50 protein-coding genes (1 of these 50 cut by a window edge) are annotated in these 57,671 nt (G+C 73.6%); 29 read left to right on the forward strand and 21 right to left on the reverse strand.

The features are described 5' to 3' along the window. Window positions 1-333 precede the first annotated feature (333 nt). From AC069T_RS27930 to AC069T_RS27945, 4 genes are all read right to left on the reverse strand, one after another. Window positions 334-1,056, reverse strand: coding sequence for an exonuclease domain-containing protein (locus tag AC069T_RS27930; protein WP_478785369.1), 723 nt, complete (start codon window positions 1,054-1,056; stop codon window positions 334-336). Window positions 1,057-1,230: 174 nt separating this feature from the next. Then, a complete protein-coding gene (locus AC069T_RS27935; RefSeq protein WP_478785370.1) occupies window positions 1,231-2,469 on the reverse strand; it encodes an SAV2148 family HEPN domain-containing protein in 1,239 nt (412 codons plus the stop codon). 102 nt (window positions 2,470-2,571) lie between these two features. Continuing rightward, a complete protein-coding gene (locus AC069T_RS27940; protein WP_478785371.1) occupies window positions 2,572-3,888 on the reverse strand; it encodes a copper amine oxidase in 1,317 nt (438 codons plus the stop codon). A 137-nt stretch (window positions 3,889-4,025) separates the two neighbouring features. Beyond that, entirely contained in the window at window positions 4,026-4,847 is an 822-nt protein-coding gene (locus AC069T_RS27945) for a Tat pathway signal sequence domain protein (protein ID WP_478785372.1), read from the reverse strand. 180 nt (window positions 4,848-5,027) lie between these two features. Here AC069T_RS27945 and glgX point away from each other — a divergent pair, with 180 nt between their 5' ends. The 3 genes from glgX (at window position 5,028) to AC069T_RS27960 (ending at window position 11,249) form a co-directional block, all read left to right on the forward strand. Then, window positions 5,028-7,136 carry a glycogen debranching protein GlgX gene (gene glgX, locus AC069T_RS27950; protein WP_478785373.1) on the forward strand — a complete coding sequence of 703 codons (2,109 nt, stop codon included), beginning with the start codon at window positions 5,028-5,030 and terminating at the stop codon, window positions 7,134-7,136. A 267-nt stretch (window positions 7,137-7,403) separates the two neighbouring features. Then, window positions 7,404-9,764, forward strand: coding sequence for a malto-oligosyltrehalose synthase (gene treY, locus AC069T_RS27955; protein WP_478785374.1), 2,361 nt, complete (start codon window positions 7,404-7,406; stop codon window positions 9,762-9,764). A gap of 234 nt (window positions 9,765-9,998) precedes the next feature. After that, complete coding sequence (locus AC069T_RS27960) at window positions 9,999-11,249, forward strand: M14 family zinc carboxypeptidase (RefSeq protein WP_478785375.1); 1,251 nt, start codon at window positions 9,999-10,001, stop codon at window positions 11,247-11,249. Between the two features lie 142 nt (window positions 11,250-11,391). On the opposite strand, the gene AC069T_RS27965 is transcribed toward AC069T_RS27960, so the two are convergent. After that, complete coding sequence (locus tag AC069T_RS27965; RefSeq protein ID WP_478785376.1) at window positions 11,392-11,943, reverse strand: FHA domain-containing protein; 552 nt, start codon at window positions 11,941-11,943, stop codon at window positions 11,392-11,394. A gap of 170 nt (window positions 11,944-12,113) precedes the next feature. On the opposite strand from AC069T_RS27965, the gene treZ reads away from it, so the two are divergent. After that, window positions 12,114-13,871 (forward strand): malto-oligosyltrehalose trehalohydrolase, encoded by a 1,758-nt coding sequence (gene treZ / locus AC069T_RS27970; RefSeq protein ID WP_478785377.1) that lies wholly within the window; start codon window positions 12,114-12,116, stop codon window positions 13,869-13,871. Window positions 13,872-13,922: 51 nt separating this feature from the next. Here the strand turns inward: treZ and AC069T_RS27975 are convergent, their stop codons facing one another. The 4 genes from AC069T_RS27975 to cyc2 form a co-directional block, all read right to left on the reverse strand. Further along, window positions 13,923-14,864: an aminoglycoside phosphotransferase family protein gene (locus AC069T_RS27975; protein ID WP_478785378.1), complete on the reverse strand. Its 942-nt coding sequence runs from the start codon at window positions 14,862-14,864 to the stop codon at window positions 13,923-13,925. Between the two features lie 48 nt (window positions 14,865-14,912). Next, the gene (locus tag AC069T_RS27980) at window positions 14,913-16,034 is read right to left on the reverse strand and encodes a M24 family metallopeptidase (protein ID WP_478785379.1); all 1,122 of its coding nucleotides are present in this window, start codon (window positions 16,032-16,034) and stop codon (window positions 14,913-14,915) included. Window positions 16,035-16,215: 181 nt separating this feature from the next. Next, a complete protein-coding gene (locus AC069T_RS27985; protein WP_478785380.1) occupies window positions 16,216-17,049 on the reverse strand; it encodes a PDZ domain-containing protein in 834 nt (277 codons plus the stop codon). A 131-nt stretch (window positions 17,050-17,180) separates the two neighbouring features. Further along, window positions 17,181-19,361, reverse strand: a complete 2,181-nt coding sequence (gene cyc2, locus AC069T_RS27990; protein WP_478785381.1) for a germacradienol/geosmin synthase Cyc2 — start codon at window positions 19,359-19,361, stop codon at window positions 17,181-17,183. 211 nt (window positions 19,362-19,572) lie between these two features. On the opposite strand from cyc2, the gene AC069T_RS27995 reads away from it, so the two are divergent. Both AC069T_RS27995 and AC069T_RS28000 read left to right on the forward strand, forming a co-directional pair. Then, a complete protein-coding gene (locus AC069T_RS27995; RefSeq protein ID WP_478785382.1) occupies window positions 19,573-20,427 on the forward strand; it encodes an alpha/beta fold hydrolase in 855 nt (284 codons plus the stop codon). Beyond that, complete coding sequence (locus AC069T_RS28000) at window positions 20,424-21,686, forward strand: cytochrome P450 (RefSeq protein WP_478785383.1); 1,263 nt, start codon at window positions 20,424-20,426, stop codon at window positions 21,684-21,686. The genes AC069T_RS27995 and AC069T_RS28000 overlap by 4 nt, the downstream gene beginning before the upstream one ends. A 64-nt stretch (window positions 21,687-21,750) precedes the next feature. On the opposite strand, the gene AC069T_RS28005 is transcribed toward AC069T_RS28000, so the two are convergent. Further along, window positions 21,751-22,905, reverse strand: a complete 1,155-nt coding sequence (locus AC069T_RS28005; protein ID WP_478785384.1) for a damage-control phosphatase ARMT1 family protein — start codon at window positions 22,903-22,905, stop codon at window positions 21,751-21,753. Window positions 22,906-23,256: 351 nt separating this feature from the next. On the opposite strand from AC069T_RS28005, the gene AC069T_RS28010 reads away from it, so the two are divergent. After that, window positions 23,257-24,207, forward strand: coding sequence for a lytic polysaccharide monooxygenase auxiliary activity family 9 protein (locus AC069T_RS28010; RefSeq protein WP_478785385.1), 951 nt, complete (start codon window positions 23,257-23,259; stop codon window positions 24,205-24,207). A 220-nt stretch (window positions 24,208-24,427) separates the two neighbouring features. Here the strand turns inward: AC069T_RS28010 and AC069T_RS28015 are convergent, their stop codons facing one another. The 7 genes from AC069T_RS28015 to AC069T_RS28045 form a co-directional block, all read right to left on the reverse strand. Then, entirely contained in the window at window positions 24,428-24,787 is a 360-nt protein-coding gene (locus AC069T_RS28015) for a DUF742 domain-containing protein (protein ID WP_478785386.1), read from the reverse strand. Continuing rightward, complete coding sequence (locus AC069T_RS28020; protein WP_478785387.1) at window positions 24,784-26,460, reverse strand: ATP-binding protein; 1,677 nt, start codon at window positions 26,458-26,460, stop codon at window positions 24,784-24,786. The genes AC069T_RS28015 and AC069T_RS28020 overlap by 4 nt, the downstream gene beginning before the upstream one ends. 97 nt (window positions 26,461-26,557) lie before the next feature. Then, on the reverse strand, window positions 26,558-27,358 hold the full coding sequence (locus AC069T_RS28025; RefSeq protein WP_478785388.1) for a VOC family protein: 801 nt from the start codon (window positions 27,356-27,358) through the stop codon (window positions 26,558-26,560). A gap of 62 nt (window positions 27,359-27,420) precedes the next feature. Further along, a complete protein-coding gene (msrB, locus tag AC069T_RS28030; protein WP_478785389.1) occupies window positions 27,421-27,828 on the reverse strand; it encodes a peptide-methionine (R)-S-oxide reductase MsrB in 408 nt (135 codons plus the stop codon). A gap of 28 nt (window positions 27,829-27,856) precedes the next feature. Further along, entirely contained in the window at window positions 27,857-29,248 is a 1,392-nt protein-coding gene (gene murC, locus AC069T_RS28035; RefSeq protein WP_478785390.1) for a UDP-N-acetylmuramate--L-alanine ligase, read from the reverse strand. Window positions 29,249-29,332: 84 nt separating this feature from the next. After that, entirely contained in the window at window positions 29,333-29,806 is a 474-nt protein-coding gene (locus AC069T_RS28040) for an indole-3-glycerol phosphate synthase (RefSeq protein WP_478785391.1), read from the reverse strand. 195 nt (window positions 29,807-30,001) lie between these two features. Beyond that, window positions 30,002-30,796 carry a pyrimidine reductase family protein gene (locus AC069T_RS28045; RefSeq protein ID WP_478785392.1) on the reverse strand — a complete coding sequence of 265 codons (795 nt, stop codon included), beginning with the start codon at window positions 30,794-30,796 and terminating at the stop codon, window positions 30,002-30,004. Window positions 30,797-30,833: 37 nt separating this feature from the next. Between AC069T_RS28045 and zapE the strand changes: the two genes are divergently transcribed. The 14 genes from zapE to AC069T_RS28115 all read left to right on the forward strand — a co-directional run bounded on the left by zapE (window position 30,834) and on the right by AC069T_RS28115 (window position 44,896). Beyond that, entirely contained in the window at window positions 30,834-31,955 is a 1,122-nt protein-coding gene (gene zapE, locus AC069T_RS28050) for a cell division protein ZapE (protein WP_478785393.1), read from the forward strand. Between the two features lie 147 nt (window positions 31,956-32,102). Continuing rightward, window positions 32,103-32,441, forward strand: a complete 339-nt coding sequence (locus AC069T_RS28055) for a hypothetical protein (protein WP_478785394.1) — start codon at window positions 32,103-32,105, stop codon at window positions 32,439-32,441. Between the two features lie 70 nt (window positions 32,442-32,511). After that, window positions 32,512-33,090 (forward strand): carbonic anhydrase, encoded by a 579-nt coding sequence (locus AC069T_RS28060; RefSeq protein WP_478785395.1) that lies wholly within the window; start codon window positions 32,512-32,514, stop codon window positions 33,088-33,090. After that, window positions 33,087-34,586, forward strand: a complete 1,500-nt coding sequence (locus tag AC069T_RS28065) for a SulP family inorganic anion transporter (RefSeq protein ID WP_478785396.1) — start codon at window positions 33,087-33,089, stop codon at window positions 34,584-34,586. The genes AC069T_RS28060 and AC069T_RS28065 overlap by 4 nt, the downstream gene beginning before the upstream one ends. A gap of 290 nt (window positions 34,587-34,876) precedes the next feature. Then, window positions 34,877-35,698, forward strand: a complete 822-nt coding sequence (locus AC069T_RS28070) for a slipin family protein (RefSeq protein ID WP_478785397.1) — start codon at window positions 34,877-34,879, stop codon at window positions 35,696-35,698. A gap of 87 nt (window positions 35,699-35,785) precedes the next feature. Beyond that, on the forward strand, window positions 35,786-37,168 hold the full coding sequence (locus AC069T_RS28075; RefSeq protein WP_478785398.1) for a PhoX family protein: 1,383 nt from the start codon (window positions 35,786-35,788) through the stop codon (window positions 37,166-37,168). A 378-nt stretch (window positions 37,169-37,546) separates the two neighbouring features. Continuing rightward, window positions 37,547-38,383, forward strand: coding sequence for a PPK2 family polyphosphate kinase (locus AC069T_RS28080; protein ID WP_478785419.1), 837 nt, complete (start codon window positions 37,547-37,549; stop codon window positions 38,381-38,383). Window positions 38,384-38,491: 108 nt separating this feature from the next. Continuing rightward, a complete protein-coding gene (locus AC069T_RS28085; RefSeq protein ID WP_478785399.1) occupies window positions 38,492-39,346 on the forward strand; it encodes a polysaccharide deacetylase family protein in 855 nt (284 codons plus the stop codon). Window positions 39,347-39,438: 92 nt separating this feature from the next. After that, the gene (locus AC069T_RS28090) at window positions 39,439-39,642 is read left to right on the forward strand and encodes a hypothetical protein (protein ID WP_478785400.1); all 204 of its coding nucleotides are present in this window, start codon (window positions 39,439-39,441) and stop codon (window positions 39,640-39,642) included. A 96-nt stretch (window positions 39,643-39,738) separates the two neighbouring features. Continuing rightward, window positions 39,739-40,473, forward strand: a complete 735-nt coding sequence (locus AC069T_RS28095; protein ID WP_478785401.1) for a peptidyl-tRNA hydrolase — start codon at window positions 39,739-39,741, stop codon at window positions 40,471-40,473. A 128-nt stretch (window positions 40,474-40,601) separates the two neighbouring features. Then, window positions 40,602-41,393 carry a DUF4142 domain-containing protein gene (locus AC069T_RS28100; RefSeq protein WP_478785402.1) on the forward strand — a complete coding sequence of 264 codons (792 nt, stop codon included), beginning with the start codon at window positions 40,602-40,604 and terminating at the stop codon, window positions 41,391-41,393. Between the two features lie 197 nt (window positions 41,394-41,590). Continuing rightward, window positions 41,591-43,051: a multinuclear nonheme iron-dependent oxidase gene (locus AC069T_RS28105; protein ID WP_478785403.1), complete on the forward strand. Its 1,461-nt coding sequence runs from the start codon at window positions 41,591-41,593 to the stop codon at window positions 43,049-43,051. Between the two features lie 250 nt (window positions 43,052-43,301). Beyond that, on the forward strand, window positions 43,302-44,093 hold the full coding sequence (locus AC069T_RS28110; protein WP_478785404.1) for a DUF4142 domain-containing protein: 792 nt from the start codon (window positions 43,302-43,304) through the stop codon (window positions 44,091-44,093). Between the two features lie 44 nt (window positions 44,094-44,137). Next, window positions 44,138-44,896: a TIGR04222 domain-containing membrane protein gene (locus AC069T_RS28115; RefSeq protein ID WP_478785405.1), complete on the forward strand. Its 759-nt coding sequence runs from the start codon at window positions 44,138-44,140 to the stop codon at window positions 44,894-44,896. Window positions 44,897-45,214: 318 nt separating this feature from the next. Here AC069T_RS28115 and hemQ read toward each other — a convergent pair whose 3' ends face one another. Both hemQ and hemG read right to left on the reverse strand, forming a co-directional pair. After that, window positions 45,215-45,934: a hydrogen peroxide-dependent heme synthase gene (gene hemQ / locus AC069T_RS28120; protein ID WP_358853119.1), complete on the reverse strand. Its 720-nt coding sequence runs from the start codon at window positions 45,932-45,934 to the stop codon at window positions 45,215-45,217. Window positions 45,935-45,938: 4 nt separating this feature from the next. Continuing rightward, window positions 45,939-47,414 (reverse strand): protoporphyrinogen oxidase, encoded by a 1,476-nt coding sequence (gene hemG / locus AC069T_RS28125; RefSeq protein ID WP_478785406.1) that lies wholly within the window; start codon window positions 47,412-47,414, stop codon window positions 45,939-45,941. A gap of 160 nt (window positions 47,415-47,574) precedes the next feature. Here hemG and AC069T_RS28130 point away from each other — a divergent pair, with 160 nt between their 5' ends. Together AC069T_RS28130 and AC069T_RS28135 are read left to right on the forward strand one after the other, a co-directional pair. Next, window positions 47,575-48,591 (forward strand): DUF4349 domain-containing protein, encoded by a 1,017-nt coding sequence (locus tag AC069T_RS28130; RefSeq protein ID WP_478785407.1) that lies wholly within the window; start codon window positions 47,575-47,577, stop codon window positions 48,589-48,591. Between the two features lie 27 nt (window positions 48,592-48,618). Further along, window positions 48,619-50,028 (forward strand): FAD-dependent oxidoreductase, encoded by a 1,410-nt coding sequence (locus AC069T_RS28135; protein ID WP_478785408.1) that lies wholly within the window; start codon window positions 48,619-48,621, stop codon window positions 50,026-50,028. A 286-nt stretch (window positions 50,029-50,314) separates the two neighbouring features. Here the strand turns inward: AC069T_RS28135 and AC069T_RS28140 are convergent, their stop codons facing one another. Continuing rightward, a complete protein-coding gene (locus tag AC069T_RS28140) occupies window positions 50,315-50,650 on the reverse strand; it encodes a hypothetical protein (protein WP_476750008.1) in 336 nt (111 codons plus the stop codon). Window positions 50,651-50,776: 126 nt separating this feature from the next. Here AC069T_RS28140 and AC069T_RS28145 point away from each other — a divergent pair, with 126 nt between their 5' ends. Next, window positions 50,777-51,592 (forward strand): rhomboid family intramembrane serine protease, encoded by an 816-nt coding sequence (locus AC069T_RS28145; protein ID WP_478785409.1) that lies wholly within the window; start codon window positions 50,777-50,779, stop codon window positions 51,590-51,592. Window positions 51,593-51,599: 7 nt separating this feature from the next. On the opposite strand, the gene hemE is transcribed toward AC069T_RS28145, so the two are convergent. Continuing rightward, window positions 51,600-52,670 (reverse strand): uroporphyrinogen decarboxylase, encoded by a 1,071-nt coding sequence (gene hemE, locus AC069T_RS28150; RefSeq protein WP_478785410.1) that lies wholly within the window; start codon window positions 52,668-52,670, stop codon window positions 51,600-51,602. A gap of 155 nt (window positions 52,671-52,825) precedes the next feature. Between hemE and AC069T_RS28155 the strand changes: the two genes are divergently transcribed. From AC069T_RS28155 to AC069T_RS28175, 5 genes are all read left to right on the forward strand, one after another. Then, on the forward strand, window positions 52,826-53,494 hold the full coding sequence (locus tag AC069T_RS28155; protein ID WP_478785411.1) for a DUF3000 domain-containing protein: 669 nt from the start codon (window positions 52,826-52,828) through the stop codon (window positions 53,492-53,494). Window positions 53,495-53,864: 370 nt separating this feature from the next. After that, window positions 53,865-54,524: a helix-turn-helix transcriptional regulator gene (locus tag AC069T_RS28160; protein ID WP_478785412.1), complete on the forward strand. Its 660-nt coding sequence runs from the start codon at window positions 53,865-53,867 to the stop codon at window positions 54,522-54,524. Window positions 54,525-54,652: 128 nt separating this feature from the next. Beyond that, entirely contained in the window at window positions 54,653-55,936 is a 1,284-nt protein-coding gene (locus AC069T_RS28165) for an HRDC domain-containing protein (RefSeq protein ID WP_478785413.1), read from the forward strand. Between the two features lie 292 nt (window positions 55,937-56,228). After that, complete coding sequence (locus tag AC069T_RS28170) at window positions 56,229-57,455, forward strand: thiolase family protein (RefSeq protein WP_358853110.1); 1,227 nt, start codon at window positions 56,229-56,231, stop codon at window positions 57,453-57,455. Next, window positions 57,452-57,671: the beginning of a 3-hydroxyacyl-CoA dehydrogenase NAD-binding domain-containing protein gene (locus tag AC069T_RS28175; RefSeq protein WP_478785414.1), read on the forward strand. 1,916 nt of this gene lie beyond the right edge of the window; 220 of the gene's 2,136 nt are visible here — the first part of the coding sequence; its start codon is at window positions 57,452-57,454; the stop codon falls past the right edge of the window. Before AC069T_RS28170 ends, AC069T_RS28175 begins: the two co-directional genes overlap by 4 nt.

The following is a 57,671-nucleotide window of genomic DNA, read 5'->3' on the forward strand; positions in this document are numbered from 1 at the left end:
CCCTCGCAGCACCGCCGGCACGGCATCCCGCGGGCTCCGGCCCGGGGTGACGCACCGGCTGCGGTGGATGCCGCTCGCAGGCGTAAGTGCGGCTGCGGGCACACCCCTCGCAGCACCGCCGGCACGGCATCCCGCGGGCTCCGGCCCGGGGTGACGCACCGGCTGCGGTGGATGCCGCTCGCAGGCGTAAGTGCGGCTGCCCGTCAGGCAGGCGTGCGACGGATGCCGGGGGCCCGTACGCGGGGCGGACGCCGGCGGCCGTTCGGGCGGATGGATGCCGGGCGGCGAGGCATGCGCGGACGCCGGTCCGCCGGGGGCCACGGCCGGGGCATCTCAGACGCGTTCGTCCGCCAGGTCCCGGACGGGCCACGCGCCGTCCACCACGGCCGCCTCGTCCCCCTTGCGCCGCAGGAAGCTCTGGAAGTCCGCCGCCCACTCGGCGTACCACTCGATCTGACGGCGGTGCAGCTCCGCCGGGCCGAGGGACGCGACCTTCGGGTGGCGGCCGGCTATCGCGGAGGCGAGCCGGGCCGCGGCGAGCGCGTCCGCCAGGGCGTCATGGGCGGAGTCGAGCGCGACCCCGTACTCCGTGCACACCGCCTCCAGATTCCGCTTGCCGCGGCGGTAGCGGTCCACGGAGCGGTCGATGGTGTACGGGTCGATGACGGGGGCGGGGTCCCTGCCACCGAGTCGGTCGCGCAGCGACGGCAGCCCGTACCGCCGCAGCTCGGCGGAGAGCAGCGTCAGGTCGAACGTCGCGTTGTACGCGACGACCGGGACGCCCACCTGCCAGTAGCCGACGAGGACGGCCGCGATGGAGTCGGCGACCTGGTCGGCCGGCCGGCCCTCGGCTGCCGCGCGCTCGTTGGTGATGCCGTGGACCGCCACCGCGTCCGCGGGGATCTCGACGCCCGGATCGGCCAGCCACTCGCGGCGTCCGACCGGCTCCCCGCCCCTGACCTCGATCACGGCGCCGGTGACGATGCGCGCCTCGCGCGGGTCCGTCCCGGTCGTCTCCAGGTCGAAGCCGATCAGCAGCTCCCGGTGCCAGCCCATGGGCGGCCCCCCTTCCTCGTGGTGCTTTCCCCCAGTGGTCCCCACGATCGCACGGGCCACTGACAACGCGAGGACCGCATTCCGCTTGCCCGGGACGCCGGGGGTGCGAATCACCGGATCGGGCCGCGGCACCGAAGCCTCACGGCACCTTCACCCCACCGGACCGCGCCGCCTTCAGGACACCGGCCGGGAGTCCGCCCAGGCGACCTCGAACTCCTCACGGTACGTGGGGAAAAGACCCTCTTCGGTGGTGTCGCCCGGTTTGAGCACGCGTCCTCCGCCGCGCAGCACCAGGACCGGGGCCTCCATGCCGCGCGTCCGGCGCAGATAGGACTGCACCACTGCGACACCGTCGGAGCCGTCGCCGTCCACGAGATACGCGGTGAAGCGCGGGGTCTCGTCGAAGACCTGGATCTCGAAGGCGCCCGGATCGCGCAGCCGGGCGCGGACCCGGCGCATGTGCAGGATGTTCGTCTCCACGGCGCGGCTCAGCTCGCCGCGCTTGATGCCGAGTTCGCGCTCCCGGCGCTTCACCGCGCTGGAGGCGGGGTTCAGGAACAGCAGCCGCACCCGGCAGCCCGTCTCGGCGAGCCGCACGAGGCGCCGCCCGGAGAAGTTCTGCACCAGCAGGTTCAGGCCGATGCCGATGGCGTCGAGGCGGCGCGCGCCGCCGAAGAGGTCCTCGGCGGGGAACTGCCGCAGCAGCCTGACCCGGTCCGAGTGCACGCCGACCACGTCGGCGTACCGGTCGCCGACCAGGTTCTCCACCGCGTCGACGGGCAGCCGGCGCGCGGACGGTACGTCGCCGCCGGCGCCGAGGATCTCCAGGAGCCGGGCCGAGGCGCGCTCGGCCTGGGCCAGCACGGCCTCCGACAGCGCGCGGTTGCGCGAGACCACGTTCCGGGTGACTTCCAGCTCGTCCAGGGCGAGTTCGACGTCCCGGCGCTCGTCGAAGTAGGGCTCGAAGCAGGGCCAGTGCTGCACCATCAGCTCGCGCAGCTGCGGCAGCGTGAGGAAGCTGAGGACGTTGTCGTCGGCCGGGTCGAGCAAGTACCCCTTGCGGCGGCTCACTTCGCGTACGGCGACGGCGCGCTGCACCCATTCCTGGCCCGCGGGTCCGGCCGCCGCGACCACCCAGTCGTCACCGTGGACGGGTTCGTAGATGGGGCGCAGCACGGCGGCCACGACGGCGCGGAGCCGCTGTTCGACCAGATTCAGCCAGATGTAGGCCCGGCCGGCCCGCTGGGCGCGCGTACGCACCTCGCGCCAGGCGTCGGCGCCCCAGTCCAGTTCCGGGCCGATGGAGCCCAGCTCCATCGGCCGTGCCAGGGACACCGCGCCGGGCGGGACCTCTGTGGAGTTCCCCTCGTGACTCTCGTCACCAGGAGGCAGCTCCAGCCCTCCCGAGCCCACCCGTGCACCGCCTTCCGCTCCCCCGAGCTCTCCCCTACTCAACGATCAAGGAAGGGTACTCCGGGAGCGGTCGGCGGTGCAGCCCGATGGACAGGTCGCTTCTCAACTGCCCTGTCGGGGACGCCCGTTCTGGTCGGCGAGGTCCGCGGGAGTGAGCGGATTCATAGCCGTGACGTCGCGCGGGGCGATGGAGAAGCCCTGCCAGTGGACCGGCATGGGCTGCTGGTCCTCGTCCCGGGCGACGTGGTGGAAGCCCACGTTCATCCACACGACCGGGTGGGTGAGCGCCTGTCCGTTGACCCACTTGTCGACGGACTTGCCTCCTCCGGTACCGCAGTTGCGCAGGTTGTCGCTGGCGAACTGCTCGCACTTCTTGTACTCGGTGAAGTAGATGTCGCTCTTGGTGTACGGACGGCCCAGGTACTTGGTGCTGGCACCGGGGACGATCTCGTACGAACGCGCGTGGTTGTCCTTGTTCTTGCCGGAGTTGCTGACGACTCGCCACCAGCGCATGTTCTTGGCGTTGCCCGCGAGTTCCTTGGTGACCTTGGTGCGGGTCGTCTTGTTCGTCGGCCCCTCGTTGCCCCGCGCCGGCGGGGTGACGACGGAGTCGTACTGCTCGATCTTGCTCTTGGGGGAGCCGTCCAGGCCGAAGTTGAGCCGCCAGAAGACGTTGTGGCTGTGGCTGGTGGCGTACGAGGTGGCGTTCTTGCCGAGCGGCCAGCCGCGGCCGTCACCGGCGTCGTAGTCACCGGGTGAGAGGCTGCCGGTGGCGCCCACGTTCATGTGGAGGGTGCCGTCGTCCTGGAAGCGCCACTCGGTGATGTACTCGTACCAGCCGACCTGGTTGACGGTGTAGACGAGCAGGTCCTTGCCCTGGGTCTGCCAGACCTTGTTCGCGGTGTCGCCCTGCATGCGGTAGGCGTGTCCCCGTGAACGGGTGGTGGTGCACAGGCCGTTGACGCTGGCGTGCTCCGGGTCCCAGGCCTCCGGGACCTTGACGGTCTTGATGGTGCCGCCGGGGCACTCGCCGGGCGCCATGTTCACCAGGCCCTGGCCGAAGCCCGCGCCGGTGAGGTCGCTGTACTCGGCCCGGCCGTCGTCGTAGGGCACGTGGATCTGGGCGAGCTTGGCGCTGGTGAGGACCTTGATCGGCTGGGCCTCGCCCTTGGGCTGGTAGGAGATGTTCTCCAGGACGAGCCCGGCCTCGCTCTCGTAGTGCCAGCACATCCGCCAGGTGGTGCCGGTGGCGAGCTGCTGCTCGATCTTGTAGGCCGCGCTGCAGTCGGCGGCCGTCGGGGCGGCCTTGGGCTGGGCGACGGCCGGCCCCCCGGCCGTCGTCAGGCCTACGGCGAGCGCGGCGGCCGTGAGGCCCACCGCCGCCCGGCTGCGGGCACGGCTGATTCTGTTGACGCGCATGAAGAAGTGACTCCCTTGCAAAGAGCACGAAAGACGAGCACGGAAGACGGGCGGGCCGCACAGGCCGGCCCGCGGCCGGACGGCGGTCGGCCGTCGGCCGGTGCGAGCTGCTCGGCGGCCACCGGCCGCCCCGCGGCTCAGCCGAGCTTGCCGACCTTGCGGGCGCTCAGATCGATGACCAGGTCACGGCTGTCGATCCAGGGCCCGTTCCGGACCTTCGGGAAGAGCCGTACGCACCGGTGGTCGCCGCAGTCGGCGAGTACGGCGGGCTGGGCCCCCGGAGTCGCCCGGTAGACCATGCTGTTGAGCAGCAGCTGACCGGGCGAGGTGAGTTCCTTGCCGGTGGCGTCCTTGTAGTCGGCCTTCAGCCCCGCCCCGAGCGGGTCCGCGATCAGCAGCTGGGCCGCCTCGGTCATCTCGGCGCGGCTGATGGGCGGCTGGACACCGTGCTGCGTGCCCGTCTGCTCCACCTTGCCGGTGTCGAGGTTGACGGTCCTGGTGACGAGCGTGTCGTCCTTGTAGTCGTAGAACGTCACCTCGGCGCGGCGGGGCGCGCCCGGGTCGTCCAGTTCGTCCACCTCGGGTTCGGCGAGGTTGACGCCGATGCGCTGCGGGCCGCGCTCGCCCTCGACGTTCTCGGAGGAGGAGAGCAGCTGCCGGTTCAGCGCGAGCTGTTCCACCCGCTTCATCTCGTCCCCGGTGAGCGGGTCGCGCCCCTTGCCCTTGTCGCCCTCCGCCGGCGCCTGCTCGACGACGCCGGGCTGTGCCGCTCCTTGCGCCGCCCCCTGCGCCGTCGCGCCGGTCTGCTGGGAGGACCGGCCCGTCCCCTTGGCGGCGTCCGAGTCGTCGGCCCCCGCCGAACCCGGCAGGGTCACCGCGACCATCGCCGCCGTCCCGGCCACCGCGATGGCCGCACCGGCCACCATCTTGCCGAGATGGCGGTGCACTATTTTGCGCACATTCTCCCCCTACTCCTCCTGTGTCGCTAGGAGTCCTTCGAGCCCCACTGGTTGGGCATCACGCGTATGCCCTGGTCATTGGGTAAGAGGGAGGTAAGTCCTAGGAGGTTCCATCACTTTCGGGGAGACTCGGCCCGGAGTCGCCCCCCGGGGCACAGCACTACTGGGAGAGTCGTATCCATGCAGGTCTGGCCTGGAGAGGCGTATCCACTCGGCGCGACGTACGACGGCGCCGGCACCAATTTCGCGGTCTTCTCGGAGGCCGCCGACCGGATCGAACTGTGTCTGCTGCACGACGACGGCTCGGAGACAGCAGTGGAGCTGCGAGAGACCGACGCGTTCGTACGGCACGCGTATCTGCCCGGCGTCATGCCGGGACAGCGCTACGGATTCCGCGTGCACGGCCCCTACGCACCGGGGCGCGGTCTGCGCTGCAACTCCGCGAAGCTGCTGCTCGACCCGTACGCGAAGGCGATCAGCGGGGAGATCAAATGGGGCGAGGAGGTGTACGGCTATCACTTCGGGGCGCCCGACAGGAGAAACGATCTCGACTCGGCGCCGCACACGATGGCGTCCGTCGTGGTCAATCCCTACTTCGACTGGGGGGACGACCGGCGCCCCCGCACGGAGTACCACCACACGGTGCTCTACGAGGCCCACGTGAAGGGCCTCACGATGAAACACCCGGCGCTGCCCGACGAACTGCGCGGCACCTACGCGGCGCTGGCCCACCCGGCCATCATCGAACACCTGACCGGACTGGGGGTCACGGCCCTCGAGCTGATGCCCGTCCACCAGTTCGTGAACGACCACCGTCTCGTCGAGATGGGCCTCAACAACTACTGGGGCTACAACACCATCGGTTTCTTCGCCCCGCACAACGCGTACGCGTCCTGGGGCGACCGCGGGCAGCAGGTCCTGGAGTTCAAGTCGGCCGTCCGGGCGCTGCACGAGGCGGGGATCGAGGTCATCCTCGACGTGGTCTACAACCACACCGCCGAGGGCAACCACCTGGGTCCCACGCTGTCCTTCAAGGGGCTCGACAACCCGTCGTACTACCGGCTCACCGATGATCCGCGCTACTACATGGACACCACCGGGACCGGCAACTCCCTGCTCATGCGCTCCCCGCACGTCCTGCAACTCATCATGGACTCGCTGCGCTACTGGGTGACCGACATGCACGTCGACGGTTTCCGCTTCGACCTGGCGGCGACCCTGGCCCGGCAGTTCCACGAGGTGGACCGGCTGTCGTCGTTCTTCGACCTGGTGCAGCAGGACCCGGTGGTCTCCCAGGTGAAGCTGATCGCCGAGCCTTGGGACGTCGGCGAGGGCGGCTACCAGGTGGGCAACTTCCCGCCGCTGTGGACGGAGTGGAACGGCAAGTACCGGGACACGGTGCGGGACATGTGGCGGGGCGAGCCGCGCACCCTCGCGGAGTTCGCCTCCCGGTTGACGGGCTCCTCCGACCTCTACCAGGACGACGGCCGCCGTCCCCTGGCCTCGATCAACTTCGTGACCTGTCACGACGGCTTCACCCTGCACGACCTCGTCTCGTACAACGAGAAGCACAACGACGCCAACGGAGAGGAGAACCGCGACGGCGAGAGCCACAACCGGTCCTGGAACTGCGGGGCCGAGGGCGAGACCGACGACCCGGAGGTCCTGGAGCTGCGGGCCCGCCAGATGCGCAACTTCCTGGCGACCCTGATGCTCTCGCAGGGTGTTCCCATGCTCAGTCACGGGGACGAGTTCGCGCGCACCCAGAGCGGCAACAACAACGGCTACTGCCAGGACAGCGAGCTGTCCTGGGTGCCCTGGCCGGAGGACGGCAGCCCGCTGCTGGACTTCACGCGCGCGATGGTGTGGCTGCGCCGGGACCATCCGGTCTTCCGCCGCCGCCGCTTCTTCCACGGGCGGCCGGTGGAGGGCACGCACGACGACCTGTCGGACATCGCCTGGTTCACCCCGGAGGGCAAGGAGATGACCCAGCGGGACTGGGACTCGGCGCACGCGCGGGCGCTGACCGTGTTCCTCAACGGTCACGCGATCTCCGAACCGGGCCCCCGGGGGGAACGGATCGCCGACGACTCGTTCCTGCTGATGTTCAACGCCTCGCCGAAGACGCTGGAGTTCGTGATCCCGGTCGATCACGGACGGCAGTGGGAGGTGATCGTCGACACGGCACGCGCCGACGGGGTGCCTCCGGGCACCGGCCAGAAGGTCCAGGCCGGCGACCGGCTGACCCTGGTGGACCGGAGCATGACGGTGTTGCAGCGGCCCGCGTAGCGCGGAGCCGGTGGCGGAGGGGCAACACGCACGCGTGGCGGGGCGTTCCGCGAGGACGCCCCGCCGTGTGCCGTCCCCTTCCGTCACAGCGGGGCGGCCGCTTCCGGCGACGGCCCCGGCGCGCGCCCGCGGCGGCAGGCAAACGCGGCGCGGACGCCTCCGGACGCGGACGCCGCGCCCCTCGTCCGCTCGAAACCGGCCACCCGCGCGCGTGCGTCCGCGTGAGTCCATGTCACGAAGGGCGGCCTGGCGGGTACGTAGGTCTGCATGACATCTGAGCGTCCTGACCCTGTGACGGTACCCACGGCCACCTACCGGCTGCAGCTGCAGCCGGAGTTCCCCTTCGCGGCCGCGGCGGCGGCCGTGCCGTACGTGGCCTCGCTCGGGGTCTCCCATCTGCACCTCTCCCCCGTCCTGGAGGCCGTCCCGGGCTCGCTGCACGGCTACGACGTCGTGGACCACGCGCGCGTACGGGCCGAACTCGGCGGCGAGGAGGGCCTGCGCTCCCTGTCCCGTACCGCGCGGGAGCACGGCCTGGGGCTGGTGGTCGACATCGTGCCGAACCACATGGCGATGGCCCCGCGCCACAACCGCCCCCTGTGGGAGGTGCTCCGCGAGGGCCCCGACTCGCCCTACGCGCGCTGGTTCGACATCGACTGGCAGGCCCAGGACGGCCGGCTGCTGCTCCCGGTGCTCGGAGCACCGCTCGGCGACGAGGTCGGGCAGCTGAAGACCGACGGTGACGTGCTGCGCTACTACGACCACGTGTTCCCGCTGCGCGAAGGCACCGCGGACCTGCCGCTGCCCCAGCTGCTCGACGCGCAGTGGTACCGCCCCGCGTGGTGGCGGCTCGCCCGGACCGAACTCAACTACCGGCGCTTCTTCAGCATCTCGGAGCTCATCGGCGTGCGCGTGGAGGATCCGGAGGTGTTCACGGCGACCCACGGGAAGATCCTGGCGCTGCTCCACGAGGGCGTGATCGACGGCCTGCGCGTCGACCACCCCGACGGCCTCGCCGACCCCGACACCTACCTGCGCCGCCTGCACGAGGCGACCGGCGGCCGCTGGACGGTGGTCGAGAAGATCCTGGCCGACGGCGAACCGCTGCCGGCGCCCTGGCCGGTGGCCGGCACCACCGGATACGACGCCCTGCGCCACGTGGACGGCCTCTTCGCGGACCCGGCGGGCGCGACGGACCTCCTCGGCCGGTTCCGCCGGTTCGCGGCCCCCGAGGACGACCGGGGCGGCCGCTGGGAGGCCACCGTGCGGCGCGCCGCCCACGAGGTCGTCACCCACGAACTGGCCACCGAGGTCGAGCGCCTCACCCGCGCGGCGAGCCGGCTGTGCGCGACCTCCTCCGAGCCCGGGCTGCGCGACCGCGCGCCCTGGGCGCTGCGCACCGCGCTGCGCGAGCTCCTCGTCCGTCTCGAGGTCTACCGGCCGTACGCCTCCGGGGACGCCTCCTCCGTCGTCACGGAGGAGGCCGCGGCCGAGGCACGCCGGGCGTTCACGGTGCCCGAGGAGGCGCAGGCCGTCGACGTCGTACGGGACCTGGTGCTCGGGCGGGCCGGTGACGGGCCGGGGCACGCGGAGTTCCGCGCCAGGTTCGCGCAGACCTCGTCCGCGCTGCGCGCCAAGTCCATGGAGGACACGGCGTTCTACCGCCATGTGCCGCTCCTGTCGGCGAACGAGGTCGGCGGGAACCCGGGGAAGCCGTCGGTGTCCCCGGAGGAGTTCCACGCCTACTGCGCGCGCGTGCAGCGCGACTGGCCCGCCACGGGGACCGTGCTGTCGACGCACGACACCAAACGCAGCGCCGACGTGCGCGCGGCCGTCGCCGTGCTCACCGAGTGCCCCGGGCGCTGGGACGACGTCCTGGCCGAGGTGACCCGCCTCGGCCCGGGCGCCGGGCCCGACCCCCTGGTGGCGTGGGCCGCCTGGCAGACGGTGTTCGGGCTCGGCCCGGCGGACGGGGAGCGGGTCCAGGGGGCGCTGCTGAAGCACGTCAGGGAAGCGGGGCTGCACACCACGTGGACCGAGCAGGATCCCGCGTACGAGGAGGCGGTGGCCGCGTTCGTCGCGGAGGGCCCGTGCGGGGCTCCCGGGCGGCTCGTGCACGACTTCCGGGCCACCGTCGAGCCGCACGTCCGGGCGAACGCCCTGGGGGCGGCCCTGGTCCACCTGACGATGCCGGGCGTGCCGGACGTCTACCAGGGCACGGAGGGTGAGTACCGGGCCCTGGTCGACCCGGACAACCGCCGTCCGTTCGCGCCGCAGGAGCACCCCTCGGCCACGACGGCGCTCACCACGGCCGCCCTGCGGCTGCGGAAGCGGCGCCCCGAGGTGTTCGGCGGGGCCGCGACGTACGCGCCCCTCGCCGCGGCGGGCCCGGCGGCGGCGCACTGCCTCGCCTTCGTACGTTCCCAAGAGGTGCTCACCGCGGTCACGCGGCTGTCGCTGCGGCTGGCGGAGGCGGGCGGCTGGCAGGACACCCGGCTGGAGCTTCCGCCGGGGCGGTGGGCCGATGCGCTGGCTCCGGGACGGGAGTTCTCGGGGCACGCGCGCGTGCGGGAGCTGTTCGCGGAACTGCCCGTGGCGTTGCTCGAGCGGGTGTCAGAGGTCAGCTGAGGCGCCCCGGGATACCGGTGGTGAGGGCGAGGCGGGGGTGGAGGGCTCGTCGGCCGCCCGCGGGCGCGTCCGGAGGGGGCGGCACGCGGGCGTACGGCGCCGGTGGCGGCCCGTGTCGCTCCGGCCGCCGGTGAGTGCCTCCGGGCGCCCCGTGGAGCCGCCCGGGCGTTTGCTTGACACTTCACCCAGTCCGTGGAGTACTGCGAATGCGACGCCGGACGGGACACGTCGGGGGTGAGTCCACTGCCGGAGCTGCGCTACCTCAGTGTGTCCGAGATCTTCTCGTCGGCCCGAACGCTGGCGGACCGTCGGCCGGGACTGTGCACGCTCAGGCAGGTCGGTGTCTCGCGCGCGGGCCGGGCGCTGCACCTGCTGTCCGTCGGTCTCGCCTCCCGGGCGGTGCTCGTCGTCGCGGGAGCCCACGCGAACGAGCAGACCGGCGGTTCCACGCTGCTGTCCCTGGCCGAACGTGTCCTCCAGGAGCGGGGGTTGCGGGCCGACACCTCGTGGCACTTCCTGCTCTGCGCCGACCCGGACGGCGCGAGTCTGCATGTGGCGCCGGCGCCGCGCACCCTGCTCGACTACCACCTCGGCTTCTTCCGTCCCGCCGGTCCCGAGCAGCCCGAGTGGTCCCCGTCGGTGCTGCCGCCTGACCGGCTGCCGCCCGAGACGCGGGCCCTCCTCGGGGTCATCGACGAACTGCGGCCCTACCTCCAGGTGACCCTGCACGGGACCGATCTGGGCGGCAGCTGGGTGCAGTTGACCAAGGACGTCCCGGGACTCGCGGAACCCTTCGCCAAGTCCGCGGCCGAGCTGCACATCCCGGTCGAGACGGGCCCCTCGGACGCGGCCGGCTGGCCGGCGTCGGGGCCGGGCGTCCACGTGATGCCGGCCCCCGGCTCGTACACGGCGTATCCGAGCATGCCCGACGACCCACGGCACAGCACCTGGTACCACGCCCACCGGTACGGCGGTCTGACCGCCGTGGTCGAGGTGCCGATGTGGGCGAGCGACCTCGTGGACGATCCGGCGCCCCATCCGGCCCCGGCGGCGGCCCTGCGGCACCTGGCACGCCGGCTGGAGCGGGACGCGTCCGAGGTGCAGCGGATCCTCGCGGAGGCGCTGCCGCGCCTGCCGGGTCCCGAAGGACCGCTCCTGCGGGCCGCCAAGTGGGCACTGGAGCTGGTGCCGGGGCTGGCCGGCGACTGGGCCGGCGACCCGTTGCCGGACACCACCGTGGCGTACGTCGGCAGTGTCGACGCGTTCGGCCGGCGCCTGCCCCTGCGGGCGGCGGCGATGCTGCTGCGGGTCCTGCGGGAGTCCGACGACCGGGCGGCCCCTCGCCTCGAACGGCTCGTCACCACCTGGAGCGAGGCCTTCGCCGCCCGCTTCCGCGCCCGCTGGGTGCCGCTGGAGCACCAGGTCGAGCACCAGTCCCGCACGGTCGTCGCGGCGGCCCGCCACGCCCGCCGGCGAACGGGGTGAGCAAGCGCGGCACGCGCACCCGTACCGCCCGCCCGCCCGTCACTCCGGGAGCACCCGGAACCCAAGGGGACACCGGGAGCCGCAAGTGGCACGGGAGCGGGTCATGTCCCGCCGCGCGGCCCGGAGTTCGCCGCGGCCTGCATCACTCCGACGCGAGCCGGAACGCCATCCGTCCGAAGGCGACCTGGTCGCCGTCCCGCACCACGGCGGCGCCGATCACGCGCCGCCCGTTCACCGTCGTGCCGTTGGTCGAGCCGAGGTCCCGCAGTACCCACAGCCCGCCCTGGCGGCTCAGTTCGGCGTGCACGCGGGAGACCGTCTCGTGGTTGAGCCGGAGGCCGCTGGCCGGGTCCCGGCCGATGCGCAGCGGGTAACCGCTCCTGCCCTGCGGCAGCTGGAGCTTCGGAAGCCGCTCGGCCTGCCAGGCCCTGCGCAGCCGCACGGAGAAGCCGGAGACCGCCTCGACGGTGCCGAACACCAGGCGCGACCAGCGGCTCTCCGTCGACAGGTCGGCGGTGAGCACGGCGAGTTCCTCGGAACGCCGGGCGGCGAGCGCCAGTTCCATGCGCCGGATGAACGTGTCGTGGGAGAGACGCCCGAGGGCGACGCCGTCACGGAGCACCTTCAGCGCGCTGTCGCGCTCGGCGTCCGAGGGCCGCGCGGGGTACGTGTGGAACTCGAAGGACGACGTCACGGAGGTGATTGTCGGACAGCATGCGCGGAGTGTCCAGAAAACGGGGAAGGACCACAGCGTCCGACGGAGTCGTCCGGCGCGCCAAGAGGGTCGATTCAAAAGCGAATTGATCTCGCGTGACGCACCATGGACGGGCGACGTCACGCTGAGCAGACGAGGGAGAACCGTCCGTGCAGTTCGAGGTGTGGGCACCACAGGCCGACCGGGTCACGCTCCGGTGCGGCGACTCCACGCACGCGTTGGGGCGCGATCCGGACCGCGCCGGATGGTGGACAGGAGAGGCCGACGCGCAGGACGGGACGCGGTACGGGTTCGCGGTGGACGACGGGCCCGTGCTGCCCGACCCGCGCTCGCGGCGCCAGCCGGACGGCCCCGACGGGCTGAGCGCGGTCGTCGACCAGGGGCGGTACGCGTGGCGCCAGGCGTGGCCGGGACGCGGCCTGCCGGGCGCGGTGCTGTACGAGCTGCACGTGGGGACGTACACGCGCGAGGGCACGCTGGACGCGGCCGCCGAGCGGCTGGGGCACCTGGCGGAACTGGGCGTCACGCACGTCGAGCTGATGCCGCTGTGCCCGTTCCCCGGCCGGCACGGCTGGGGGTACGAGGGAGTCTCGCTGTGGGCCGTGCACGAGCCGTACGGCGGGCCCGAGGCACTGAAACGGTTCGTCGACCGGGCCCACGAGCTGGGTCTCGGCGTCGTCCTCGACGTGGTGCACAACCACCTGGGCCCGTCCGGCAACTACCTCCCGGCGTTCGGGCCGTACTTCACGGACACCCATCAGACGCCCTGGGGCTCCGCCGTCAACCTGGACGCGCCCGGCTCGGACGACGTACGCGCGTTCCTCATCGGCAGCGCGCTGGCCTGGCTGCGGGACTACCGCCTCGACGGGCTGCGCCTGGACGCGGTGCACGCGCTGGCCGACACGCGGGCGCTGCACTTCCTCGAGGAGTTGTCGGCGGCCGTCGACGAACTGGCCGCCGATCTCGGCCGGCCGCTGTTCCTGATCGCGGAGTCGGACCTGAACGATCCGCGGCTCGTCCGCCCCCGCAAGGAGGGCGGTCTCGGGCTGCACGCCCAGTGGAACGACGACTTCCACCACGCCCTGCACACGACCCTGACCGGTGAGGGCCAGGGCTACTACGCGGACTTCGCGCGGGCCCCGCTCGCGGCACTCGCCAAGACGCTCACGGCGGGCTTCTTCCACGACGGTACGTACTCGAGCTTCCGGGGCCGCCGGCACGGCCGTCCGCTGGACCGTACGCGCGTGTCGGCGCACCGCCTGCTGGGCTACTCCCAGACCCACGACCAGATCGGCAACCGCGCCGTCGGGGACCGGCTCTCCGCCTCCCTCTCCCCCGGCCTGCTGGCCTGCGCCGCCACGCTGACGCTCACCGGCCCGATGACGCCGATGCTGTTCATGGGTGAGGAGTGGGCGGCCGGCACCCCCTGGCAGTTCTTCACCGACCACACGGATCCCGAGCTGGCGGACGCCGTACGCCGCGGCAGGCGCCGTGAGTTCGCGGCGCACGGCTGGGCGGAGGAGGACGTGCCCGACCCGCAGGACCCGGCGACCCGGGAGCACTCCTGCCTCGACTGGTCCGAACTGGCGCCGGAGCCGGCCAACGCGGTGCACACGCGCGTACTGGCCTGGTACCGCGACCTGATCACCCTGCGCCGCCGCCACGCCGACCTCTCCGACCCCGGCCTCGCGGCGGTCAAGGTCGCCTACGACGAGGAGGCCCGCTGGCTCGCCCTCGGACGCGGCGACGTGCGGGTGGCGGTGAACCTGGGCAAGGAGCCTGCGGTGATTCCGCTGGGTCTGAGGCGCGCACGGGTACTGGCCGCCTGGGAGCCGGTCGCGACCCCGGGCGGCGACGGGCTGCTGAGCCTGCCGGGCGAGTCGTGCGTGGTGCTGACACAGGCGTGACGAGGGGCGCGGCTCGTCCGGGCCGGGACGGCCTCCGCCGCCCCGGCCCGCTCAGGACCCGTCGTCCGCCCCGCCGCCCAGGTCGGTGACGCGTTCCAGGAGGATCGGCTCCCAGGCGCGGCGGAGCCGGGTGCGCAGAAGCGGCAGGCTTCCCTCCTCGGGGCCCCGGAGCCGCCCGGCGAGGCGCACCACGGCGTCGCAGCGGGCCAGCCACAGGCCGCGCAGACAGGGACGCGCCCCGTACCCGGCGAGTGTCGCGGCGCGCACGGCCGCGGGGGCGCCGACGGCGACGGCGAGCCCGGCGATGTCCTCGGCGGGGTCGCCGAGGACCGCGCCCGTCCAGCCGAGGACACCGCGCACCCGCCCGTCGCCGCTGACCACGAGATGCTCGCCCAGGAGCCCGTGGTGGACGAGGACCGCGGCGCCGGACTGCGCCGCGAGCTGGGCCGCGGCGGGCGCGGGGAACTGGGCGAGCCGGGCGGGGTCGAACTCGTCGGCGGCGGCGAGGTGCCGGGCGGCTTCCCCGGCCGCGGTGCGCAGTGTCTCCAGGGAGCGCGGCGCCTCACGCGGGACGCCGAGTGTCTCGGCCTGCCGTACGGGGACTTCGCGCAGGCCCGTCAGCAGCCCCGCCAGATCCGCCTCGCCGACCGCCGAGACGGCCCGCTCCTCGGCACTGCCGCCGGGCAGCCTGGCGTCGAGCGTGAAGGTCAGGCCGTCGTCGGACCATTCGCCGTGCGCGACGCTCACCGGCACCGGGACCGGGATGTGCGGCCTTACGAGGTCGCGCAGCCTCAGCTCGCGGCGCTGCCGGGCGGCGGCCTCGCGGTCGGGGGCGAGCCGCAGCACATGGCGGGTGCCGACCCACCAGGTGCGGTGTCCGCCGTCGGTGACGGGCCGGACGTCCGGTCCCGCGCCGGCCGCGCCGCCGTCGGCGAGCAGTGAGCGGACCAGCCGGCGGACGGTGTCCGCGGTCGGTGTCGATGCCTGGGTCATGGTCGCGCCATCGCCGTTCGGGACGTGGTGGGGGCTGCCGGTGCCCGGTCAGCCGACGATCATCAGGTCGCGGTCGGTGGTGTTGAGGCGGCGTCCGCCGTCCCCGGTGACGGTCACGATGTCCTCGATGCGTACCCCGAACCGGCCGGGCAGGTAGATGCCGGGCTCCACGGAGAAGCACATCCCCGGGACGAGGGGCTGCTCCTCGCCCTCGATCATGTAGGGCGGTTCGTGGGTGGTGACGCCGATGCCGTGGCCGGTGCGGTGGATGAAGCGGTCCCCGTATCCGGCGTCGGTGATGACCGCGCGGGCCGCCCGGTCCACGTCCTGGCAGGCGGCTCCCGGCCGGACCGCCCGGACGCCCGCCTCCTGGGCCGCGCGCACGATGTCGTGCACCCTGCGCTCCTCCTCGCCGGGCTCGCCCACGTGCACGGTGCGGGAGGTGTCCGAGCCGTAGCCGTGCTTGAGTCCGCCGAAGTCGAGGACGACCATGTCGCCGTGCTCGATGACCCGGTCACCGGCCTCGTGGTGCGGGTTGGCGCCGTTCGGGCCCGAGCCGACGACGGTGAAGTCGACCTGGGAGTGGCCGTGCCGGCGGAGCAGGTCGGCGAGGTCGGCGGCGACGTCCGTCTCCCTGCGCCCGGCGAAGGGGACCTTGACGATCTCCTCGTAGGTGGCGTCCGCGGCCGCGCCGGCGGCGGCCAGCCGTTCGAGCTCCGCGGCGTCCTTGACGGCGCGCAGCATCGGCAGGGACTCGGTGAGGGAGGTGTAGCGCGTGTCCGGCAGCCGATTCTGGAGGCCGAGCAGGTGCAGGGCCCACGCGTTGTCGCTGACGCCGAAGCGGCCCGCGCGGTCGAGGAGCGAGGTGGCCGCCTCGTACGGGTCGGTGCCGTCGGTCCAGTCGCGGAGCGTCAGGGCGCTCGCCGCCGCCGCGGCCGCCGCGTCGGGGGCCTCCAGGGTGGGCACGACCAGGACGGGGTCCTGCCCCGGCCTGAGCACCAGCAGGGTGAGCCGTTCGGTCTCGACGGGCCGGTACCCGGTCAGCCAGACCAGGTCGGGTCCGGGCGCGACCAGGACTGCGTCGAGTCCGGCGTCCGCGGCGGCCTGCGCCGCGCGCCGCATCCGCGCCGCGTAGTCGTCGGCGGTGAAGGGTGCGGGTGTGCCGGTCATCCATGTCTCCGTCCGGAGTTCCCCAGGGGCCTACGGGCAGCATCCTGCCCTTCCGGTGCGGCGGACGCGAGCCGGTTGCGTCCGCGGACCGGGGGCGGCAGGCGTCGGCAGGCGCAGCGGTCGCGTGCCCGTACGTCCGCTCGGCGTCCGTAAAGACGTGCCCGGGGGGGGTGGGCGTGGCTCAGGTGACGACGCCCGGGGTCGCGGACAGCCGCTGGTGGGCGCCGTTCGCGCGCCGTACCGTCACGGTGACCGGGGTGCCGGGGCGCGCGGCCGCCACCGCCCGCGCGAGACCGTCGGCCGAGCCGACCCGCGCCGTGCCGAAGGCCACGAGGACATCACCGCGCACCAGACCCGCGGTGTAGCCGGGACCGGGCACGTGGACGCCGACGACGAGCGCCCCGCCCCTCGGCGCGTCCACCGCCTCGACGCCGAGGGTGGCGCCCACGGGCTTCTGCGCCGGAGCGGCCGTCCCTGGCCCCGAAGCCGACGTGGACGGGGCCGACTTGGACAAGGCGGATGTGGACCCGACGGACGGGTGGTGCCCGGAGGCTTTGCCGGGCCTGACGGGCCTGCCGGGCCTGCCGGGCTCGCCCGACTGCCCTGGGGAGCCCTGGCCCAGGGCGCGGGACTCCCCCGGCGTCCCCGGGCGCGCCGACGGGCCCGGCGCTCCCGGCGCGCCGTCGCCGGTCTGCTTCCGCAGGTCCGCGAGCTTGCTCATGCCGATCACCGTGGCGCCCACGGTGCCGAGGCCGACCCCCGACAGCACCAGGGCCGCTGCGACGGACAGACCGAAGAGCAGGGTCATGAGCCGCCTGCCGCGCCGCCGTGCGGCGTGCGGACGCCGGGAAGCACCCTTGGGCATGCGGACACCGCCCGGTGCGCGGACCGCGCCCGGTTCACCGGCACCACCCGGCTCGCGGCCGCCACCCGGTTCGCGGTGACCGCCCGACGGGCGGGCCTCGCCGGGCTCGCGGCCCGGCATCGGCTTGGGACGCAGTGCAGTCTGTTCCATGGTTCGCCTCCGGGAGGTGCTCTACCCGGCGCTCCGGCGCGCGACGATTCACGAACGAGTGAGACTGTCCGTCGTGTTCGAGAAGTCCGTCCGCCCCGGTCACCGCCGCCGCTGGGCACGCCGGACAGGCCTCACGCGGAGAGGGGCACCGCGGTCCCCGACCACGTGAACGGCAGGGCCGGCGCCCTGTCGGGGACGAAGCCGTGGGCTCGCCCGGCCAGGTCGGCGGCCCCGTAGCGGCGGCAGTCCTGGTGCCACTTCAGGATGCCGGCCAACCAGTTCTGCAGTTCCTCGACATAGCCCCGCATGATGCCCCGGGCCTCCTCCGAGAGCTTGAAGTCCTCGTACAGAATGGGCAGTTCGTGTGCGGCGACGTGCTGGAACTGCTTCATGCGCTGGGTCATCAGGTCGTGGACGACGCCGAGGGCGGTCGGGTAGTCGCAGCCGAAGAAGTTCTGCACGACGAGGATGCCGTTGTGCACCTCGCCCTCGTACTCGATCTCCTTCTGGTACGAGAAGACGTCGTTCAGGAGCATCGCGTAGTCCATCGCCGCGTTCTCCAGTGAGCGCACCGGGCCGCTGCGGTACACCTCGGGGGGAACCTCCTTGCCGTGTCCCAGCCGGCACAGGCTCATGGTCAGCTCGGAGCCGAAGGTGGCGCGGCGCATCTCCAGGTAGTCGACCGGGTCCGGGATGCGGTTCTGGATCTGGTTGCCCAGTTCCCACACCCAGCTCTCCGTCATCACGTCGACGGCGGCCTTGAACGTGCGGCGCGCCTGCGGTGTCATCCCGGCCGTCGTGCGCGTCCACAGGTCGACGAGGCCGCGCTCCATGCCGTTGGCGGGGGCCGGGGGCTCCTCGCCGTCGACGGGCATGCAGGCCGACAGGCGCGCGGTGCACACCTTGGCCGCCGCCAGGTCGCGCCGGTGCCCGAAGACGAGCGGGTAGTAGTCGTCGCCGTAGGTGCCCCAGGCGAGCCACTGGGAGGCCAGGTCGAGGCCTTCCGGGGTGGCGTCCGGTTGGATGCCGGCCGCGCACAACGGCAGGTCGTAGGCGGCGAGTTTGTCCTCGTCCCAGACACCCTCCGCCAGGATGCCCATGGCGTGCGCCCAGCCGGTGATGCGATGCCGCGCGCCGTCCAGGTGGGGGCTGAGCGTCAGCGGGAACGGCAGGTGGAAGTCGGGCAGCCGGGACGGGCCGACCTTCTGGAAGGGCACGTGGGTGAACGACCGCAGCCGCTGCGCACCGGCGGCGGAGAGCAGTGCGCCGACGTCGGCCGCCGAGGTGCCGATCCCGGAGGCGCGGAAGGGCTCTCCCGAGAGTGCCCCCTCGTTCATGTACCGGCTGGAGCGCAGGTGCCATTCGTGGCCGCCCGACTGCCAGTCCTGGAGCCCCTGCGTGTACGCCGCGACGGCCGCGACCTCGTCCGGGGCGAGCCCCTGCTCCAGGGCGAGGGCGGGCACCTCGGTGAACGCCGTGTGCTCGAACTGGTGCAGCCGCGAGGTGAGGACGTCGTTGACGATCTCGGCGGCCTCCTGCGTCGTACAGCCGAAGAAGGTCTCCAGGACGAGCACGCCGTTGCTCAGTTCGCCCTCCTCCTCGACCTCACGCTGGTAGGAGAAGAGGTCGTTGCGCAGGTGCACCCCGTCGGAGAACGTCTCCATCAGCACCCGCAGCGGCCGCGACTCGGCGACACGGGCGGGCACTTCGGCGGTCGCGTACTCGACGAGCCCCGCCGACCAGGGGGCGCCGCCCACCTTGCGGCGCATCTCGATGTACTCGACGGGGTTGGCGACCCGCCCTTCGTTGATGTTCGACAGCTCCCAGAGCGACTCGTTCAGCAGGTGCTCGGTGGAGACGGCGAAGCGCCTCCGCCAGTCCAGGGACATCGAAGGGACCGTGCGCGCCCACAGGTCGGCGAGTCCCGCCTCGACCGGGTTCCGCGGCTCCGGTACCGGGGTGGCCAGGTCGAGCGGCATGAACAGCGGCAGCCGGTCCAGGTAGGCCTTGCCGCCCTCGCGGTCCTGGCTGCGTTTGAAGGTTTCGAGGAAGTGGTCGTCGAAGAAGAACACCCACACGTACCAGTCGGTGATGAGCGAGAGCGCGGGTCCGTCGCAGTCGGGGTGGGTGTAGGCGCACAGCAGTCCGTAGTCGTGCGCGTCGAGGTCGGACTGTTCCCAGATGCCGGAGCCCTCCAGCATGCCCATGCCGCGCGCCCACTCCGTGGTGTGGGTGCGGGCCTCGTCGACGTGCGGGTTGAGCCGCGCGGAATACGGCATGTAGAAGTGCGGGAGTACGAAGGGCTGCGTCATGGCCGGGCCCTACCCAGGGCCTTCCCGGGGCATCCGCGCGCCCGGACATGATCACACCATCGCGTGAATCGTTGCCGTAAGCGCCCCCGCCGCGAGCCCCAGGTGTCTGCCCCGCTCACGGGCCCGGTCTCCCGGGTGACCGGTGCGGTTCCTGTCGTGCGCCCGCGTACGCGCCCTTGTCCGGCGGCGGTGTGCCGGTCACCGTAGGCGCATGACCTCCTTCGTGCTGCCCCATGAACTGCACGGCGACGGCACCCACAAGGTGTTCGCGGTGCACGGCTGGTTCGCCGACAGGTCGGCGTACGCGCCGGTGCTGCCGGACCTCGACCGCACGGCGTTCCAGTACGCGCTGGTGGATCTGCGGGGTTACGGGGCGGCCCGGGACGCGGCGGGCGCGTACACGACCGCCGAGGCAGCCGCGGATCTGCTCGCTCTCGCCGACCGGCTCGGCTGGGAGCGGTTCTCGGTCATCGGGCACTCGATGGGCGGCGGCGTCGCGCAGCGGCTGCTGGCCCTCGCCCCGCGGCGGCTGCGGCGGATCGTCGGGGTCTCGCCGGTGCCGGCCTCCGGGCTGCCGTTGCCCGGCGACCAGTGGGAGCTGTTCGCGGACGCGGCGCACCGGCCGGAGAACAGACGTGCCATCCTCGACTTCACCACCGGAAGCCGTCGTCCGGCCGCCTGGCTCGACCGGATGGTGGCGCGCTCCCTGGCGCGGAGCGACCCCGAGGCGTTCCGTGCCTGGCTGGACTCCTGGGCCGGCGAGGACTTCCACGCCGAGGTCGAGGGCGCGACGGTGCCGGCCCTGGCGGTGACGGGAGCGCTCGATCCCGCCCTGTCGGCCGGGCTGATGGCTCAGACCTGGATGCGCTGGTACCCGCACGGCTGCCACCACGAGTTCCCGGCGGCCGGCCACTACGCGATGGACGAGACGCCCCTGGACCTGATCGCGGTGGTCGAGGCGTTCCTGCGGGAGGACGACGAGGACGATCCGGACGCGGTCGGCGTGGCGACCCGGCCGGCCGCGCGGGGCGAGTCCCCTCGCGCGGCAGAGGGCGAGTCCGTGTGAGCGTGCGTGAGGCGCCGCCCGTCCCGGACGTCTTCGACCCGCGGCGGTACGGTGACGGCGTCCCGTACGCCGCCTACCGCGTCCTGCGCGACCACCACCCCGTCGCCTGGCAGGACGAGCCCGAGGTGCTGGGCTGGCCGGCCGGCCCGGGGTTCTGGGCGGTGACACGGCACGCGGACGTGGTCCGGGTGCTGAAGGACCCGGCGGCCTACTCCTCGCACCTGGGGGCGACCCAGATCCGCGACCCGGATCCGGCCGACCTGCCGTTCGTCCGCCGCATGATGCTCAATCAGGATCCGCCGGACCACGGCAGGCTGCGGCGGCTCGTCAGCCGTGCGTTCACGCCCCGCCGTATCGAGCGCTTCGAGGCGTCGGCACGCGAGCGGGCCCGCACGCTCCTCGCACGCGGACTCGACGGGGCCCGCGCGGGCGACGGCACCTGCGACCTCGTCGCGGACGTCACCGACGACTACGCCCTGCTGAACCTGGCCGACCTGCTCGGCGTACCGGAGAGCGACCGCGGCCTGCTGCTGCACTGGACGCGGCGGGTCATCGGCTACCAGGACCCGGAGGAGGCGGGCGAGCCGCTGCGCGACGGCACGGGCCGGCCGGTCGACCCGCGCTCCCCCGCCGCTCTGCGGGACATGTTCGCGTACGCCCGGGACCTGGCCGCCCACAAGAGGTGCCGTCCCGCCGACGACCTCATGTCCACCCTCGCCACCGACCCCGAACTCACCGGGCCGGAACTGGAGATGTTCTTCTTCCTGCTCACGATCGCGGGCAACGACACCGTACGCAGCGCCGCGCCCGGCGGCCTGCTGGCACTCGCCGGACACCCGGAGGCGTACGCCGGTCTGCGCACCGGCCGGCTCGAACTCGCACCGGCAGTGGAGGAGTTGCTGCGGTGGCATCCGCCGGTGCTGTCCTTTCGGCGTACCGCGGTCACCGACACCACGCTCGCCGGGCGGCGCATCCGGGCGGGCGACAAGGTGGTCGTCTTCCACGCCTCGGCCAACCACGACGAGCGGGTCTTCACCGAACCGCGGCGTCTCGACCCGGCCAGGACCCCGAACCCGCACGTCTCCTTCGGGGACGGTCCGCACGTATGCCTCGGCGCGCACTTCGCACGGCTGCAACTGCGGGTGCTGTACGGGGAGATACTGCGGGCGGTGCCGGCGCCGCGGGTCGCCGGGCCCCCTGTCCGTCTCGTCTCCAACTTCATCAACGGCATCAAGTCGCTGCGGCTGCACGTGACATGAGACCGGGCCGGTCCCGGACGAGTCGCCTTCACCGCCTGGTCCCCGGATCAGGACCTTGCCCGGATCAGGACCTTGCCTGGATCAGCGCGTGGGTGCCGCTCGTCCGCCAGCTCTGCCCCTCGGCGGCGACGAGCGAGGACTCCGTCTGCGGTGCGAGACCGACGACGACGTCGGACTTCAGGGTGCGCAGGGCGGCGACGGGGCCGGGGAAGTAGGCGGTGGCTCGGGCGAAGGGCGTGGTGGGCGGCCAGTCGCGGTCCCCGACCAGACGGCGGTAGTTGAGGTCGCCCTTCAGGAGGGTCACGTCGGCTTGCGCGAACTCGTGGGCGAGATCGTCGGGCATGTCGGCGTAGGGCAGCGGTGCGCAGGAGAAGGGGTGGGTGCGGAGGGTGAGGCTGCCGTCGGTCAGCGCGCCCCGGAGACGGTGCCCGGACTCGGCGGCGGCACCTCCCGCTCCGGTCAGCCTGCGTACGGCGTCCAGCAGGTCGGCGGTCGTGGCGTCGGAGACGTAGTAGGGGTACGGCTTCAGGTGCAGCACGACCCGGTCCGCGCGGCCGTGCAGCAGCAGGTGGTCGATGAGCAGCAGGTCGGGGATCAGTTCCCGGCCCGCGTTGTCCGCGACCACGCACACGGTGCCGCCGCTGAGCAGCGACCAGAACAACTCGCTCCCGTCGGCGACGAGTTGACTGCCGTCGGACGAGCCCCCGGCGGCGGAGAGCTGGAAGCCGAGGTCGGCGCGGTTGCCCCACAGCGAGCCGTGCAGGAGGGCGGTCGCCCGGTCCTGGGCCGGCCGTGCGGCGAGTTCGTCGAGCGCGGCCAGTTCCGCGTCGGCCTCCGGGGTGTCCAGTTCGGCGAGCTTGAAGGGGCGGAAGGGGTCGATACCGCGCCAGGGGCCCGGGGCGAAGTACCCGACCGCTTCGAGGAGCCGGCGGTAGAAGTAGCTCTCCGCCCAGAGGAACGGCACCTCGAACCAGGAGCGGCCGGCGTACGACCGCAGGCCCCAGGCCTCCCACTGCGCCCCGTCCGCGGCGTCCCGCCCGAGCGGTTCCAGCACCCCTTCGGTGGCGCTCGTCAGCAGCGCGTCGAGGGCCCTGCGCTGGTCGGGGCCGTAGGGGAAGGCGTCCCGCACCTTCCGGATGAGGGCCGGATGCCGCTCGGCCAGCACGCTGTGCGGGAAGGACTCCGGGTCACTGCTGACGATCACGGGGGCGTCGGGCATGCGGTTGCGTTCCTCCGGTGCGGGGCAGGGCCTCGCAGGCACAGTAGCGTCCCCGGCCCGGGCCACCGGGGCGCATCCGGCCCACCCGCGTCGGCGGCCGGGCGGGGGCCCGGGTCCGCTGCGGCGGCCGGGCATTCCTGTGCGGCTGCGGGCGGGACACGTGGGGCGCCTGATCACCGGAGGGCCCTGTTGATGCGCCCGCCCCGCCGAACCGCCGCCACCCTCCGGCCGGGCACCTGCCTGCCGGCCGGCCCGAGACCGGCCGGCGCACACCCGCTGAACACGCGGCCCGGATTTCCCGTACTGCACGGGGAACGGCCCCCTTCGCGACAGCCCGAGGAGCCCCACCGGATGACCGCACACCGCACCGCCGCCGCGGCCGCCGTCGCCGTGGCGGCCCCGCTCCTGCTGACACCCTTGGCCGCGGGACCGGCGCAGGCCCACGGGGCGCCCACCGATCCGGTCAGCCGGGTCGTAGCGTGCTCGCCGGAGGGCGGGAGCCGTGCCGGGTCCGCGGCTTGCCGGGCGGCGATCGTGTCGAACGGCGCCCCGTTCACCGCCTGGGACAACCTGCGGGTGGCGGGCGTGAACGGCAGGGACCGCCAGGTGATCCCCGACGGGCGGCTGTGCAGTGGCGGTCTGCCCGCCTACAAGGGGCTCGACCTGGCCCGCGCCGACTGGCCCGCCACCCGCCTCGCGCCCGGCGCTCCGCTGACCCTCGCCTACAGCTCGACGATCCCGCACACGGGCACGTTCAGGCTCTACCTGACGAAGCCGGGGTACGACCCGGCGAAACCGCTGACGTGGTCCGACCTGCCGACGCGGCCGTTCGCCACGGCCACCGACCCGTCGCTGGTCAAGGGCGCCTACCGCATCGCGGCGAAGCTGCCCGCCGACCGGTCGGGCCGCCATGTGCTGTTCACCGTCTGGCAGAACTCCAGCACGGTGGACACGTACTACTCGTGCTCGGACGTGGTGTTCGCGCGGGCCGGGGGCGGCGGTACGGCGGGATCGGCCGCGGAGGCGCCGGGCCCGGGCGGCTCGAGCGCCTCGGCGAAGCCGAGCCGGCCCGCGTCCTCGAAGACGTCCGAGCCCTCGGAACCGGTGTCGACGTCCGCGGCGGCCCCGGCCGAGGCCGCGAAGCCCGCCGAGGACGTCGCGGCCGACCGGTCCGAGTCCGTGGCGGACAGCAGTTCCCGCGGACCGGCGGCTCTGCCGTTGCTCGCGGGTGGCGCCGGGGCGCTCCTGCTCACGACGGGTGTCGCACTCGCCCTGCGCCGCCGCCGGGGCCGGGTCGGCTGACGAGGACCACCGGGCCGCCTGATTGCCGTCCGCGTCCGCCCGTGCGACCAACCGGACACCACAACCGCCGCGGCGCTCCAGCGGGTTGTTCTTCTTCGCGCACGCCGAACGGGCGCGCCGAAGGCACGTGAGTGCACGATTCTCCCCCCACAGATGTGTCGCATGACAACGGTCGTCGACGGCCACAGCGCATCGGCCGAGTGCGCCGTCGCCCCTGTCCTCAGAGGCGGTCGCGGAGCGCGTCGAGCACCTCCTGGAGGACCTCGGGGCCGGGCGGCCGGGCGGCGGGGACGGGCGCCCTGGTGACGAGGTGGCCGCTGTCGACGAGGTCGGCGACCAGCACTTTGGTGACACTGACCGGCAGCTCCAGGTGCCCGGCGGCCTCCGCGACGGACAGGGCTCCCGGCCCGCACAGCCCGACCAGCCGGCACTTCTCCGGGCTCAGCGCGCCCGGCGGCGGATCGTCGACGCCGACCAGCAGGGTGCCCGGGTCGAGCGGGTTGCGGGTGGGGTGCGCGCGTCCGTCCGTGACCACGTACACCCGCACCAGGCGCCCCGCCGGTGGCCGCCGGGGTGTCATGACGTGCCGCCGTCGTCGTCCCGCGGTACCGCCGTGCTCGTCTCCCGGGCCCCGGCCTCGGAAGGTCCGGCGGCCCGGCCCCGGCGGAGTCCGCTCGCGAAGGCGCTCATCCGCCGGGCGTTCTCCTCGGCGGTGCGGACGGTGGCCGCGTCGTGCCGTGCGGCTTCCCGGCCCGGCACGCGCTCAGCCGACCCGCCTCCACGGCCCGGCACACGCTCGCCCGGCCCGTCCCCCGCGTCCGGCCCACGCGCATTCGACCCGCCACCCCGGCCCGGCACGCCCCCCTCGGCGCCACCGGCCGTCTCTCCCCGCCCGTCCGCAGCGGCTCCCTCGGCCCCCACAGCTCCCACCACTCCCACCCCTGTCTCGGCTCCTTCCTTCCCCCCGGATCCTCCGGCTGTCGGCACGCGACCGGCTCCCGGCACCCGAGGCGTGCGTCGCCGCCGCCTCGGCAGCGTCTGTGCCGCGTCCCCCTCCGCCGCCCCGCTCCCGTCGGCACCGGCACCGCCGTCGGCCGCCGGGGACACGAGCAGCGCCGGCGGGATGCGGACGACGGCGCGTACTCCTCCGTGGGGCGACCGGGTGTCCACGGAGACGGCGAGGCCGTACCGGGCGACGAGCGCGCCGACGGTGGCGAAGCCGAAGTGCGGCGGGTCGCCGAGGCGGGTGACGTCCACCGGGTGACGGCCGGAGAGCAGGTCGGTGGCGTACTCGGCCGTCTCACGGTCCAGGCCGGCGCCCGCGTCGTCGACCCGCACGCAGGCGCCGTCGCGCACCGACAGCACGTCGACCTCGACCGTCGTACCGGGCGGGGAGTGGCGCGTGGCGTTGTCCAGCAGTTCGGCGAGCGCGAGGACCACGGGTTCCACCGCCCGGCCCGCCACGGTCACGTCCGCCCGCCCGCCGACCCGGATCCGCCGGTAGTCGGGGATGCGGGAGGCCGCCCCGCGCACCACGTCGATGAGGTCGCAGGCCTCCCGTCGCCGCTCGGGCCAGGAGCCGCAGAGCACGGCGAGGGCCTGGACGCGGTGGGCGATGCGGGCGTTGAGGTGGTCGACGCCGAGCAGGTCGCCGAGGACGTCCGGGTCGTCGTGCCGGTCCTGCATCCCGGCGACGGCCGCCTGCTGTTCGTCGGCCAGCACTCCGACCGAGCGCATCGCCTCCCCCAGGGCGGCCCGCGCGGCCCGGTCGGCGTCCGCCCGCGCCTGCCCGACCGCGCCCGTGAACCGTTCCAGTACCGCGTCGAGGCAGGCCGCGAGACCGGTGCCGGCCAGGCGCGCGTCCAGCGGGCCGGTGTCCACGAAGGTGAGCGGCCGGTTGGTGACGGCGGACCGGCGTGCGGGCGCGGGTTCGTCGGCCGCGAGGGTCGGGCCGGCTCCCGGTAGGTACGCCCCGTCGTCGAGCACCGGCGGATGCACCCGCTCCATGGGCCCCGGCGGGCGCACCCCGTCGTCGGACGGCCCCGGCAGCCGCACCCCGCCATCGGGCCCCGGCAGCCGCACCGCGACCAGGTGCCGTATCTCTTCCTCCCAGGCCCGCAGGCGGCCGGCCAGCCGGGCGTGGTGAGCACGCTGGACGGCGATGACCCGGCGCTGACGCACGAGCAGGACGGTCAGGGTGAGCAGGCCGGCCGCCAGGAGCGCCCCCGCCGCATCCGGTGTCCAGGCGGCCATGGTCCCCCTCCGCGCCGCTGTGCCGTGACCGTTCTCGGTGCGGCCCCCTCAACTACGTACAGGACGAGCGGGTTGCTCACCACCGGCGCGCACGGTCTCAGCGTGCCGCGCGCGAGGTGACCGTGAAGCGCGCCCCGTCGGGGTCGCCGAGGACCGCCTCGTCCACGTCGGTCCCGCGCCTGAGGACGCTGCCGCCGTGGGCGAGGGCGGCCGTGACGCAGGCCTCCACGTCGGTGACGGCGAAGTGGATCTGCCAGTGCGGCCGAAGGGTCGGGTCGGGCGCCGCCCCGAGAGCGCCGGAGTGGATCCGGGCCACCACGAGTCCCCCGCTGGTCAGGACGACCTCGTCCCCGTCGTAGTGGACCTCGCAGCCGCCGGGACGGGCGGACGCCCACTGCAGGACCTCGCCGTAGAAGATCGCCGCGTCGAAGGCGTCGCGGGTGTGCAGCCGTACGAAGGCGGGCGCGGCCTGGCGCCAGTGCTCCCAGCCGGCCACGAGCGCGCCCTCCCAGACGCCGAAGACGGCTCCGTCCCGGTCGGCGAGCACGGCGGCCCGGCCGGGCGGGAAGGCGATCGGGCCCACGGCGGTCGTCCCGCCCCGCTCCTGGCTGCGGGACACCGCGGCGTTCGCGTCGGTGACCGCGAAGTACGGCGTCCAGGAGACGGCCGTCTGCCACGCGGTGGCCACCTCGGCGGCGCCCGCGACCGGCACGCCGCCCGCACGGGCGGTCCTGAACTGGTCCCCGAACCCGCCCGTGCTCCACTCCCAGCCGAGCACGGCGGCGTAGAAGGCCTCCGCGGCCCCCAGGTCGCGCGCGCTCAGGCTGACCCAGCACGGCGCGCCGAACACCGAGTGACTGGAGAGCACCTCACCGTGGAGCGTTTCGTCTCTGTTCATCCGGCCCAGCATCTCCCGCCCCGGCCCGGGGCGCACCGTCGGTCACCCAGGCGGGTCGCGGCTCAGCCCTCGTCGGGTGTCAGCCGCAGCGAGATCGAGTTGATGCAGTACCGCTGGTCGGTGGGTGTCGGGTAGCCCTCGCCCTCGAAGACGTGCCCGAGGTGGGACCCGCACCGGGCGCACCTGACCTCCGTGCGGAGCATGCCGTGCGTGCGGTCCTCGATCAGTTCGACCGCGTCGGTGTCCTTGGGGTCGAAGAAGCTGGGCCAGCCGCAGTGCGACTCGAACTTCTCCCCGGAGGTGAAGAGTTCGGCGCCGCAGGCCCGGCAGGAGTACACGCCCGTGGTCCTGGTGTCGGTGTACTCGCCGGTGAACGCCGGTTCCGTGCCGGCCTTGCGCAGGACGGTGTACTCGGCAGGAGTCAGCTCCGCGCGCCACTGCTCGTCCGGCTTCTCGATGTCGTACGCCATGAAGCTCAACCCCTCACAAACGCTGTGCCTACTTCGACAGGCGGGCCAGGATCTCGGGGCCGAGATCCGTCACGTCCCCCGCGCCCATGGTGAGAACGAGATCACCGGGCTTCGCCATTCCCGCCACCACGGAGGGCACCTCCGCCTTGTCGTGGACCGGTGTCACGTCCGCGCCCGCAGCCCGCGCGGCCTCGATGATCAGCGCGCTGGTGATGCCGGGGATCGGGTCCTCGCGGGCCGGGTAGATGTCGAGGACCACCGACGCGTCCGCGAGGGACAGGGCGTCGCCCATCTCCTTGCCGAGTTCCTGGGTGCGGGAGAAGAGGTGCGGCTGGAAGACGACGAGGATGCGGGCGTCGCCGGCCGCCGCGCGCATCGCCTCCAGGTCCGCGGTCATCTCGGTCGGGTGGTGGGCGTAGGAGTCGACGACCTGGACGCCGGCCTCCTCGCCCTTCAGCTGGAGGCGGCGCTTCACGCCGGTGTAGGAGGCGAGGGCCGGGGCCAGTTCGGCGGCCGGGATGCCGAGCGCCGCGCCCGCCGCGAGCGCCGCCACCGCGTTGTGCGCGTAGTGGCGGCCGGGGACGGAGACGGTGAAGGTCAGCGGCGTGCCGTCCAGCTCGACGGTGACCTCGCTCCTGAGTCCCTGCGCGACCACCGAGAGGACACGGACGTCCGCGTCGGCGGCCTCGCCGTACGTGACCACCCGGACGTCGCGGGTCCTGACGCGGCGGGTCAGCTCGCGGGCACCCTCGTGGTCCGAGGAGATGACCAGCGTGCCGCCCTCGGTGAGGCGCTCCACGAAGGTCTCGAAGGACTCGTAGATCTCGTCCATCGAGGCGTAGTTGGCGTGGTGGTCCAGCTCCACGTTGAGGATGATCGCTACTTCGGGGGCGTACTTGTGGAAGCTGCGGTCCGACTCGTCGGCCTCGGCGACGAAGATCTCGCCCGCGCCGTGCAGCGCGTTGGAGCCGGGGGCGTCCAGGTCGCCGCCGATGGCGTAGGACGGGGCGAGGCCCAGCGTCGACAGGGACACCGCCAGCATGGAGGTCGTCGTCGTCTTGCCGTGGGTGCCGGCCACCGCGATCGGGCGCAGGCCGTCCATCAGGCGGGCCAGGGCGTCCGAGCGGTGGACGACCGGGATGCCCAGCTCCGCCGCGCGGGCCAGCTCCGGGTTGTCCGCGCGGATCGCCGATGAGACGACGACACAGGTGGCGTCGGGGGCGAGATGCCCGGCCGCGTGCCCGATGTGCACCGTCGCGCCCAGGGCGCGCAGGGCATCGGCGGTCGCCGAGTCCTTGGCGTCGCTGCCGGCCACCCGGGCACCCCGCTGGGCGAGGATCTTCGCGATGCCCGACATCCCGGCTCCGCCGATCCCGATGAAGTGCGGTCGGTCCATGGCGGTAGGAAGGCCGGGTGCCATGTGTGTTCTCCCCAAGCGGTGCGGTGGTGACGAGCGGTAGGACGGCAGCGGACGGCAGGTGCCCGCGGCTGCGCGGGCCCCAGCCTATGCCTTGCTGTGCGAGAACAGTTTCAGCACCGGGACGCCCACCTTGTGCCGCGCCCGGGAGGCCCAGTCGCGGTGGAAGAACTCCTCCACGTAGTGCGGGTCCGTGAGCACGATGACCTCGTCGGCGCCGATCTCGTCGACCAGGGTCCTGAGCGCGTCCAGCGGGTGGTCCTCGACGAGCCGCCCTTCGGCCGCGCTGCCGGACGCGCGCAGGGCGAGCAGGGAGACGTCGAGCGCCTGCTGTCCCTGCCCGAAGGCCTCCTCGCCCTCGGGTGTCTCGTCCTCGCGGACCGCTTCGTCCAGCTCGCCGAGGGCGACGTCGTCGATGGCCCGCAGCAGCCGGTCCGCCTGGTCGCCGCGGGGCTGCAGCAGTACGTGGAAGCTGACCGCCTCGTCGCCGTGCAGGGTCGTGACGAACTCCACGTCGGCGGACGTCAGGGCCTTCTCGATCATCAATACGCTTGTGAACACGACAGGCGCCCTTCTCCTCCGAGGGCCGTCTGGGGCCCTGTCTCCTCCGGGGGCCGCGCGGCCCCGTCTCCTGCGTCTCGCGCACGGGCCGTCCTGTGACCCTGCGGAAACCATCCTGCCCCGTAACCGCACAGGTACCGCGCGATTCGGCGTGCCCGGCGGAAACGAACCGGAACAGCACATTCCGTCACCGTGTCAGGTCCGACGGTATCGGCTGAAGAGGAACCCGGCCTCCTCCAGCAGGGACGCCAGCTCGAAGCGCGCCGGGACCGTCACCGGGGGGCCCGAGGCGATCCGCTGGGCGCCGCCCGCCGTGAGCATCGGGGAGACGGTGAGACACAGTTCGTCGAGGACCCCGGCGGCGATCAGCTGGCCCAGCAGGCGGGGGCCGCCCTCGGTCAGCTGGCGGGTCAGGCCGCGGCCGGCGAGGGCGCGCACCGCACGGGCGGGGTCCACCCCCGCGCCGTCACCGGCGATGACCACCTCGGCGCCCGACTCCTCGGCCGCGGCGATCCTGCCGGGCGCCGCCGCGGCACCGGTGAGCACGAGTGTGGGCACCAGCGGCGAGGTGAACAACGGCAGCGAGAAGTCCAGGTCGAGACTGGCGCTCACGACGGCGACGGCGGGCGCGGGGCCCTGCCCGGCCGCCGCGCGGAGCGGCGCGAAGGCCTCACGCGCGCGTGCCGGACGGTACCCCTCCTGGCGCACCGTCTCGGCGCCCACCACGACCACGTCCGCGAGGCCGCGCAGGGTGCCGAAGATCCGCATGTCCGCGGCGCAGGAGATGGGCTGCGAGCGTCCCTCGTGCTGGGCCGCGCCGTCGAGGGTGGACACCATGTTCGCGCGCAGCCACGGGTCCCGGCCGCCGGGGTAGGCATAGGCCCGCGCCAGCTCCTCCAGGCTCCACTCCCGGTCCGTCACCTCCGCACCGGGCGCCCCGTCCGAGGCCTGGGCTGCTGTTTCTTCGGTCACAGGGAACAGGCGTCGCATGTCGTGCAGTGTGGCACGGCCCTTAGAGTGGGTGACCGTGTCGTCCACCCCGGCCGCCCATGGCCTCAGCCCGATAGCCGAAGCGGCTCCCCTGTCCCTGTGCGCCCGCGAGCCCCACGTCCCCGCGGACCGGCTCGTCGCGGAGATGGTGCCGCCGCCGCGCTTCGACTCGGTCCGCTTCGATACGTACCTCCCGGACCCGAACCAGCCCAGCCAGACGGAGGCCGTCCGCGTCCTCGGCGACTTCGCGGCCGGCCTCGGCGGTGCGCACGCCTCCGGTGCGGGCAGACGCAGGCTGTTCGGCTTCGGCAGGGCTCCGAAGGCCCCCGCCGGGCCGCGCGGCGTCTATCTGGACGGCGGGTACGGCGTCGGCAAGACCCACCTGCTGGCCTCCCTGTGGCACGCCACCCCGGCCGAGCCCGCCCTCAAGGCCTTCGGCACCTTCGTGGAGCTGACGAACCTGGTCGGCGCGCTCGGCTTCCAGAAAACCGTGCAGACGCTCTCCGGCCACCGGCTGCTGTGCATCGACGAGTTCGAGCTGGACGATCCGGGCGACACCGTCCTGGTCTCCACGCTGCTGGGCAAGCTGGTCGACGCGGGCGTGGCCCTCGCGGCCACCTCGAACACCCTGCCGGGCAAGCTCGGCGAGGGCCGGTTCGCGGCCGCCGACTTCCTGCGGGAGATCCAGGGCCTGTCCGCGCACTTCCGTCCGCTGCGCATCGACGGCGAGGACTACCGCCACCGCGGGCTGCCCGAGGCGCCCGCGCCGTTCTCCGACGAGCGGGTCACCGAGACCGCGTACGCCACCGAGGAGGCGTCCCTCGACGACTTTGCGCACCTGCTCGACCACCTCGCACGCGTCCACCCCAGCCGGTACGGCGCGCTGACCGACGACGTGCGGGCGGTCTGCCTGACCGGGGTGCGGCCGGTGCCGGACCAGTCGACGGCGCTGCGGCTCGTCGTGCTCGCGGACCGGCTCTACGACCGCGAGGTGCCGGTCCTCGCCTCCGGGATGCCCTTCGACCGGCTCTTCAGCGAGGAGATGCTGAACGGCGGCTACCGCAAGAAGTACTTCCGCGCGATCTCCCGGCTCACCGCGCTCGCCCGGGACGCCAAGGTCCTGGCGGAGAAGACGGAACCGGAGTCCGACCGGACGTAAAACGTCTTCTGCAGGTGGTATCCCGCCACTCCCCCTCCCTGCCGTTTCAGGCCCCCTTCAGGGTGAAACGTTAAGTTAACCCAGCAAACAACTTGCCGCGCTAGCGTGCTGGTAGACGTGCGGGGACGAACGCGGGGAGGGGGGCGCGTGTTACGAGGCAGTAAGGCCCGGGCGCTGTTCTCGGCCCTCGCCGCCATCCTGCTGGTCCTCCAGCTGTTCGCGTCCTCCGAGGCGTTCGCGTCCGTACATACGAGCGAGATCATCTCGTGCGGGGAGACCGAGGACCCGCAGAAGGTGGCCCCGCCCCCGGCGGCGCGCGACCGGAGCCGCAGCGAGGACCGCATACCCGGGGTGCCCCTAGGCAGTTGGCCGGAGCGGGCCCGCCCCCGCGTGTTGCCACTGCTCGCACTCGCCGGCCCCGACCCGCACGCGTCGAAATCCCCGACCGCCCACTCCCCAGCGGCACTTCAGGTCTTCCGCTGCTGACCGAGGCGTGACCCCCCACACCACGTTTCGTCAGCCGACGCGCCATCGAGGCGCGCCAGGAGGAACCGACATGCAGCCCCTCATCGATCACGCCCGCGCACACGGACAGCGACCGGAGGAGTTCGCCCCGCTGGCCGCGGGCCAGTCTCCGCAGGTCCTGTTCATCACCTGTTCGGACTCCCGCGTCGTCCCGGCACTGATCACCGGGGCCCGTCCGGGCGAGCTCTTCGAGCTGCGCACCGCGGGCAACATCGTCCCGCCGTACACCCCCGGCCGCCCCACCGGTGAGGCGGCCACCATCGAGTACGCGGTGAACGTGCTCTCCGTCACCGACGTGGTCGTCTGCGGCCACTCGCACTGCGGCGCGGTCGGCGCCCTGGTGCGCGGCGACGACCTGACCGCCGTACCCGCCGTCCGCGACTGGCTGGCCCACGCGACACCGCGCCCCAGGGGCGCGGCCGAGGACCCGTCCGTGACCGAGGCGGTGCAGAGCCACCTCCTGACGCAGCTGCTGCGGCTGCGCTCCTACCCGTGCGTCGCCGACCGGCTGACGGACGGTCGGCTGCGCCTGCACGCCTGGTTCTACGAGGTGCACACCGGAGCCGTACGGGAACACCGCCCGGACACCGACACCTTCGAGGCGCTGTGAGCGCCGCGACGAAGCCGGCCGGAGCGCGGCCGGAGCGCCCGGCGAGGTTCCCCCACCTGCGGCAGGACTTCGCCGCGTCGGTCGTGGTCTTCCTCGTCGCCCTCCCGCTGTGCGTGGGGGTCGCCGTCGCCTCCGGCGTGCCGGCCGAACTGGGCCTGGTCACCGGCATCGTGGGCGGGATCGTCACCGGACTCATGCGCGGCAGCAGCCTCCAGGTCTCGGGGCCGGCCGCGGGGCTGACGGTGCTGGTCTTCGAGGCGGTACGGGAGTTCGGGCTGCCGGTCCTCGGGGTGATCGTGCTGGCGACTGGCCTGCTGCAACTCCTCATGGGAGCCCTGAAGCTGGGGCGCTACTTCCGGGCCATCTCGGTGGCCGTCGTCGAGGGCATGCTCGCCGGCATCGGCCTCGTGCTGATCGCGGGCCAGCTCTACTCGGCGGCGGGGCTGACCGCGCCCGCCACCGGCCTGGACAAGATCACCGAACTGCCGGAGGCGCTCGTCGGCGCGCTCGGCGACACCGGGTCCCTGGCATCGCTCGCCCTCGGCGCGGGCACCATCGCCGTCCTCGTGCTGTGGAAGCGGCTCCCGGACCGGGTGCGGACGGTGCCGGGCCCGCTCGCCGCGGTCGCCCTGGCCACCCTCGCCTCGCTGCTGTTCTCCCTGCCGGTCGCCACGGTCGAGGTGCGGGGGCTGCTGGGCTCGCTCCAGCCGCCGCCCCTCGACGCCTTCGGGGAGCTCGCGAGCCCCGGCCTCCTCGGCACGGTCCTCGCCTTCGTGCTGATCGCCTCGGCGGAGAGCCTGTTCAGCGCGGCCGCCGTGGACCGGATGCACGACGGGCCGCGGACCCGGTACGACAGGGAACTGATGGCGCAGGGTGCGGGCAACACCGTCTGCGGGCTGCTCGGCGCCCTGCCGATGACCGCGGTGATCGTCCGCAGCGCCGCCAACGTGCAGGCGGGCGCGCGCACCAAGGCGTCCCGGGTCCTGCACGGTGTCTGGCTGCTGCTGTTCGCCGCGCTGCTGCCCGCCGCACTCGCGGTGATCCCGCTGCCCGCTCTCGCCGGCGTCCTGGTGTACGCGGGCTTCAAGCTCATCCCACTGCGCCAGATCGCCGTGCTCTGGCGGGAGCACCGCGGGGAGGCCCTGATCCTCGTCGTCACCGCCGTGTCCATCGTCGCCGTCAGCATGTTCGAGGGCGTCCTGATCGGGCTGGCCCTGGCCGTCGTCAAGACCGCCTGGGAGGCCTCGCACATACGGCTCGAGGTCATAGACAAGGGCGCGGGCCCCGTCCAGGCGTACCTCTCGGGCAACGCGACCTTCCTGCGGCTGCCGAAGATCCTCGACAGCCTGGAGGCGCTGCCGCAGGACCGGCCGGTCGAGCTGAACCTGTCCGGGCTGCACCATCTCGATCACGCGTGCCGCGTCGCGCTGGAGAACTGGGCGGCCCGGCACAGCACGGCCGGAACCGAGCCGGTCAAGGTCACACCGGTGCCCTGAGCCGCTCGGCCGCCCCACCCGGCCGGGGGGGGGGGGCCGGGGGGGGGGGGGGGGGGGGGGGGGGGGGGGGGGGGGGGGGGGGGGAGGGGGGGGGGGGGGGGGGGGTGAAAACCCCCCCCCCCCCCCCCCCCCCCCCCCCCCCCCCCCCCCCCCCCCCCCCCCCCCCCCCCCCCCCCCCCCCCCCCCCCCCCCCCCCCCCGGCCCCGTGCCGTGCGCGGACTCCGGGAAGCCCGCGACGGCGGCGTACAGTGGACTTTCCAGGCATGTCGGGCGGCTCGAAGGGGGTCGTCGTGCTCGAAGAACTTCTCGTCGCAGGTGCGGCAGCCGGTGCCGCGGGGCTCGTCTACCTCGCCGCGGCCGCCCGGATCGTCAAGCAGTACGAGCGCGGGGTCGTCTTCCGGCTCGGCCGTCTGACCGGCGAGGCGCGCGGACCCGGTTTCACCGCCGTGGTCCCCCTGATCGACCGGCTGCGCAAGGTCAACATGCAGATCGTGACGATGCCGGTGCCGGCGCAGGACGGCATCACCCGGGACAACGTCACGGTGCGGGTGGACGCCGTCATCTACTTCAAGGTCGTGGACGCCGCCGACGCGGTCGTCCAGGTCGAGGACTACCGCTTCGCGGTCTCGCAGATGGCGCAGACCTCGCTGCGGTCGATCATCGGCAAGAGCGACCTGGACGATCTGCTGTCCAACCGCGAGAAGCTGAACCAGGGCCTGGAGTTGATGATCGACAGCCCGGCCATCGGCTGGGGCGTGCAGATCGACCGGGTCGAGATCAAGGACGTGTCGCTGCCCGAGACCATGAAGAGGTCCATGGCCCGGCAGGCGGAGGCCGACCGTGAGCGCCGCGCCCGCATCATCAACGCCGACGCGGAGCTCCAGGCGTCCAGGAAACTGGCGGAGGCCGCCGGCGTGATGTCCGAGCAGCCGGCCGCCCTGCAACTGCGCCTGCTCCAGACCGTGGTGGCCGTCGCCGCCGAGAAGAACTCCACCCTGGTCCTGCCCTTCCCGGTGGAGCTGCTGCGCTTCCTGGAACGGGCGCAGCAGGGCCCGCCGCCGGCCGCGCAGCCGGGCCCGCCGGCCGGGGGTCCGCCGCCGGGCGGCGAGTGACACGTGCTACGCGCGTGGTTCCGGTAGCCCACAGCGCGTGATACCACAGCGGGGTCACAGTCCTGTCCGCCAGCAGGAGGTTGCCCCATGTCCGAGCACGCCCGATCCGCGACGCGACGTCAGGTCCTCGCCCGTACAGGCGCGTTGGGCGCCTCGATCGCCTTCGCAGGAAACCTCTCCGAACTCTTCGCGGGCACCGCCGCCGCGCAGGATCTCGGTCACCACGGCTACGGCCCCCTCGTCCCCGACCCGGACGGACTGCTCGATCTGCCGGAAGGTTTCCGCTACCGGGTCCTGTCCCGCGAGGGCGACCCGCTGCGCTCGGGTGAGGGCCTGGTGCCGAGCAATCACGACGGCATGTCGGCCTTCCCCGGCGACCACGGCCGGGTCCATCTGGTCCGCAACCACGAGAACCGGGTGACCGCGAAGATCCCGGTCCCGGCGGTCGAGGGCATCACGTACGACCCGGCGGGCAAGGGCGGGTGCACGGCCCTGACGGTGGACCGGCACGGCGAGGTCCTCTCGGAGCGCGTCGCCATCGCCGGCACCGCCGTCAACTGCGCCGGCGGCCCCACTCCCTGGGGCACCTGGCTCACCTGCGAGGAGACCGAGGACAAGGCCGGCACCAACGGCTACACCAAGGACCACGGCTTCATCTTCGAGGTCGACCCGGTGAACCCGCGCCGCACCGGTGCCGTCCCGCTCACCGCGATGGGCCGCTTCCAGCACGAGGCGATCGCGGTCGACCCGCGGCGCGGCATCGTCTACGAGACCGAGGACGCGTTCCTCAAGCCCTTCGGCCTCTTCTACCGTTTCCTGCCCAACAGGCCCGAGGGCGGGGTGGGTTCGCTGCGCGCGGGCGGCAGGCTCCAGGCGATGCGCGTGCCCGGCGTGCCCGACCTGTCGTCCGTCCAGGAGACGGGGGCCACCTTCGACGGCATCGAGTGGGTGGACGTTCCGGACCCGCTGGCCGCGCAGACTCCCGTCCGGCTCCAGGACTTCGGCCCGAAGGGCATCACGCACGCCCAGAAACTGGAGGGCTGCTACTGGGGCGGGACGTCCGTGTACTTCGTCTCCTCCTTCGCCCACAGCGCGGAGGGCTCGGCCGCGGACCACTACGGGCAGATCTGGCGCTACGACCCGTCCTCGCGCCGCCTCACGCTGGTGATCGTCTTCGGCCCGGACACCGACATCCAGCTCCCGGGCGAGTCCCCGGACAACATCTGCCTCGCCCCGAGCGGCGGCCTCATGGTCTGCGAGGACGGCAACGGCGCCCAGCACGTCTTCGGGGTGACCCGGCGCGGGGAGGTCTACGCGATGGCCCGCGGCGCCCAGAACATCGGTACGCCCGAGGCCCCGGAGTGGGGCGAGTTCGCGGGCGTCACCTTCTCCCCGGACGGCCGGACGATGTACGTCAACTGCTACACGCCGGGCACGACGTTCGCGGTGACGGGACCCTGGCGCAGGTGAGGCCGGGCGCCCCGGGGGCGGGCGCCCCGGGGGCGGGCGCCCCGGGGCCGGCCGCGTCCGTCGCCGACGGGCCCTGCCGACCCGCCGCCTGACCGCGGTGCCCCGGGGCACCCGCCCCGGGGCTCACCGCCGTACGCCGAGTCGGACGGCGGGTAGCGGGCACCCGTGCCCCGGCACAGGATCGAGGAACACGGCGTGAAGGGGTGTGCGGTGGCGAAGAGCAGGGCCAAGACCAGGAGCGGTACCGGGACCCGGGCCAAGGGCGGCTCCGGCGAGGACGAGGCCGACAAGGACGGGGCCGGCAAGGGCAGGGCCGGCAGGAGCGGGTCCAGGAGCGGCGCGGAGCCGGGGCGGGACTCGGGCAGGGGTTCGACTCCGCTGCGGGAACTGCTGCGCGTCCCCGCGGGCGCGCCGGTCGACCTCTCCTCCTACGACACGAAGGGTGCGCCCGGCGGCCCCGCCGACAAGGCCGCGGGCCGCGAAGCCACCGCCCGGATGGGAGAACAGCTGGCCGACCTCCAGGAACGCCTGTACGCCTCGGCCACGGCGGGTGACCGGCGCCGGGTCCTGCTGGTGCTCCAGGGTATGGACACGAGCGGCAAGGGCGGCACGGTCAAGCACGTCATCGGCCTGTTCAACCCGTCCGGCTGCCGCATCAGGGCGTTCAAGGCACCGACCCCGCAGGAGCGCAAGCACTCGTTCCTCTGGCGGGTCAGGAGGGCGCTGCCGCAACCCGGCGAGATCGGCATCTTCGACCGCTCGCACTACGAGGACGTCCTGATCGCGCGGGTCCGCGAGCTGGCCCCGCGATCCGAGATCGAGAGCCGCTACGGCCGGATCGACGACTTCGAGAAGTCCCTCGCGGACGACGGCGTGACCGTGATCAAGTGCTTCCTCCACATCTCGTACGAGCAGCAGCGCCGGCGCCTTCTGGCCCGCCTCGACAACCCGGACAAGCACTGGAAGTTCAGCTCCGCCGACATCGACGAGCGGGCCCTGTGGCCGGCCTACCAGGAGGCGTACGAGACCGCACTCGAACGCTGCTCGGGGATCCCCTGGCACGTGGTCCCGGCCGACCGCAAGTGGTACCGCAACTGGGCGGTCAGCAAGCTCCTCCTCGAACACCTGGAGGCTCTGGACCCGCAGTACCCGAAGGGCGACTTCGACGTGGCGGAGTGCCGGGAGCGACTGCTGGGCCAGACCCTCTCGCCCTGAGGCCGGCCGGGGCGGCCGGGCGGCCGGGCGGGTGACGTCGCCGGCCGGTCGGCACGGCACGTACCCGCGATGGGCGATTAGTCACATTTACCCGGATACCTTCATCGGGTGATCATTCTTGTACGGCACATCGCCGCCGTCTGCGTGCTGAGCGCCGCCCTGGCCGCCTGCGGCTCCGCCGACGCCCCGTCGCCCGCCCGGCCGTCGGCGGCGTCCGCCCGCCCCTCGGCCACCGCCCGCTCCGTCTCCCCGACGCTCGCCCCGGGGCCCGCCGGCCTGACGCCCGTCTTCACGAACGGCCCCCGGACCCGGGACCGGACCGTCGCGCTCACCTTCGACGCGGACATGACCGCGGACCAGGGGGCGCGGGCCGCTTCCGGCGAGCGCTTCGACAACCCGGGGCTGATCTCCGCGCTGCGGGAGCTGAAGGTGCCCTCCACCGTGTTCATGACGGGGCGGTGGGCCGACGAGTATCCGCGGGAGGCCCGGGCCGTCGGGCGGGACCCGCTCTTCGAGGTCGCCAACCACTCGTACAGCCACCACGCCTTCACGGGCGACTGCTACGGCCTGCCGACCGTGCCGCGGGAGCGGATGAGGTCCGAGGTGGAGCGGGCGTTCGCCGCGTTCCGCCGGGCCGGGGTGCCCGATCCGAAGCCGTACTTCCGGTTCCCCGGCGGATGCTACGACCAGCCGGCGCTGCGGGCGCTGAGCGCGTCCGGCGTCACCGCCGTGCAGTGGGACGTGGTGAGCGGGGACGCGTTCGCGACGGACGCCGACGCGGTGGCCCGGCAGGTGCTCGACGGGGTCCGGCCCGGTTCCGTCGTCGTCATGCACTGCACGCGCAGCGCGGCCCCGACGACCGAGCCGGCGGTACGGACCATCGTGCCCGAGCTGCGCAGGAAGGGGTTCCGGTTCGTGAAGGTGTCGGAGCTGATCGGCGCGACGGCGGCCCGCCGCTCCTAGATCCGTCCACGGCGAGAGCGCGTGCGTGACATCGCGGGGCGCCGTTCCGGCGGGGCGGACGGTTGCGGGCGGGCCCGGCCTACGCTGGAGGCATGAGCGACTACTGCGACACCGGCGCGGACCGGAGATCGGGCCCGGAGCGGGCCGTCGACCCGGTGCCTGCGGCGGACGGGCCGCCGTTCGCCGAGTGCGTGCTGTGCCGGAAGCCGACCGAGTACCCGGAGTCGTACAAGGGGGCCACGCTGTGCCCCGTCTGCGAGTGGCAGGAGGCGCAGCGCACCGCCTGCTCGGGCTGACCGGTTCCGGCGGGACCGGCCCGACGAGTGCCGCGTCCCGCCCGCGGGCACAACCGCCCCACAGGGGCCGATCTTGCGCCTGGCAGACTGGACGGCGTGACCAGTGATCCGAGCCCCGTCGACCCCGCGCCGTCCGGCGGCAGTCCCTTCCGTTCCGAGCGCACGGCGCGCGACGAGGCGGCGCAGTTCGTGCTGCCCCTGGTCGTCCGCATCGAGAAGACCGCTCCCCCGGCGCGTACGGACGCGCTGGAGACGGCGGCGCGCGCCGTGCTGACGGTCCTGAGCGACGAGCGGTCGCTCGGGGACGGGGAGTGGGCGCAGCGCGTGCGGGACTGGCAGGACGCCCGGATCCGCAAGGTGGTGCGCCGGGCGCGCGGCGCGGAGTGGCGGCGGGCCGAGGCGCTGCCCGGCATCACGGTGACCGGCAAGTCCGCCGAGGTCCGCGTGTTCCCGCCGGTCCCGCTGGACGGCTGGCCCAAGGAACTGGCCCGCCTCCAGGTCTCCGGCACGGACCTCGAGGACCCGGAGCCCCCGGTGGACGCGGACCCGACGGCGCCCGTGCTCTGGCTGAGCCCGGACCTGGACATGTCGGCCGGCAAGGCGATGGCCCAGGCGGGGCACGGGGCCCAGCTGGCCTGGTGGGAGCTGTCGGAGGAGGAGCGGGCCGCCTGGCGCGACGCGGGCTTCCCGCTCGCGGTCCGTACGGCCGAGCCCGCCGCGTGGAGCGGACTGACCGCCTCCGGGCTGCCGCTGGTGCGCGACGCGGGCTTCACCGAGATCGCGCCGGGGTCGTGCACGGTGGTCGCCGACCACCCCGCGCTGCGCCGCTGACCCCCTCTTCCGCAAAGATCCGGCACTTCGCCGGGGCGATTGAACAGCACAGCCGTCCCGTACGTACCTCCTGGCGCTGGCCAAGCACAGGTTCCCAACGACCAGTTGGTTTTCCCCGGGAGGCTCATTTGCGGCGTATCAACGGTACGGCCCTTGTCATCGCGGCGCTCGTCGCCACCGTGGGCGCGCTCGCGTTCCCCGTGTGGTCGTACGCCGACCGCTCGGGCACGGGTCCGTCGAATCTGGCGGCCGGGACGGTGAACACCCGCTGGGGTCCCCTCTCCGCCTCCGACCGCGACCTGATCGTGCGCGTACGGCTGGCCGGGCTCTGGGAACTCCCGGCCGGGCAGCAGGCGATCGAGCGGGCTCCCACGAAGGCGATCAAGGAGGCGGGCGATCACCTGATCGTCGGCCACACCGACCTCGACAAGCGGGTACGGATCATCGCGGCCCAGCTCGGCGTCGAGCTGCCGAACCAGCCGAACGAGCAGCAGCAGGGCTGGCTGGACGAGCTGACGGCAGCTCAGGGCAAGGACTACGAGCGCAAGTTCGCGAACCTCCTGCGGTCCGCGCACGGCAAGATCTTTCCGGCGATCGGCGCGGTGCGCAACAGCACCCGCAACACGTTGGTGCGGCAGCTCGCCTCGGACGCCAACCAGACCGTGCTCGACCACATCACGGTGCTGGAGAAGACGGGTGACGTCGACTTCGACGCCATCGCCAACGACACGGCGGCCGGGTCGACCGCCAGCCCGACGGGACCGCCGCCGCCCAGCGTGGGGGCGTCCCCGGCCCCGGTGCCGCCCGCGGAGCCGTCCGGCCCTGTCGACGTGTCGTCGAGCCCGTCGCCCGCGGCCCCGGGGGAGGTCAACACGAACCGTCCGGAGCCCAGCGGCGATCCGGCCGGCGAGGTGGGCTGACCTACAGCGAGCCCGCCCGGAGGGGACCTTCAGAACCTCAAATGTTGCTCTGAAGGTCCCCTCCGGCGGGTTGGGCCCCGGTTTCCGGGGCCATCACCCCGTCACGCCGGAACACCGGTCCGCCGCGGGGGGCGTCGTGAACAGACGGCACGCAGGGTCCGGTCGGGACGTGACGTGACGCAGAAGGGGGCAGGGACATGCAGCAGCTGGGGACGGGGATCGGGTGGCGCCCGGAGATCGCGGACGCCGTCGAGCGCATGCCCGGCATCGACTGGGTCGAGGCCGTCGCGGAGAACGTGTGCCCCGGGCACCTTCCCGCCTCACTGCTGCGGCTGCGCGAGCGCGGGGTGACGGTGGTGCCGCACGGGGTCTCGCTGGGCCTCGGCGGCGCGGACCGCCCGGACGAGTCCCGGCTCACCGCGCTCGCCGAGCGGGCACAGGCGCTGGGCGCGCCGCTCGTCACGGAGCACATCGCCTTCGTGCGCGCGGGCGGCCCGCTCACCGCGTCCCCGCTGCTGGAGGCGGGCCATCTGCTGCCCGTCCCCCGCACCCGGGACGCGCTGGACGTCCTGTGCGAGAACATCCGCGCCGCTCAGGCCGCGCTGCCCGTTCCGCTCGCCGTCGAGAACATCGCGGCGCTGATCTCCTGGCCCGGCGAGGAGATGACCGAGGGGCAGTTTCTCTACGACCTCGCCGACCGCACCGGCGTACGGCTGCTGATCGACGTCGCGAACCTCCACACCAACCACGTCAACCGCGGCGAGGACCCCGCGAAGGCGCTGGACGAACTCCCGGTCGAGGCCATCGCCTACGTGCATGTCGCGGGCGGCTTCGAGCGCGACGGCGTCTGGCACGACAGCCACGCCCACCCCGTCCCCCGGCCGGTCCTCGACATCCTCGCCGACCTCGCCTCCCGGGTCTCCCCGCCCGGAGTCCTGCTGGAGCGCGACGAGAACTTCCCCGCTCCCGGGGAGCTGGAGCGGGAACTGACGGCGATCCGGGAGACGCTGCGCACGGCGGCCCCCCGGGCGGCCGGCTCCGGAGCCGCGCGGACACCCGTCTTGGAGCCGGCGGCCTCCACCGGGACCGGAGCCGCCCGGACACCCGCCTCGGAGCCGGCGGTCCCCGCCGGGCCGGCGGCGACCTCCGCCGAATCCGGCGTCACCGCCGCCGAGCCCGCCGAGCCCGCCGAGCAGGTTGTCGCCTGCGGCGAGAGCGTCGGCTCCGCCGACGAGGCCGACGGCGCCGCCCGGCAGCGGCTCGCGCTCGCGCAGGCCGCGCTGCTCTCGGCGCTCGTCGCGGGCACCCCGGTCCCCGAGGGATTCGACCGGGTGCGGATGGGCGTACAGGCCAGGGCGCTCGCCGCGAAGCGCGCGGACGTGGTCGCCAAGGTCGCCCCGGAGCTGCCCCGGATCCTCGGCGACACGTACCGGCCCGCCTTCCTCGCGTACGCGCAGCGGCACCCCATGACCGGCGGTTACCGGCGGGACGCCCTGGACTACGCCGAGCACCTGCTGCTCGCCGGGCGCCCCGAGGACGCGGAGGCCCGGCGCCGGCTGCGCGACTGGTGGCTGGACCGGTCCGGGCCGGCGCCGCGCTCCGAACGCCCGACGGCCCGCCTGGCCCGGGCCACCCGGCGCGTCCTGCTGCGCCGCTGATCCGCCGCCGTCCTGGCGGCGCCCGACGGGGAGGGTCACCGGGTGTGCCCGGACCGACACCCTTGCCCCGGCCCGTCTGCGATTCGACCCCTCTCGCGGTGATGTGGGGGTGGACATATCCCCCACGTCCGGCACCCGCGCGCCGCCGCGGAACCCGTTCCTCCTGCAGGGCAGTTGGCGTACGGACGGCAGTAATATGCCAATCCGCACCCGAAGCGCACTAGCGTGCGGTGCCGCAACAGGAGGCACCATGCGATCCATCAACCGCAAAGGACTGGCCGACGGAACCGGGCTCGTCGTCGCGGGCCTGACGGCGACCCTCGTCGCGCTGGTCTTCCCGGTCTGGTCGTACGCCGACCGCTCCGGCACCGGCCTGGACACCCTGAACGCGCAGACCGTGTCGACGCGGTTCGGCCCGCTGTCCGGGCTGGACCGGGAGTTCATCACGAAGGTCCGGCTGGCCGGCCTCTGGGAACTGCCCGCGGGCCAGCAGGCGCAGGAGCGCGGTACCACCCAGGCCGTACGGACCGCGGGCGGGCACCTCATCGAGGGCCACACCTTCCTCGACGCCCGCGTCCGCAACGTCGCCGCGCGGCTCGGCCTCGAACTGCCCAACCAGCCCAACCCGCAGCAGCGCGAGTGGCTGGCCACGCTGGACGCCGCCCACGGCGCGGAATACGACCGGGAGTTCGCGAACATCCTCCGCAGGGCCCACGGCAAGGTCTTCTCGGTGGTCGCCCAGGTCCGCGCGAGCACCCGCAACTCCCTCGTGCGCGACCTCGCCGACGACGCGAACACCACCGTGCTCGACCACATCAAGGTCCTCGAGGCCACCGGGTACGTCGACTTCGACGCCCTCGCCGAGGACGCCGCCACCGCCGCCCCGCCCCCGCTCACCGACTCCCCCGCCCCGCCCGGCCCCACGGCCTCCGCCAGGCCGCCCGTCCCGGTGAGCCCCTCCCCGGGCTACCCGCTGCCCCCGGCCGCGTCCAGCCCGAGGCCCCCGGAGGACGGCGAGGACGGCACGGCGTCCGCATCGTGAATAAGGTGTGGCGCTCCTCAGCCCGTGTCGCGTAGAAAAACGCCATGTTCTGGGTCCTGCTTCTGCTCCTCGCCTGGGTCGCGACCGGGTCGGCCTGCACCCGGCTGTGCCTGGCCGCCGTACACGCGGCGGCCGTCGACGAGCAGGCGGGCCGCGGGCACGAACTGACGCTGTACGAGGCCGCGTTCCTGTCCGGCGGGCCGGAGCGGGTCGCCGATCTCACCCTGGTGTCGATGGCCCGCCAGCGCCGGCTGCTGCTCGCGCACACCGGCTGGGCGACCGTCGTGGACCCGGACGGGCGGGACGACATGGAGCGTTCGGTGCTGGGCGCGATAGGCCCGCGGGGACAGTCCCGGATAGCGCCGGTGCGGCGGACCACCGCGGCGGCCGACGCGGTGCGCGGACTCGCCGACCGCCTCGTCGCGGCCGGGCTCGCCGTGCCGGACGGGGCCCGTACGAGCGTGGCCGGCGGCGTCCGCCAGGTCCGGGCGGCCGCTGCGGCCGTCCTCGCGCTGGGCGCCGCCGCACTGCTGCTGCCAGGACCGGCCGGCGAGGACCGGAGTCTGATCGCCCTCTGGTTCGCGCTCCCCCTCGTCCTGGCCTTGAGCTGCCTCGCCATCGCCCGGATCGAGATCCACCCGTACACCCGCTGGGCCTCCCCGGCCGGACAGCGGCTGCTGGGCGCGCTGACCCGGTGTCCCTCTGGCACGGGGGACGACCGTACGTACCTGGCCGCCGTGGCCGTGCGGGGCATCCGCGCGATCCGCGAGCCGGAGCTGCGCGCCGCCTTCGCCCACGGCTAGGTCGTGTCCGCAAAGTCTCGTCGTCCGCCCGGAGGGCGGGTTCCGCGGCGTCTGGTGCATGCTCTCGCCGTGCCGGGCGGAGACCCTCGTACTGGACGTACTTGGGGCTTCGCCCGGTGCGGCGAGAGTGCGTGCCAGGCGTCGCGGAACAGGCGGGACTTTGCGGACACGGCCTAGTACTGGGCCTGTCTGTAGGCGCACCTGCTGGACGGCCGGGCCCCGGAGGGGGCGCGGACTGCGCCCCCCGTGCCGAGCCGGCGCCGGTGCCGCCGGGTGACCGCGCGTGGGCGGCCCCCCCGGCAGCCGCGGACGCGCCGGTCAGGCGAGACCGGCGACCAGCTCGGCGACGTCCTTGCGGCGGCCCGTGTAGAACGGGACCTCTTCACGGACGTGCATCCGGGCCTCGGAGGCGCGCAGGTGCCGCATGAGGTCGACGATGCGGTACAGCTCGTCGGCCTCGAAGGCGAGGATCCACTCGTAGTCGCCGAGGGAGAACGACGCGACGGTGTTGGCCCGCACGTCCGGGTAGCCGCGGGCCATCTTGCCGTGGTCGGCGAGCATGCGGCGGCGGTCCTCGTCGGGCAGCAGGTACCAGTCGTAGGAGCGCACGAACGGGTAGACGCTGATGTAGTTCCGGGGCGTCTCGTCGGCGAGGAACGCCGGGATGTGCGAGCGGTTGAACTCGGCGGGGCGGTGCAGCGCCATGTTCGACCACACCGGCTCCAGGGCGCGGCCCAGCCGGGTGCGGCGGAAGAGGTTGTACGCCTCCTGGAGCTGGTCGCTGGTCTCGGCGTGCCACCAGATCATCAGGTCCGCGTCGGCGCGCAGTCCGGACACGTCGTACGTACCGCGGACGGTCACGTCCTTGGCGGCGAGCTGGTCGAAGAGCTCCTGGACCTCGTCGGCGTAGCCCGCGCGGTCCTCGGGGAGGGCGTCACGGAGCTTGAAGACGGACCACAGCGTGTAGCGGATGACCTCGTTGAGGTCCTTGGCCAGCTTGCCCTTGTTCGGGATCTTGGCGGGGGCGTCGTCACTCATGGGGCTATTCTCCCGCGCCGCCGTGCAGACTCTGCACCGGGTTCGCGGTCAGCGCGTCCAGTCCGGCGCGGTCGCCCCGCAGCGCGTCCACCGCCGCGTACGCGCTCGCGATGCACGCCGGGATGCCGACGCCGTCGTACGCCGCGCCGCAGACGGCGAGGCCGGGCAGCCCGGCGACGTGCTCGCGGACGCGGGCCACGCGCGCGTGGTGCCCGACCGGGTACTGCGGCAGGCCGTCGTACCAGCGGGTGACGCGGCCGGCGACGGGGGCGGCGGTCAGGCCGGTGGCCTCCCGCAGGTCGTGCCGGGAGACGCCGACGAGGTCCTCGTCGTCCCGGTCGAGCACCTCGCTCTCCCCGTACCGGCCGACGGAGGTCCGCACGACGAGCAGGTCCGGGTTCTCCTCGTCGATCCAGCCCCACTTCTGGGAGGCGAACGTGGACGCCTTGATGGTGCGCCCGTCGACCGGCGGCACCAGGAAACCGCTCCCCTCGGGGAGGGTGACGTCGGCGCGGCGGTAGGCGAGGGTGATGAGCGCCATGGACGCGTACTCGACGGCGGCCAGCTCGGCCGCGGCCGCGGGTGCCTCGGCGCGCAGCAGGGCGGCGGCGGCCGGCGCGGGCAGGGCGAGCACGACGGCGTCGGCGTGCAGGACCCGGTCGCCGGCGGTGATCCGCCAGCCGGCGTCCGGCCGGCCCCGCGGGCCGGTGCGGCGCAGCTCGGTCACCGGTGCGCCGGTGACGATCTCACCGCCCCGGGCGCGGACCGACTCGGCGACCGCGAGGGGCAGTTGCCCGACGCCGCCCCTGATGCCCATGAACACGGGGCCGGTCCGGCTGTCGGCGGCCGCCTTGTCCTGGATGTCCCGGACGGCCTCGGTGAGCGAGTCGTGCGTGCGGGCGGCCCGGAAGAGCTGCGGGACGGCGGAGCGCATCGAGATGCGGTACGCGTCGCCCGCGTAGACCCCGCCGAGCAGCGGTTCCACCAGGCGGTCCACGACCTCCCGGCCGAGCCGCTCGGCGACGTGGGCGCCGACCGCGACGTCGTCGCCGATCTCCGTGCGCGGCAGGTCGGCGTCGCGCCCGATGCGGCGCAGTCCCTCGTCCGAGAGGAGTCCGGCGAGGGCGGCGGCGGTGCCGGGGACACCCATGACATGCCCCTTGGGCATGGGGCGCAGGGCGCCGCGGGTCCAGACCGAGGCCGTCGCGGTGGCGGGCGGCCCCAGCCGGTCCGCCAGGCCCACCTCGCGGGCGAGGGCGACGGCCTCCGGGCGGCGCGCGAGCATCGACTCGGCGCCGAGGTCGACCCGCGCGCCCGCGATCTCGCCGGGCAGCAGTTTGCCGCCCACACGGTCCGACGCCTCCAGGACGGTCACGCGCACACCGGTGTCCAGCAGGCGGTGCGCCGCCGCCAGTCCCGCGATCCCGCCGCCGACGACGACGGCCTGTCCCGAACCGGTACGAGTGTCCTGTGCACGCATGCCTCCACCCTCTCAGACCCCGCCGGCGGTCCCGCCCCGAGGCCGGTGTCCTGCGCGAGTCCTTTCCGTGACCGCATCGGAACCGGATCATCCCAACGTCCCGGCCGGTCCGGGCGTCGAAGGAGCGTCAGTCATCACGACACACCCGGGGGATGCCCGCATGCAGACACGACGCTCGGTACGACCTGTACAGGCCCTGGCGGGAGTTCTCCTCGCCGCCGCTCTCGCGCTGACGGGGTGCGGCGGCGCCGACGACTCCCTGGGCAGTTCCTCGGACGGCGACTCCAAGGCGTTCGCCCCGGGTGCCCAGGAGGGCGGCAAGGGGGCCCGGGACGCCGGCGGGGGCGCCGCGGACCGGAGCAAGGGCGGCACGTCTACGGGCACCGCCGCGCCCAAGCCCGCCGACAGCCACATCATCCGCACGGCCTCGCTGACGGTCCGGGTCAAGGACGTGCCCGACGCGCTGGCCGACGCCCGCACCACGGCCGAGAACGCGGGGGGTTTCGTCGGCAACGAGACGATGACCCGGGACGGCGGCGGCCGCGAGCGGACCCGGGTGATCCTGCGGGTGCCCACCGAGCGGTACGAGGAGGTGCTCGACGAACTGGAGGGCGCCGGCAAGCTCCTCGCCCGTACGGCCAGGGCGCAGGACGTCACCGAGCAGGTCGTCGACGTGGAGAGCCGCGTCAAGTCGCAGCGCGCCAGCGTGACCCGGATCCGCGAGCTGATGGACGAGGCCACCAAGCTCAGCGACGTGGTCGCCCTGGAGGGCGAGCTGAGCAGCCGTCAGGCCGACCTGGAGTCCCTGCTCGCGCAGCAGGCCTCCCTGAAGGACCGTACGAGTCTGGCCACGATCACCCTGTCCCTGTCCGAGAGGCCGGTGAAGGAGTCCGACGGGAAGGACGAGGATCCGGGTTTCCTGGACGCGCTCGCGGGCGGCTGGCACGCGTTCGTCACCACGCTGCGCTGGATCGCGGTCGCGTTCGGCGCCGTCCTCCCCTTCCTGGCTGGCGCGGCGCTGCTCGTCCTGCTGTGGGTGCGTGTCGTACGGCCCCGGATGTCACGCAGGACGGCCCCGGCACCCGCGGCAGGAACGCTCCCGGCCGCCCCGACCGTCCCCGAGCAGCCGGGACAAGGCGGGCAGGCCCGCACGACGGAGGGACGCGAGCGGGACTGAAATGCCGCGTCCCCGTAGCGTGTTCGCATGAGCATGAGCCATGGGAGCGGTACCGGCCGGCGGAAAGAGCGACTGGTCGTGATCGGCGGCGACGCGGCGGGCATGTCCGCCGCGTCGCAGGCACGCCGGCTGCGGGGTGCGGACGAGCTGGAGATCGTGGCGTTCGAGCGCGGCCACTTCACCTCCTTCTCGGCGTGCGGCATCCCGTACTGGGTGGGCGGTGACGTCACCGACCGGGACCGGCTGATCGCCCGCACTCCGGACGAGCACCGGGAGCGCGGCATCGATCTGCGGATGCGCACGGAGGTCGTGGAGATCGACGTGACGGGTGCCCGGGTCCGCTCCCGGAACCTGGACTCCGGGGCCGAGGAGTGGACCGGGTACGACAAGCTCGTGATCGCGACCGGCGCGCGGCCGGTCCGGCCCGACCTGCCCGGCGTCGACGCGCCCGGAGTGCACGGCGTGCAGACCCTCGACGACGGCCAGGCGCTGCTCGACACGCTGGCCGCCACCGAGGGGCGGCGCGCGGTGGTCGTCGGCGCGGGCTACATCGGCGTGGAGATGGCCGAGGCGCTCATCAGACGCGGCTACGAGGTGACGGTCGTCAACCGCGGCAGGGAACCGATGTCCACCCTCGATCCCGACATGGGCCGTCTGGTGCGCACGGCCATGGAGGGCATGGGCGTCACCATGGTGAACGACGCCGAGGTCACCAAGATCCTCACCGCCGGCGGAGGCCGGGTCCGGGCGGTCGCCACGCAGGACGCCGAGTACCCGGCGGACGTGGTGGTGCTCGGCATCGGCGTACGTCCCGAGACCGGGCCGGCCCGGTCGGCCGGGCTGCCCGTCGGCGAACACGGCGGGCTGCTCACCGACCTCGCCATGCGGGTCCGCGGACACGAGAACATCTGGGCGGGCGGCGACTGCGTCGAGGTCCTCGACCTGGTCTCCGGACGCGAGCGGCACATCGCGCTGGGCACGCACGCCAACAAGCACGGGCAGATCATCGGCAGCAACGTGGCCGGCGGGTACGCCGTCTTCCCGGGCGTCGTGGGCACGGCGGTGAGCAAGGTGTGCGAGCTGGAGATCGCCCGCACCGGACTGCGCGAGAAGGACGCCCACCGCGTCGGGCTGCAGTTCGAGACGGTCACCGTCGAGTCGACGAGCCGCGCGGGCTACTACCCGGGCGCCGCCCCCATGACGGTGAAGATGCTCGCCGAGCGCCGCACGGGACGCCTGCTGGGCGTACAGATCGTGGGCCGCGAGGGCGCGGGCAAGCGGGTCGACGTCGCCGCGGTGGCGCTCACCGCGGGCATGACGGTGGAACAGATGACCGCCCTCGACCTGGGCTACGCCCCGCCGTTCTCCCCGGTGTGGGACCCGGTCCTGGTGGCGGCCCGCAAGGCGGTGGCGGCGGTACGCGACAACGCCGGCTGAGCGGCGCGCGTCCGGCCCGGGGTCGCCTCCCGGCAGTCCCGGTCACTTCTCTCGGGGCCCGCGCGACAGCCGGGCCCAGGGCCCCGGGGAACCGCGGTGACCTCCGTCGCGACGCGGGCGACGGCCCACCCGGGGGCGCGGGGAACTGCGCGGCCGGCCGCAGCGGACCCGCGGCCCTCCGACGGCCCACGCACCCCCACGCCCGTACCCCGGGCCTCGGGCCTCGGGTACGGGCGCGCCCAGGAGCCGTCCGCGCCGAGGACCGGCCCGCCCGCGACGGCACGGCTCACGCCGACTCGTGCTGCCCGGTCCCGTTGATCCGCTCGATGGCCTGCCGGGCCTGCTCCGCGGGCGGGCGGCCCGGCAGCGAGGACACGGACGCCGCCGACGGCATCGACGGGGCCTGCGCGGGCGCCGGCTTCGCGTGGGCGGCCGGCCGGGCCGACCGCAGCCGGTGGCTGACGGCCTCGTCGAGAGTCACCGGCCGCTGCATGCGGGCGGCGAGCCGGCCGGCCTCCTGGCCGAGCGCGGCGAGGTCCTCCCAGGGCAGGTGCAGTACGAGGGCGATCTCGGCCTCGCCGTCGGGCAGGGCGTGCATCGGAGGAGTAACTCGCTCGTTCATCGCCTGTGTCCTCACGTCTTCCTCGCGTCGCGGCTTCCCCGCGCCACGGGCGGTCGAGGAGTCATACGCGGGCGCGCACGGACGCGTTCACCGGTTCACCCCACGGATCGGGGGCAGTAATTCCCTGTGGTCATCCCCGTCCATGACGTGAACCCGGCCCGCCGTACGCCGTACGTGACGTACGCGCTGATCGCCGGCAACGTCCTCGCGTTCCTCCTCACACCGGGCACCGCCGGATCGGTGGCGGGCCAGAGCGAACTGGCGCAGCTGTGCCATCTGCAGGCCTTCCTCGACCAGTACGCCGCGGTGCCGCAGGAGCTGATCCACCACCACCTGCCGCGGACCGTGCCCACGGGCGGCGTCGGCGTCGGCCCGCAGGGGCCCGGCTGCCTGGTGGGTCCGCCGGACTACGACAAGTCGCCGCCGCTCTCGGTCCTGACGGCGATGTTCCTGCACAGCAGCCGGCTGCACCTGCTGGGCAACATGCTCTTCCTGCTGATCTTCGGCAACAACATCGAGGACCGGCTGGGGCACGTGCGGTTCACGCTGTTCTACGCCGTCTGCGGCTACGCGGCCACGTACGGCTTCGCGCTCCTCAACGACGGCTCGGGGGAACCGCTGATCGGCGCCTCCGGAGCGATCGCCGGGGTCCTCGGCGCGTATCTGGTGCTCTATCCGAGGGCCAGGGTCTGGGTCCTGGTCCCGTTCCTGGTGTTCCTGCCGCTGCGGCTGCCGGCGTGGATCGTGCTGGGCTTCTGGTTCGTGCTCCAGGCGGTGTACTCGTCCGGTGGCGGGGTCTCCGACGCCGGGACGGTCGCGTACGCGGCCCACGTGGCGGGTTTCCTCGCGGGCATGCTGCTGGCCTGGCCGCTGCGGCCGGGCACCCCGCCCCCGCCGGAGCCGCGCAGCCTGCTGTGGGGCAGGCAGGCGCGGCACGCGTGAGGGGCCGTCAGCGGGCGGTGAGCGTGTGGACGTGCTCGACGAGGCGGGTCAGCGCGTCCGGGTCCGTGGTCGGCAGGACACCGTGGCCGAGGTTGAAGACGTGGCCCTCCAGACCGGCGGCGGCGTCGAGCACCTCGCGGGTCGACCTCTCCACGGCCTCCGTCGAGGAGAAGAGGACGGCGGGGTCCAGGTTGCCTTGGAGCGCCTTGCCCGGGCCGACGCGGCGGGCGGCCTCGTCGAGCGGGACTCGCCAGTCGACGCCGACGACGTCCGCGCCGGCCTCGCCCATGAGGCCGAGGAGTTCGCCGGTGCCGACGCCGAAGTGGATGCGCGGGACGCCGTACCCGGCGACGGACTCGAACACCTTCGTCGAGGCGGGCATCACCGAGCGGCGGTAGTCGGCGGGCGCCAGGGCGCCGACCCAGGAGTCGAAGAGCTGGACGGCGCTCGCGCCGGCCTCGATCTGCACCTTGAGGAAGGCGGAGGTGATCTCGGCGAGACGGTCGAGCAGGTCGGCCCACAGCTGCGGGTCGCCGTACATGAGCGCCTTGGTGTGCTCGTGGTTCTTGGACGGGCCGCCCTCCACCAGGTAGCTGGCGAGGGTGAACGGAGCACCGGCGAAGCCGATGAGGGGGGTCTCGCCCAGCTCGGCCGTCAGCAGCCCGATCGCCTCGGTGACGTACGAGACGTCCTCCGGGGTCAGGTCGCGCAGCTGCGCGAGGTCGGCGCGCGTGCGGATCGGCTTCTCGACGACCGGGCCGACGCCCGGCTTGATGTCGAGGTCGATGCCGATGGCCTTGAGGGGGACGACGATGTCGCTGAAGTAGATCGCCGCGTCCACGTTGTGCCGGCGGACCGGCTGGAGGGTGATCTCGGCGACCAGCTCGGGCCGCATGCAGGACTCCAGCATGGGGATGCCCTCGCGCACCTTCAGGTACTCGGGGAGTGAGCGCCCGGCCTGCCGCATGAACCACACCGGAGTGTGCGGCACGGGCTCGCGCCTGCACGCCTTGAGGAAGGCGGACTCGTACGTGGCTGTCGGCTGCTGGCCCGGGGGGCGGCGATCGTTGGCACTCACGTCGGAAAGTCTCGCACGCCCCGGCGGCCGTCCCGTCCCGGGCACCGGGCGCCGACGGCGCGGGACGCGTGTTCGCGCGGCGCGATCCGGACAGTGGCGCCGCGCACGGGTGTCTCTCCCTGCGCGAGGGCTCCGTTCCCCTTAATCTTCCCCGCATGGCTGCGGCTCAGGGACGACTGTCGGACGGCGCTGGCGGAATGGACGACTCGAAGGAGGGGGACGGGGATGCGACGGCGGCGGCGCCGCCGCCCTTCCGGGCCGCCGTCGAGGCGCTGAGAGCCGCGCGCCCGCGGCCGGAGATCGAGATCGACCCGACCCGCCCGCCGCAGCGCCTGGCGCCCTACGCGTACGCCCTGGAGGCCGCGGTCGTCCAGGACGACGAGGATCTGGCCGACGGCCGGCTCGTCCTGCTGCACGACCCGGCGGGACACGACGCCTGGCAGGGGTCCTTCCGGCTGGTGACCCTGGTCCGGGCCGAGCTGGAACCGGAGATGGCGGCCGACCCGCTCCTTCCCGAGGTGTGCTGGTCGTGGCTGACCGGCGCGATGCAGGCGCGCGGGCTGTCCTACGGCGAGCCCAGCGGCACCGTCACGCGCGCGAGTTCGCACTATTTCGGTGGCCTCGCGGAGCGCCCGTCCGCCTCCCAGATCGAGATCCGGGCGTCGTGGACGCCGCGCGAGGGGCTGGGCGGTGTCCCGGACGCGGGGGCGCACTTCGCCGCCTGGTGCGATCTGCTGTGCCAGGTCGCCGGGCTCCCGCCGGCCGGTCCCGGCGACGCGTCGGTGGTCACCCTCCCGCAGCGCCGGGGTCCGCAGTCCCGCTGAGTCGCGCGCGGCACGTCCCAGCGCATCGGCCTCCCGGCCGGTGCGCTTCTTGCTGCGCCCGCCCCGCCCGCACCCGCTCCCGCTGCACACCCTCCGGGCCCGCACGCCGGCCCCTCCGTGTCACCGACCACTGATCGTCCCTTTGTCGATACGACCACTTTCGGACGCGTTATGACGCGGAGCGACTCGGTTCGATCTTCGGATGATCGATAGCGTGTCCGAATTGCACGGATTGTTACTCACTAAATCGTGATCATTCTCTAAAGGCGGACGGGTTTGATGCCGAAGACGTCTGTGACCTTGAAAGCACGGTTCATCCCGGCTTCATCCCCACAGCCGGTCCCCCCGTCCCCGCACCCCAGGAGGCCTGGTGTCCGTTCTCCTTGAGCAGCCCGCAAGCCTGGTCGCCTACCGCCCGAACAAGCCGACCGCCATGGTGGTCGTGGCAGACCCACGGGTCCGTTCCACCGTCACACGCCACCTGTGGGCGCTCGGAGTACGCGACGTCATCGAGGCGTCGTCCGTCGCGGAGGCCCGTCCCCGAATCGGCAACCCGCGCGACATCTGTGTCGCCGAAGTCCACCTGCCCGACGGCAGCGGGCTCACCCTGCTGTCCGAGACCAGAGCCGCGGGCTGGCCCAACGGCCTGGCCCTGTCCGCAGCCGACGACATCGGCGCCGTGCGCAACGCCCTCGCGGGCGGCGTGAAGGGCTACGTCGTCACCGGTACGCGGACGAACCTGGGGCTCCCGAACCGCCCCGGTGCCTCCCCCCTCGGCGGCGCCGCCCGCATGCACCGCCGCCCCCCGGGTGCCCCGAGCCACCCGGGCGGCTACCGCGAGCTGTCCGGCCGTGAGGTCGAGGTGCTCCGCCTCGTCGCGGAGGGACAGTCCAACAAGGCCATCGGCGTCTCGATGGGCCTGTCCGCACTGACCGTCAAGAGCCACCTCGCCCGGATCGCCCGCAAGCTCGGCACGGGCGACCGCGCCGGCATGGTCGCGGTGGCGCTGCGCACCGGCATCATCCACTGACCCTGCGACGGGTCCTCCCCGACCGTGAACCGGATCTTTCACCGCGGTGACTGGTTTACGCCCCCCGGACGCCCGCCGACGGAACGTTCCGTCGGCGGGCGTCGTCCATCCACGGATACCCTTGACAGGTGACCGACGCCCAAGAGACCGCAGCAGACAGCTCACTGCGAACCACCGGAGGCGCCCCTCCGGACGACGTCGAACCGGCGCCGATCCCTTTGCTCGAGCCCCGGGACGGCATTCCGCCCGTGATCGCCGACGACGCCTCGCTCGCCGAGGTGGTCGCCGCCTTCGCCGCCGGCTCCGGCCCCGTGGCCGTGGACGCCGAACGTGCGTCCGGGTACCGATACGGCCAGCGCGCCTATCTGGTGCAGCTGCGCCGCGAGGGCGCCGGCAGCGCCCTGATCGACCCCATGGCCTGCCCCGACCTGTCGGGGCTCGGCGAGGCGATCTCCGGAGTGGAGTGGGTGCTGCACGCCGCCACCCAGGATCTGCCGTGCCTGCGCGAAATAGGCATGATCCCCACCCGCCTGTTCGACACCGAGCTGGCCGGCCGCCTGGCCGGGTTCCCCCGGGTCGGGCTCGGCGCGATGGTCGAGGGCGTCCTTGGCTTCGTCCTGGAGAAGGGGCACTCCGCCGTCGACTGGTCGACGCGTCCGCTGCCCGAGCCGTGGCTGCGCTACGCGGCGCTCGACGTCGAACTGCTCGTCGACCTGCGGGACGCCCTGGAGAAGGAGCTGGACCGGCAGGGCAAGCTCGAGTGGGCCCGCCAGGAGTTCGACGCGATCGCCCAGGCCGACCCCGCACCGCCCCGCAAGGACCCCTGGCGCCGCACGTCCGGCATGCACAAGGTGCGCAGGCGCCGGCAGCTGGCCGTCGTCCGGGAACTGTGGCAGGCCCGCGACCAGGTCGCCCAGCGACGGGACATCTCGCCGGGCAAGGTCCTCGGGGACGCGGCGATCGTCGAGGCCGCGCTGTCCCTGCCCGCCAACGTGCACGCCCTGGCCGCGCTGAACGGCTTCGGGCACCGCATGGGCCGGCGCCAGCTGGAGCAGTGGCAGAGCGCGGTGGACCGCGCGAGGGCGCTGCCGGACTCCGAGCTGCCGCAGCCCGGGCAGCCGGTCACCGGTCCCCCGCCGCCGCGCGCCTGGGCGGACAAGGACCCGGAGGCCGCGGCCCGGCTCTCCGCGGCGCGGGCCGCGGTGTCGGCGCTCGCCGAGGAGCTGAACATGCCGCAGGAGAACCTGATCGCGCCCGACACCGTGCGCCGGGTCTGCTGGGAGCCGCCGGCGGTGCCCGACGCCGACTCGGTCGCGGCCGCGCTCGCCGGACACGGGGCGCGCCCCTGGCAGGTCGAGCAGGTCACCCCGGTCCTGGTGGCCGCGCTGCGGTCCGGCGCGGCCAAGGCCTGACGCGATCCCGGCCTGACGCGATCCCGGCCTGACGCGATCCCGGCCGGGATCGCGTCCCGTCGCGTACGCCGGACGCCTCGTGCGGCCGTTCTGCGACGTCGAGATCACGCCAAGATCCGCGGATGCCTCCGGCGGGACGCCGAGGTCCACGGCACCCCGGTGGTGTGACCTTCGCCGCTCCCGGCCGGGGGACTGGGCAGCATGGTTACCCGCAAGTAGCATGAGGGGTGAGCGCGCGCTCAGGCGTATGCGCCGCGCAGCAGTGCCATCCCGCATCTGGAGGAGAGCCATCGTGCCTCGTACCGTCAGGGACGTCGTCTTCGTCGACGGCGTCCGCACCCCGTTCGGCAAGGCGGGCCCGAAGGGCATCTACCACGAGACCCGGGCCGACGACCTGGTCGTGAAGGCGATCCGGGAGCTGCTGCGCCGCAACCCCGGCCTGGACCCCGCGAAGATCGACGAGGTCGCCATCGCCGCGACCACGCAGATCGGTGACCAGGGTCTGACGCTCGGCCGCACGGCCGGCATCCTCGCCGGGCTCCCCCAGTCGGTCCCCGGCTACTCCATCGACCGCATGTGCGCGGGCGCCCTGACCGCCGTCACCGCCACCGCGGGCTCCATCGCCTTCGGCGCGTACGACGCCGTCATCGCCGGCGGTGTCGAGCACATGGGCCGTCACCCGATGGGCGAGGGCGTCGACCCGAACCCACGGTTCGTGTCGGACAAGCTGGTCGACGAGTCGGCCCTGTTCATGGGCATGACCGCGGAGAACCTGCACGACCGCTACCCGCACATCACCAAGCAGCGCGCCGACGAGTACGCCGTGCGTTCGCAGGAGAAGGCCGCCAAGGCGTACGCCAACGGCAAGATCCAGCAGGACCTCGTGCCGATCTCGGTGCGCAACACCAACGCGGAGGTCGGTGAGACCGGCTGGGGCCTGGTCACCGCCGACGAGCCGATGCGCCCGGGCACCACGCTGGAGAACCTGTCCGGCCTCAAGACGCCGTTCCGCGTGCACGGCCGGGTCACCGCGGGCAACGCGGCCGGTCTGAACGACGGCGCCACCGCGTCGATCATCGCGTCCGAGGACTTCGCCCGCGAGCACGACCTGCCGGTCAGGATGCGCCTGGTCTCGTACGCCTTCGTGGGTGTCGAGCCCGAGGTGATGGGCTACGGCCCGATCCCCGCCACCGAGAAGGCCCTCGCCAAGGCCGGCCTCTCGATCGAGGACATCAACCTCTTCGAGATCAACGAGGCGTTCGCCGTCCAGGTCCTGGCCTTCCTGGACCACTACGGCATCGCGGACGACGACGCGCGCGTCAACCAGTACGGCGGCGCCATCGCGTTCGGCCACCCGCTCGCCTCCTCCGGCGTCCGTCTGATGACGCAGCTGGCCCGCCAGTTCGAGGAGCAGCCGGAGGTCCGTTACGGCCTCACCACCATGTGCGTCGGCTTCGGCATGGGCGCCACGGTGATCTGGGAGAACCCGCACCACAAGGACGCCGGAGGCGACAAGTGACCACCGCTGAACTCCTGAAGGGCGCAGCCGAGCTGTTCCCCGACGAGGTCGTGACCTCGGCGCACGTACGCCACCTCGACCTGCCGTTCAACGCCGGGCGCTTCGCGCTCGTCACGCTGGACAACGGCTTCGACCACACCAAGCCGACCACCTTCGGCCCGCAGTCGCTCGCGAACCTCAACGCCGCGCTCGACCAGGTCGAGAAGGAGGCCGCGG

This window comes from Streptomyces sp. NPDC043867 (assembly GCF_056435845.1).

What these genes read in the sequence shown, in the direction of transcription:
- AC069T_RS27930 (WP_478785369.1), bottom strand. Translation starts at nt 1,056, where the DNA reads ATGGGCTGGCACCGGGAGCTGCTGATCGGCTTCGACCTGGAGACGACC.
- AC069T_RS27940 (WP_478785371.1), bottom strand. Translation starts at nt 3,888, where the DNA reads ATGCGCGTCAACAGAATCAGCCGTGCCCGCAGCCGGGCGGCGGTGGGC.
- glgX (WP_478785373.1), top strand. Translation starts at nt 5,028, where the DNA reads ATGCAGGTCTGGCCTGGAGAGGCGTATCCACTCGGCGCGACGTACGAC.
- treY (WP_478785374.1), top strand. Translation starts at nt 7,404, where the DNA reads ATGACATCTGAGCGTCCTGACCCTGTGACGGTACCCACGGCCACCTAC.
- AC069T_RS27975 (WP_478785378.1), bottom strand. Translation starts at nt 14,864, where the DNA reads ATGACCCAGGCATCGACACCGACCGCGGACACCGTCCGCCGGCTGGTC.
- AC069T_RS27980 (WP_478785379.1), bottom strand. Translation starts at nt 16,034, where the DNA reads ATGACCGGCACACCCGCACCCTTCACCGCCGACGACTACGCGGCGCGG.
- AC069T_RS27985 (WP_478785380.1), bottom strand. Translation starts at nt 17,049, where the DNA reads ATGGAACAGACTGCACTGCGTCCCAAGCCGATGCCGGGCCGCGAGCCC.
- cyc2 (WP_478785381.1), bottom strand. Translation starts at nt 19,361, where the DNA reads ATGACGCAGCCCTTCGTACTCCCGCACTTCTACATGCCGTATTCCGCG.
- AC069T_RS27995 (WP_478785382.1), top strand. Translation starts at nt 19,573, where the DNA reads ATGACCTCCTTCGTGCTGCCCCATGAACTGCACGGCGACGGCACCCAC.
- AC069T_RS28005 (WP_478785384.1), bottom strand. Translation starts at nt 22,905, where the DNA reads ATGCCCGACGCCCCCGTGATCGTCAGCAGTGACCCGGAGTCCTTCCCG.
- AC069T_RS28010 (WP_478785385.1), top strand. Translation starts at nt 23,257, where the DNA reads ATGACCGCACACCGCACCGCCGCCGCGGCCGCCGTCGCCGTGGCGGCC.
- AC069T_RS28015 (WP_478785386.1), bottom strand. Translation starts at nt 24,787, where the DNA reads ATGACACCCCGGCGGCCACCGGCGGGGCGCCTGGTGCGGGTGTACGTG.
- AC069T_RS28020 (WP_478785387.1), bottom strand. Translation starts at nt 26,460, where the DNA reads ATGGCCGCCTGGACACCGGATGCGGCGGGGGCGCTCCTGGCGGCCGGC.
- AC069T_RS28025 (WP_478785388.1), bottom strand. Translation starts at nt 27,358, where the DNA reads ATGAACAGAGACGAAACGCTCCACGGTGAGGTGCTCTCCAGTCACTCG.
- msrB (WP_478785389.1), bottom strand. Translation starts at nt 27,828, where the DNA reads ATGGCGTACGACATCGAGAAGCCGGACGAGCAGTGGCGCGCGGAGCTG.
- murC (WP_478785390.1), bottom strand. Translation starts at nt 29,248, where the DNA reads ATGGCACCCGGCCTTCCTACCGCCATGGACCGACCGCACTTCATCGGG.
- AC069T_RS28045 (WP_478785392.1), bottom strand. Translation starts at nt 30,796, where the DNA reads ATGCGACGCCTGTTCCCTGTGACCGAAGAAACAGCAGCCCAGGCCTCG.
- AC069T_RS28060 (WP_478785395.1), top strand. Translation starts at nt 32,512, where the DNA reads ATGCAGCCCCTCATCGATCACGCCCGCGCACACGGACAGCGACCGGAG.
- AC069T_RS28075 (WP_478785398.1), top strand. Translation starts at nt 35,786, where the DNA reads ATGTCCGAGCACGCCCGATCCGCGACGCGACGTCAGGTCCTCGCCCGT.
- AC069T_RS28090 (WP_478785400.1), top strand. Translation starts at nt 39,439, where the DNA reads ATGAGCGACTACTGCGACACCGGCGCGGACCGGAGATCGGGCCCGGAG.
- AC069T_RS28105 (WP_478785403.1), top strand. Translation starts at nt 41,591, where the DNA reads ATGCAGCAGCTGGGGACGGGGATCGGGTGGCGCCCGGAGATCGCGGAC.
- AC069T_RS28110 (WP_478785404.1), top strand. Translation starts at nt 43,302, where the DNA reads ATGCGATCCATCAACCGCAAAGGACTGGCCGACGGAACCGGGCTCGTC.
- AC069T_RS28115 (WP_478785405.1), top strand. Translation starts at nt 44,138, where the DNA reads ATGTTCTGGGTCCTGCTTCTGCTCCTCGCCTGGGTCGCGACCGGGTCG.
- hemQ (WP_358853119.1), bottom strand. Translation starts at nt 45,934, where the DNA reads ATGAGTGACGACGCCCCCGCCAAGATCCCGAACAAGGGCAAGCTGGCC.
- hemG (WP_478785406.1), bottom strand. Translation starts at nt 47,414, where the DNA reads ATGCGTGCACAGGACACTCGTACCGGTTCGGGACAGGCCGTCGTCGTC.
- AC069T_RS28130 (WP_478785407.1), top strand. Translation starts at nt 47,575, where the DNA reads ATGCAGACACGACGCTCGGTACGACCTGTACAGGCCCTGGCGGGAGTT.
- AC069T_RS28135 (WP_478785408.1), top strand. Translation starts at nt 48,619, where the DNA reads ATGAGCATGAGCCATGGGAGCGGTACCGGCCGGCGGAAAGAGCGACTG.
- AC069T_RS28140 (WP_476750008.1), bottom strand. Translation starts at nt 50,650, where the DNA reads ATGAACGAGCGAGTTACTCCTCCGATGCACGCCCTGCCCGACGGCGAG.
- AC069T_RS28155 (WP_478785411.1), top strand. Translation starts at nt 52,826, where the DNA reads ATGGCTGCGGCTCAGGGACGACTGTCGGACGGCGCTGGCGGAATGGAC.